We start from the raw sequence: 57,671 nt of genomic DNA, 5'->3' as shown, positions 1-57,671 counted from the left end.
TCAATCTTCAAATCCTCGCCTCACTGACAAACCAAGTCATTCTCGCTGAACCTCGCATCTTGAGGTTACTTGGGTATAACTTATTGTCTTAAAATCAAAGTGAGCCATGATGCTCTCCCGCAAAGTGTTTTGATTTTTGGCCATTATTGAGTGTTAAAACAATCCGTGACAACAAGAGAGAAAATTATGTTCGGTAAAGGTGGCATGGGCAACTTGATGAAGCAAGCCCAGCAGATGCAAGAGCGTATGCAAAAGCTTCAAGAAGAAATTGCCAATATGGAAGTGGTTGGTGAGTCTGGCGCAGGTCTTGTTAAAGTGACCATCACCGGCAGTCACAGCGTACGTCGCGTTGAGATTGATGAGAGCTTGATGGAAGACGATAAAGAGATGCTAGAAGACTTGATTGCAGCCGCTTTCAATGACGCGGCGCGCCGTATTGAAGAAACGCAAAAAGAGAAAATGGCTTCGGTAACCGGTGGAATGCAATTACCACCGGGCATGAAGATGCCATTTTAAGGGTTTCAATGCGCACCAGTCACATGTTAGAGCAGCTGATGGAAGCGCTACGCTGTTTACCCGGCGTTGGCCCTAAGTCAGCTCAACGTATGGCGTTTTACTTACTGCAACGTGACCGTAAAGGTGGGGTTCAGTTAGCCGATGCCTTGAGTCAGGCCATGACGGAAATTGGTCATTGCACAGAGTGCCGCACGTTTACAGAGCAAGACGTGTGTGACATTTGCAGTAACCCAAAGCGTCAACAAAACGGTCAGCTTTGTGTGGTGGAAAGCCCGGCAGATATCGCAGCAGTCGAAGCGACAGGCCAATTCTCTGGTCGTTATTTTGTCTTAATGGGGCATCTCTCGCCGCTTGATGGCATAGGCCCGGGTGATATTGGGCTCGACACTTTGGATTGGCGTCTAGGACAAGGCGGGATCAGTGAAGTGATTCTTGCTACAAACCCGACGGTAGAAGGTGAAGCAACCGCGCATTATATTGCTGAGCTTTGCCGTTTGCATCAGGTGAGCGCGAGCCGTATTGCGCACGGTGTCCCAGTTGGAGGAGAACTTGAGCTTGTGGATGGTACCACCTTGTCTCACTCCTTGCTTGGTCGACACAAATTGCTTTAGTTGATAACGCCGCTTTTGCGGCGTTTTTTTCAGCTTAGGTCATTTTTTCAAGCTCGGTTAAATTGGCTAACGCTTGCGCATTCGTCGTACCGCAGACAAAAGCGCATGGCTTAAATTGATGGCAGACTTTGGGGCGCTCTGGACGCCCAAACAACTTGCATAAATTGTCGTCATTGAGCTGAATGCAGCGCATTCCTGCTGGCTTGCCATTGGGCATACCCGGAATGGCAGACGAAATACTGGGTGCAATACAACACGCGCCGCAACCTAATCGACATTCCATAAAAGCCTCTATACCCGTCCTATTATAGGGAGCGGATGGTATCAAATTTTAGCGTGAATCCAAAAGCCTCTTTCTTCTCGCGTAGAGAATCGTTCGGTGCAGCACTTGAACTTTGTTAGTGCTCAGCGTATAACCCCCCCATCAATTGAAACTGGGGTATTTGGGATGGATAAGCCGTTTTGGCAAGCGAAATCGCTCGAGCAAATGAGTGAATCAGAGTGGGAATCATTATGTGATGGCTGTGGGAAGTGTTGCTTGCATAAGCTTATCGATGATGAAACTGACGAGCTTTATTACACCAACATTGCGTGCAGTTGGCTGAACAGCAAAACATGCAGCTGCAAAGATTACCCAAATCGTTTTAATTCGGGTGAAGCTTGCTTAAAACTCACTCGTGAGCAAATTCCAGAGTTTCATTGGTTGCCAATGACGTGTGCTTATCGCTTGCTCGCACAAGGTGAACCATTACCACAGTGGCATCCCTTAATTACGGGGTCAAAAGCGGCAATGCATGCGGCAGGGCAAAGCGTACGTAATCGTGTGGTGTACGAAATTGATGTGGTTGATTGGGAAGATCATATTATTTCAGACAGGCAGCTATAATCAGCGACCCTAAACAATCGCAAGTAAAATACCACCTAAGGTTAATGCGCCAGAGAGGTATTGGCCGGCGGAGTATGAGTCGTCCTCTTTCTCTTCCACCTTATCGGGATGATCCATTCCTAATGCGCCATGAGTGAACGCCGCGACTTTATCGGTTACCGTTTTCGGCTCTTCAGACCGTTGCTGGCTCTCTTTATCAATTTGAGACAGCGCCGCGAGTAAAGCCTTTCCCTCAGCTGACAGGGTCACTTGGGTGGCAGGTGTAGCCTGAGTGGTAGATGAGTCACTGGCAGACTGACCCGGCGCGACAGGCGTTTGCGGCCGCACGGTCGCAGAATAGGGCGCCGTATGGGTCGGTTTGATCGTATTCATCGCTGACTCCTCAATATATACCCAAGTACTTAATTAACTATCGACCAGCATGAATAAAACTTTTGCTGCATTTTTGCGCTCATGATCTCGAAATCACACAAAATGTTTAGTGTGCAAGAGGAGATTATTCAGCAACAACAAAGCAAAAATCATTCCATACGGTGCAAATTTAACCATGCTCGAACGCGTGAAAATGAGCGGTTGTTATGTTTAGAGTCGTTGAGCTCTAGGGTTATGCCATTAGGTTAGGCTACCCGCTATTTAATACCGCTCGCTTTTGGCGCGGGGTAGCAGGGCGCGTTGTGCTGAGGCTGGCGAGTGGCGGATTGGTGATAATGGCGCCGTATATTATCGGTTGGTAGATAGCGGGTTGGCATTGGCAATAGGTGGATCAAATAACCGATTTGCGCTGACAGCGTCGGGTTAGCCGGTGACAGTATTGCGACTGTCAAACTGGGGTTTAACTTACGAATGGTGGCGGCAATACCTTGCCCCTGTTCGACATGGAATGCGCCCGCATAGTGGATGATTTGCGTCGCTGATGCATTGGCTAGATGAGTCACGATACTTTCCGCCATAGTGTCGTCCCAGGTTTTTTGCGCCGCGTATTGACGCTCGGTATGTTCGGCATTGCCAAAAAACATCAATTCGGTGAAGCGAGACTTGTAAGGTGAGGATGAGACATCAACGTGTTTGGCAATCCACTTTTGTTCCTCATGCGGTAAATGGTGGCGATACGCTAAGCCATAGCGAGCGATACACCTAACAATGGTATTGGGGGCGTTTGCCGCGATCACCGGAATTTGATGCTGCTTAGCATACTCGATAAGAGGGCGATAATCGCTGGCGTAATTCGGCCACGCTTGGGTCAGGTTAATAAAAGGTGTTTCACCAATCTGGCCACTGAGGTATTGATCGAGAGCATGTTGAGCCTCTCGGCTAAAGTGTTCGAGTGAGAGTACAACATCAGAGCGCTGCTGGTGTAATGCGCGCAATAACTCAAATTGCAAGTGGTGAACCGCGGGGTGAGTATGCCATTCCCCCACTAGGATCACATCGACGTCATGCAGCCGCGAAACTAAAGTATCAAGCTGCAGTGGCTCAAGTGACGGAGTGCTTAGGCGATAATCGTAAAAGTGGTCAGGGGTGAGCGCACTATTATCGGCAAATGCCAGGCTTGAGGTCATCAGAGCGGTCAATACGAGATGACGAGCGTAAGCCCAGCGACGAACGATTCTGTTTTTGTTTGCCATGCGCCCTCCAGTTTATTTCGAAGGGCGAGCCTCCGCTTGTTTCAGTTTAGCGGTTCGCTTTGGCAAGGTTGCACAAGGAATGAGATTGGCGGGGTTATTGTACCGCTTCAGAATCATCGACGATTGCGCGTTGATACACTCGAATCATGAAGTCGACTTCGCAAGCAAATGTGTCGTAAGCGGCAAGTGTTGCACGTAGCGCATCGTTGGCTTTCCACGCGTATGGGGTCATTTGCAGTAAATCAAGAGCCAGATGACCACTGAGTGCCATCTCATAATTTAGTTTTTGCTCATCAATCAGCTCAAATCCGGTTAGGTCCTCGGCCGCTTCACTGTGCATACGAACATCTTGATAGATCAATTCACGTAATTGCAGTAAGTGTCGCTCGGCAGGCGTGACAGTAATCACCACACCACCAGAACGCACCGTTCGAGCTAACTCTTCTGCTTTACACGGGGCGTAAATGCGCACAATGCCGTCAAGTGATCTGTCTGCAAAAGGCAAACGATGGCTCGATGCGACAACGAAATCGCAGTTTGGGTAGCGTTTGGCCGCGTAGCGAATCGCGATTTTTGATATATCAAGTCCAAAGACATGAGCTTGTTCATTTGCTTGGCGCAAATGGTTGGCAAACTCAGTGGTGTAATAGCCTTCACCACAGCCAATATCAAGCAGCTGACCCGATGTGTTTTGCAAATGCTCGACGCACAGACTAGCAACGTGTTGACGCAGTGGATTGTAGTGATCGCTGGCTAAGAATCGACGGCGAGCTTGCATCATTTCTTTATTATCACCGGGATCTTTAGAGCGTTTATGCTGCACTGGCATTAAGTTAACGTAGCCTTCTTTGGCGACATCAAACTGATGATTATTGGCACAGCGATAAGTGCGTTGCTCTAATGCTAATGGTAAGTGGCATAATGGACAGTGATAAGCGGAGGACGCAGCCATAATAGTCTCGATGATAAGGAGCAGGGCGCTGAGTGTAGCAAAGCTGGACCAAAATAAAAGACCAGCGGGTATACCCAAGTCGTTCTCGTTGAACCGTTCTTGGGTATAGGCAGAAATTTATCGTACTTAACGCTAAGCAACGCCGATTCGAGTGATTAACTGGTGAGTTTCACCCGTTGATAGCGTTTTGCCTTGTTCAAGGCTTGGCGCATGCCAAGTGGACTCGATGCACAACATAGTTTGGTAGCCATCATTTTGCATGTCACTCATCGCATTAGCGCCCTCAGACCACGGGTTCCATAATACGGCGGTGTTATTGCCTTGGTTACGAACACAAAGTTGTCGGTCAAGTGACGGGTCGTTTAATGTGATTAGATTGTCGGGCAGCGTATAAACACGATCGATGGTATCGCTTAGCTGTAGGGTTTCATCACCGTGCGTCAGTGCGCCGCTGTTAAGGCTATCTAGATAGCAAGGGCCCATACCGCGTATTGTTGCTTGGGTAATGTCGCCGACGTTGAGATAAGTATGCAGAGCACCTGAAAATGACCAAGGCGCAACATCGGTATTGGTGATGTTTAATACTGCCGTGAGTTCGCGGCCAATTTCAACGCGCAGTCGTAAATCAAATAAGTGGGGCCAAATGGCCAAGGTATCGTCATTTTCCGCTAAGGCTAATTCAATAATGACACCATGTTCATTTTCACGGTGTTCGACGAGTGCCCACTGTGAGGTGCGCGCAAAGCCATGCGCCGGCGCTGCAATGCGGCCAAACCAGGGCCAACAGATAGGAATGCCGCCACGGATAGCTGTTTTGTTGTCAAATACGGCCTGTTCACTCATCCAAATGAGGTCAGATTCGCCTTTAGGTTGATAAGAGAGAATATGACCACCGAAAAGGGAGATAGCGGCGTTGGCCAGTTCATGTTGAATACGTACCACTTTGTTTTGGCCGACGTTAATGATAGTCACAGCATCTGACAAAACGGTTTCGGTCGAATAGGAAGTAAAGTCCATATTAAACTCCAAGCGGCTTTGGGGCATCCCAAAAGCAAACTGCAAAAATGACAAAAGGCGACTCGAAAGTCGCCTTTTTAAGATTACTTATGTATCAAACACAAGTCTCACTAATCGTTATCTTTAAGTAATTACTTAGAGATGTGAGCGATTAGGTCTAGAACTTTGTTTGAGTAACCGATTTCGTTGTCGTACCAAGATACAACTTTAACGAAGTTATCAGTTAAAGCGATACCTGCTTTAGCATCGAATACTGAAGTTTGAGTTTCGCCGATGAAGTCTTGAGAAACAACTTGGTCTTCAGTGTAGCCTAGTACGCCAGCTAGTTCGCCTTCAGAAGCTTCTTTCATTGCTGCACAGATAGCTTCGTAAGATGCGCCGTTCTTTAGGTTAACAGTTAGGTCAACTACAGATACGTTAGCAGTTGGTACGCGGAAAGCCATACCAGTTAGTTTGCCGTTTAGTTCTGGAAGAACAACGCCTACTGCTTTAGCTGCACCAGTTGAAGATGGGATGATGTTTTGAGAAGCACCACGGCCACCGCGCCAGTCTTTAGCAGAAGGACCATCTACAGTTTTTTGAGTTGCAGTAGTCGCGTGAACAGTAGTCATAAGACCAGATTCGATACCGAACTTGTCGTTAAGAACTTTAGCGATAGGTGCTAGACAGTTAGTAGTACAAGAAGCGTTAGAAACGATGTCTTGACCTGCGTAAGAAGTGTGGTTAACACCCATTACGAACATTGGAGTTGCGTCTTTAGAAGGACCAGTAAGAACAACTTTCTTCGCACCAGCAGCGATGTGTTGGCGAGCAGTTGCGTCGTCTAGGAATAGACCAGTCGCTTCAGCTACAACGTCAACACCGATTTCGTCCCACTTAAGGTCAGCTGGGTTGCGCTCAGCAGTTACACGTACAGTTTTGCCGTTAACAACTAGGTTACCGTCTACAACTTCAACAGTGCCTTCGAAACGGCCGTGAGTTGAATCGTATTTTAGCATGTATGCCATGTAATCTACGTCGATAAGGTCGTTGATACCTACCACTTCGATGTCTGCACGCTCAACAGATGCACGGAAAACGAAACGGCCGATACGGCCAAAACCGTTAATACCTACTTTGATAGTCATTGTAGTTGCTCCACAACTTAATTTTTGATTAAAGATAACTGGTAGTAAAATTACAGAACCCAGTAACCATCTGCAACAGATAATCCGACTTAACTTGTCTAAAGTCAAAAAAAACCGACGCTTTTTTTAACAATTTATCTTAGATGTTCGTTTTTTAAACGTGTTATTGATCTGCTTAATAACCAGTTGGCGTAAAATGGTGCAACAGCATACAGCTATCGACCAATTTTCTAACCTAAGTTTTGTGGTGAGAAAGTATGTGCTACAACAGTGGTGAGACGCAAGTAAATTTATCTTTGCCTTTAGTTGAGTGTGCGGTAACAAAAGGATGCAATATCGTGAAAAAAACAGTTTCAAAGACAACAAAATTGGTAGAGAGGTCAGATGAGCATTGGCGTAAGCTCTTATCACCGGAGGCTTACCACGTTTGTCGAGAGGGGGGAACCGAAGCCCCTTTTAGTGGCACACTGCTGCATAATAAATCCACTGGCGAGTACCTTTGTGCTTGCTGCCAAACGCCCCTGTTCGCCTCGGCGAATAAATACGATTCAGGCTGCGGATGGCCCAGTTTCGACGCGCCAATCACCCCCGATTCTATTCGCTATTTGGAAGACAAAAGCCATGGTATGCAGCGAATAGAGATTCGATGTGCACGCTGTGATTGCCACCTAGGTCACGTTTTTAACGATGGTCCAGCGACAACGGGGGAGCGTTATTGCGTCAACTCGGTGTCGTTAATTTTCAACAAAATTGATTAAACCATTTAAAAGAAAAAATAACTGACTGAGTTGACGCGTTCACCAACGTGACGTTAATCAAATTGTTCTGGTACCAATGCGGCATTGAAATTGCCTTGATTGAGCGCTTTGACCACCCGTTTGGCGATGTTATCAAGCTCATCGTATTTGGCGCTTTCAAAGCCATACAACAGATGCAGTTCTTGTTTGTCTGCGAGTGGCACATTGAAACTCTTAGCGACCATGGCCCAGATATAAGCACGCTCTTTATTGCGAAGCAGCTGGTTGGTGCTTGAGAGAGTTTGCAAAATTTCCGTATTGATCTGCTCTTTTGGACTGAGTTCTAAGGCTCGGTTAAGCAGCGTCAGTGTTTTGATGTGATCGCGCGATGTATAGAAGGTGGCCAAAGCGTATTGCAGTTCAGCCGTTTCTAGCTCGGGCTTTCCTTCGAGTTGCAAAAATTGGCGTTGAGCGTCACGATCGCCCAGTTGGCTCCAAAGGAAATAGAGCGCTTGCGGCGTTTTGTATTGCGTGAGGTCGCTTTGAATGCGATCCAGCTCTTCAATCGAATGCATCAGCGCGGCAAATCGCTTTTGTTTTAGCTCAGTTTGGTCGATGGGCGCAATTTGTGACGCGAGTTCGAGGCATTTACGATACTCAGAAACCAGGCGGTATTCTTCAATTTTGTTTTGATCGCTTGGGTTGTTTAACACATCATAACGATGCCAAATTAGGTCAGTACGCGGCTTGCGGCATTGGCCATCGTCAATATTGAGCAGCTCACAGCGCAAGGCTGGTGTTTCGTTACACAAAGCGTCCGTTGAGTTACTTTTGAAGCAGCCAGAGAGCAGTGGAATAGCAAAGAAAGGCAGTAACCGCAGCGCAGTCCATTGAGTTTGTTTCATAAGGTATGCTTGTGATCTATCACGATTAATTTACGACTTAACTTGACGAAAAATACAGCCAAGCTATTGTTTTTAAATTATTACTTTTTGGGAGCTATTATGAATCGCGAGCAGTTAATATCGTCAATTACCCCAACGGGGTATCAACGCCTGCTTTACGCCGTTGAAACGGGGCGCTGGCCAGAAGGCACATTGCTTACCGCCGAACAGCGCGACTCATGCATGCAAGCAGTGATGCTTTATCAATCGCAGCATAACGTAGATGCGCAGCACATGACAGTCTCAGCGGGCGGAGAAATATGTTTTAAATCAAAGAGTGAGCTAAAGCGAGAGTTCGGTTCCACAACCGATGAGATTGTTCGCGTTAATATTAATGATATACCCAAGTGATGGTTTTTAAACCGCACTTGGGTATCAATAACTAAAGCGTCATTTCACCACGCAAAACCTGCTGCATTTGTGCTTTCACCTGTTCATAACTGAGTGGCTGGCTGAGTAGAAAGTGCAGTTTGGCGAGCGCCGCTTCTGATGTCATATCAAATCCACTGATAACACCGGCATCGGCGAGAGCGCAACCGGTAGCGTAGCCACCCATGTTTACTTTTCCAGCCAAGCACTGGGTTAAATTGACGACGATGACACCACGTTCTGACGCGGCTTTTAGGTGGCTCAGGAGTTGTGGATTTTGTGGCGCATTGCCAACCCCAAATGTCAGTAAAATCATCGCATTTACCGGCTGTAGCAAGGTATTGCGTATCACTTCATGAGATATGCCCGGGTACATAGTGATAACGCCAATCGGTTGCGGCGTAATGTCGTGAACTTTAAATGCGCCTTTTGGCGTTTGGTCAACGGTCACACTCGGGTTGATTTGAATACTGATCCCCGCCTCCAGAAGTGGCGGCAAGTTGGGTGATGTGAAGGCGTTAAAGCCATCGGCGTGTGATTTGGTACTGCGATTACCACGCATGAGTTGATTATTAAAAAACAGCGTCACTTCGTTAATCGGGTAATTTGCCGCCAAATGCAACGCATTAAGCAGATTGGCTTGGCCATCGGAACGAAGCTCTGCTAAGGGAATTTGTGATCCGGTAATAATCACCGGTTTGCCTAAGTTTTCAAGCATAAACGACAGTGCTGAGGCGGTGTATGCCATGGTGTCGGTACCATGCAAAATCACAAAACCATCGTATTTCTCGTAATTATCACGAATGTCATTGGCAATCTGTTGCCAATCAGCCGGTGTCATATCGGCTGAGTCAATAAGCGGCGCGTATTCATGAATCGTGTAATGTGGCATTTCTGGACGATGGAACTCGGGCATTGCCGCAAGTTGCTGCTCCATAAATCCTGCGACAGGCACATAACCGTGTGCGGATTTTTGCATGCCAATGGTACCGCCAGTGTAAGCGATGTAGATGTGCTTTCGTGTCATGAACTCAGATTACCCAATTAAGGGCGCGCTGCCGCGCCCTCGAAAAGTTCATATTATGGAATTATTCGCTAGTGCAGGTCAAACAAAGTGAATAATGCCCTTTTGGATCATTAAATTGGCTCATTATATTAAGATCATGGCCAACTTGGTTGACGACAGGCTGCATTGATTTAGGCACTAATGCGCGAATGTCTAAACCCAGTGATGCGCGAACTTGGCTGGTAAATTCTTGTAAGAAGATTTCCGCTGGTGATAATGGTTCCTCCACCCAATATAGGTTGTAGCTTTCCAGTTTTGCCAGCTCAGCGGCAGTTTCAACCGCAGTATCAAAATCACCCAACATATCAACTAAGCCTAACTTGAGGGCATCTTCACCCGTCCAAACTTGCCCTTGGGCTAACTTATCGACTTGTTCGATGGAAAGTGCGCGCCCTTGAGAGACTAATTGAGTAAAACGCTGGTAGCCGTGCTCGATGCCGAGTTGAATCGCATCACTCATGCCGCTGGATAACCCTGTTGTCAGTCCTTGGCCTGAAAAAATCGTGGTGCCAACCCCATCAGAATTAATGCCTAGCGTTTTTAACCCTTTTTCAAAGGTGGTGATCACACTAAAAATGCCGATAGAGCCTGTTAACGTGGTGGGCTGAGCAATAATTTTGTCAGCATTCACTGAAATCCAATAGCCACCAGATGCAGCAACGCTGGACATGGAAACCACGACTGGCTTGCCCGCATTTCTGAGTGCCACGACTTCGTTACGAATCACTTCAGAAGCGAAGGCGCTGCCTCCTGGGCTATCGACACGCAGCACTACGGCTTTCACTCGGTCATCAAAGCGCGCTTCACGCAGTAATTTCGCCGTACTTTCACCCCCCACAGTCCCCCGTGGTTGATTACCATCCATGATAGCGCCGCTGGCGACAACAACCGCGATGTCACTGCCGTGCTGCTCAACGTTTGGCATCATCATGGGGCGATAGTCGTAGTAACTGATCTGGTTAAACCCATGTTGGCCATCGCTACCAAATTTTTCGATAAGTGCGTCGGTGACCTGTTCTTGACTGGCGAGTGAGTCAACCAGTTTAAGATTGAGTGCCAGTTGCGCGATATCGCCATTGACTGCTTTCAGTTCCGCGAGAAACTGCGCCATTGTGGGGTTTAAACTGGCCGCTTTGATCTGACGGTTAGTTGCGACATCGTCGACATAGGCCCCCCAAAGCTGATTAAGCCAGCGTGTGGCTGAGGCTCGAGCTTCATCTGACATATCGGTACGAATGAAAGGCTCAATTGCGGATTTGTAGCTACCAACACGAAATACGTGGGTCGTGACATCGAGCTTTTCTAATAGAGTTTTATAGTAGAGCGTGTATGCGCCATAACCTTTGATTAGCACGCCGCCATCGGGTGCCATGTAGATATGATCGGCATAGCTTGCAAGATAATATTGGCTTTGGCTGTAGAAGCCACCAACTGCAATGACGGTTTTGCCTGAGGCTTTAAATTCCTCAATTGCTTTGGCAATGTAGCGCAGTTTGGTTAAGTTCGTCTCCGACATATCTTTGAGCGATAGAACCAAACCCAGTATGTTGGGATCGTCGATGGCATGGCGAATGGTATCAACCACATCAAACATCACATTTTCTTTTGGTAGCTCGCCACCTAGCAGGGGACCTGTGATTGATTCCATTGGATCAACATACGTTCGCTGTTCGACAATAGGGCCACTTAAATCGAGCACCAGTGCTGAAGGCGTGGTCATGCCAACAGGGGCTTCCTCACCATGAAAGACTGCGAAATAAACCACCGCGAGAATGAGTAAAAATAGCAAATTGGCAAGCGCGACTCTAACAAAGGTTAGCGTTTTCCAAATTCCCTTAAAAATCATTCCGATAAAGCGAAATATCGTTTTCATTTTTTCTCCGTAATCCGTACACATGGTGCCTGTGTCGGCTGAGTGTCGGTAACACCCCAAAAACTAACAACTTTTCAAAGCTTACCACGCGATTCTAGCAGTTGGCATTCAATTTTGCGCTATGTTGCAAATATGTAAATGAACATTTGATTTTTCACCTTGCACTGAATAGTCTGGTCAGACCAGGATAGTAAATTCGAGCAGACTGCATAGAAGGAATCGCCATGGCCATCGCATACCCCCATCTGTTTCAACCTCTTGATCTTGGTTTTACTCAACTGCCAAATCGCATTTTAATGGGCTCAATGCATACTGGCCTAGAAGAGCACAAAGCGGGGCTGGGTGATTTAGCTGAGTTTTATGCTGAGCGCGCCCGTGCAGGGGTCGGCTTGATTGTGACTGGAGGGTTCTCGCCTAATTTGCGTGGTCGTCTGCACCCGATGAGCGCAGAATTTAGTAAGCCAAAGCACGCTAAAGCGCACCGTGTCGTGACGGAGGCGGTGCACCAACACGGTGGTAAAATTGCGTTGCAGATATTGCACGCAGGGCGCTATGCAATGCACCCATTTGCTCAAAGCGCCTCGCCAATGAAAGCGCCAATTGCGCGCTTTGCCCCGCATGAAATGACGCCAAAGCAGATTGAAAAAACCATTGCCGCTTTTGCTAATAGTGCCGAGCTGGCCCAGCTTGCCGGCTATGACGGTGTCGAGTTGATGGGATCGGAAGGCTATTTAATCAATCAATTTTTGTGTAAACGCACCAATATGCGCTACGACGACTGGGGCGGTAGCTATCAAAAGCGGATGCGATTTGCTTTGGCGGTGGTGCGCCAAGTGCGCCGCGCAGTCGGGCCCGAATTTATTATTATTTTCCGCCTCTCGATGCTTGATTTGGTGGAACAAGGCAGCACGCTAGACGATGTCATTGAACTTGCTCAAGCGTTAGAGCAAGAGGGCGTCACCTTACTTAATACGGGTATTGGATGGCATGAGGCGCGTGTCCCTACCATTGCAACTCAGGTGCCGCGTGGTGCTTTTAGCTGGGTGACAGAGAAAATTAAGCCTCATGTATCGATTCCGGTGATTGCGTGTAATCGAATTAACACACCCGAAGAGGGAGAGCGAATTTTGGCGTCGGGGCAGGCAGATATGATCTCGATGGCACGCCCCTTTTTGGCTGATCCTCAATTTGTTGAAAAAGCGCAGCGCGGAGAAGCGTCACTTATCAACACCTGCATTGGTTGTAACCAAGCGTGTTTGGATAACGTGTTTAAAGGGCGCCGCGCCAGTTGTTTGGTCAACCCACGCGCTTGCTATGAACGAAGTATGCCCATCATTCCAGCACTTGAGCCTAAAAGCATCGCCGTGGTTGGTGCAGGGCCTGCCGGACTGGCTTGTGCGACCACACTGGCCGAGCGTGGGCATCGTGTCGATTTGTTTGAAAAACAAGATAGGATCGGTGGGCAATTTCGTTTGGCAATGCAGATCCCAGGTAAAGGTGAATTTCGAGAAACGATTCGCTATTTTGCCAACCGAATCGACCAAACTGGGGTCAAATTACGCTTGGGCGAAGCAGCAGATCTGGCGCAACTGCAAGATTATGATGAAGTGATCATGGCCACAGGTGTGCAGCCGCGCGCCGTTGAGTTGAAAGTCACCGACGACACTGTGCCGATTTATGATTATCAGACTTTCATTCGAGAGCGGCCCGAGGTAGGAGAGCGTGTCGCGATTGTTGGCGCAGGTGGGGTGGGCGTTGATGTGGCAACGTTACTCACAGAGCCCAATGAGCAAACGCTTGATGATTGGCTGCACGAATGGGGCATTGACCGCAATTACACCAATCCGGGCGGATTATACCCTTATCCGAATATTCATTCCGAAAAAACCGTTTGGTTATTACAACGGCGTAAAGGACGTGTCGGTAAAGGGCCTGGCAAGACCACAGGTTGGATTCACCAGCGCGCTTTGCAAAAGCGGGGTGTGCATCTACTTGGGGGCGTGTCTTATTATGACATTGACGCTGACGGCTTTTCGATTCAGCGTGATGAGCATCTTGAACATCTGCCGATTCAGAGTGTGATTGTCTGCGCTGGGCAAGAGTCAGTTAGGCCATTCGAGGCGCAGTGGCAGCAATTGGGTGATAAACTTCACGTGATAGGTGGCGCAGATCATGCTGGTGAACTTGATGCCGCGCGCGCCATTAAGCAGGGTGTCGAATTAGGTTTGGCGCTGTAAGTTGAAACTGATGTCACAGGAGTGTACATGGATGCATTAGAATTATTACTTAACCGCCGCTCAATGGGTAAGCTCAAAGAGCCCGCACCCGAAGGTAAGGCGCTTGAAAATATCATTCGCGCGGGTTTGCGCGCGCCCGATCATGGTAATTTAACCCCGTGGAAATTTGTTATTGCGCAGGGAGACGGGCGCAAGAAACTGGCAGCGATTTTATTGGCTGCGGCGCAAAGTGATGACAGTGAAGCGGCGGTTCTTGAAAAAGCCAAGCACGCGCCTTTTCGCGCCCCGATGGTGATCACAGTAATAGCCAAGGTCAAATCACACCCCAAAGTCCCTGCTGTCGAGCAGCACTGGTCAGCCGCTTGCGCGGTAGAGGCGATGCAAATGGCCGCGGTGGCACAAGGGTTTCAAGGATTTTGGCGATCTGGCAATTGGATGTTTCACCCAAGTGTTCGCGAGGCATTTGGCGTGCAAGGAGACGATGAAATTGTTGGTTTCCTCTATTTAGGGACTCCAGAAACGACGCCAATGAGCCCACCAGAGCGCGATCTTTCTCAATTTGTTGAATTTTTATAGTGACAACTGGTTAAATATACAGTTTTGATGGCGTCGTTAAGGCTTTTTCGGTAAGGTGAGCGCAGTGTAACAGTGTGAGTTTTATGACGATGACCCGTCTCTTTATTGCCGAAAAACCCAGTTTAGGCCGAGCCATTGCTGCGGCGTTACCCGGCCCGAAAAAAAATGAAACGGGCTTTATTCAGTGTGGTGACGGCAACATTGTCACTTGGTGCATTGGGCATTTATTAGAGCAAGTTGAACCCGACGCGTACGATGAACGCTACAAGCGCTGGGATCTGGCTGATTTACCGATTGTGCCTCATCAATGGCAATTGCGACCGCGCAGCAGTGCCAGCAAACAATTGACCGTGGTGCGCAAGTTGCTTAAGCAAGCAACGCAAGTGATCCATGCAGGTGACCCTGACCGAGAAGGCCAATTGCTGGTGGATGAGGTGCTTGATTATTGCAAGCTCAGTCAAAGCAAAAAAAATGCCGCTCAACGATTGCTTATCAGTGACTTAAATTTGCCAGCCGTGAAGCGTGCTCTCGAGCAATTGCGCAGTAATCGGGATTTTATTCCGCTGTCGATCTCGGCGCTGGCTCGTTCTCGCGCCGATTGGCTCTATGGAATGAATATGTCACGGGCCTATACCTTATTGGGAAAAAAAGCGGGCTATCAAGGCGTGTTGTCTGTTGGCCGAGTACAAACCCCCGTTTTAGGACTGGTGGTGCGTCGTGATGAAGAAATAGAGGCGTTTATTGCAAAAGACTATTTTACCCTTGACGCGTTATTGCCTTATACCCCGCCATCTGCCGCAGCCGATGCTTCCCCAATAGAGATCCGCGCGCGCTGGAAGCCAAGTGAAGCGTGTCGACCATGGCAAGATGAGGAAGGTCGAGTTCTAAATTTAAAGTTGGTTGAAAATGTAGCGGCACGAATAAAAGGTCAGCCTGCAGTGGTGACCGAAGCCGAGCACAAACAGACGCCACAAAGCGCGCCATTGCCTTATTCGCTCTCTGCTTTGCAAATCGATGCTTCCAAGCGTTTTTCAATGAGCGCCCAGCAAGTGTTAGACGTCTGCCAATCTCTGTATGAAAAACATAAGCTGATTACTTACCCACGCTCTGATTGCCGCTATCTTCCCAACGACCACTTTGCTCAAGCCCGTGATGTGAGTAACGCCATAGCCCATAATGCAGATGCTTTAGCCTCGGCAGTCAGTGGCGCGAACTTGAGTTTACGCTCAAAAGCATGGAACGACAGTAAAGTCGATGCGCACCATGCCATCATCCCTACGCCGAAGACGCTGAGTTCAGCGGTTCTTTCTTCCTACGAGTTGAATATTTATCAGTTAATTGCGCGCCAATATCTGATCCAGTTTTACCCCAAAGCGATTTATGCCGACGCTAAATTGGTTTTTGATATTGCAGGTGGCGTATTCGTGGCCAAAGGGCGGCAATTAATCGAACCCGGTTGGCGAGCACTACTCGGCAAACAGGCACGTCAGGAAGAAGATGGCGTAGACAGTGTGCCTCCTTTAGCAAAAGGAACCACGTTAACGTGCCGTGAAGGGGCGATCCGCGCGCGAAAAACTGAGCCGCCAAAACCATTCTCCGAGGCGACTTTGTTGCAAGCAATGACCGGAATCGCACGCTATGTTCATGATAAAGGTCTAAAATCGATATTACGCGAAACAGACGGCTTGGGCACGGAGGCAACTCGCGCGGGAATTTTAGATACATTATTTAAACGTCAGTTACTGCAGCGTCAGGGCAAAAGCATTATCAGTTCCGCTGCGGGAAGAGGGCTGATTCATGCGCTTCCTCAAGAGGCGAGTTATCCTGATATGACGGCGCAATGGGAGCACCAATTACAAGGAATGGCAGAGCGCGACCAACCCTATCAACCTTTTATGCAGGCGCTAGAAGCGCAAATTACGCAGTTAATCAATACGGTAAAACAGGGGCCTGTACCCGACGCTTTGCGAGCGTTGCCGCCAGTTGAGAAAGCCGTATTTAAGCGCAAGGGCGCAAGTGGACGCCGCCGCTCTCAAGCCAAATCATTCCCGAGTAAGGGGCGTGGCAAAGGTTCGAACCCGTAACGAGCAGTAGGGAATTGAACACGTGTAAGGAAGTCAATATAAGGAAATTAACATGTTGAAATGGATCATAACGATGTTTACCGCACTCTCTTTCAATGCGATGGGTCAAACCAGCGACTACTTTGTGAATGGGAGTCCCTATCAAGGGTACTATCTTGATGCTGGTGAGAAAGCGCCATTGGTTGTTATTGTGCATGACTGGGATGGCTTGACCAACTACGAGAAAACTCGCGCAGCCATGCTCAATGAGCAAGGTTATAGTGTGTTTGCGGTTGATCTTTACGGCAAAGGCGTTCGGCCACAAAAGCTCGAAGACAAACGAGCAATGACCCAAGCACTATATAAAGACCGTGTCAAAATGCGGGCGCTAATGGCGGCAAGTCTTGAGCATGCGGTGACCTTAGGCGGCAATCGCAATAATGCCGCGGTTGTAGGTTATTGCTTTGGTGGTGCAGTTGCACTAGAAATGGCACGTGCTGGTGTCCCAATGCAGAGCTTTATCAGTTTTCATGGTGGGTTAAAAACCCCTGAAGGGCAAAGTTACACGGACACGTCCGGCGAAGTGGTGATATTTCACGGAACCGCGGATAAAGCGGTGCCCATGACAGATTTCGCTCTATTAGCTCAGGAGCTTGAAAAGGCGGGTATTGTTCATGAAATGGCAACCTACAGCGGTGCACCTCATGCATTTTCAGTGATTGGTTCTCCGCGCTACCATGAACAAGCCGATAAAAAATCGTGGCAACGTTTTTCGGCGTATCTCAAGGAAACACTGGTGCCTGACGCTGACGTGACCCCGCCATCCTCTTAACGACGACAGCGGTTGATTACAGCCAGCGCGGGCATGATTAATCAAACAAATCCTCATTGCCTTTAATCGCATCATTGACTTCATGGTGGGTAAGCGAACGCTTGCCCAACTGCTGTTTGACTTGATGACCAAGCTCGACCAAGGTGCTACGGTTGGATTGAGTCTGTCGTTTTCCTGCACTGCGTAAACAGTAGTTCAGTTCATACTCTTCATTGAAGTTGACCAGATCTTTATCTGCCATGGCGATGCTCCTTCTGCATTATCACGCTTCTTAATTCTGATCTGGTCTGAAAGCTTTACAAGTTGAGCTAGACTGGGATGGCGTGAAGTCTTGGATTTGATACTAAGACGTACTGGCATCGCGGTTATTCGCCAACGGCGTGCGCTGCGTAATCCAAACCATGATCGCGCTAAGTGAGCAAAGAAGTAACATTGACCAAAACGCACCATCGAGTCCCCATTGCTGCGCAGTCATTCCTGCAATTAAATAAGTGATGAGCCACCAAAAATGCGTGAGCGAAAAGTGGGCCGCAAAGTATGCACTGGCATCATGTTTGTCTGCGGCTTTTTGAATGATGAGGCCAGAGGTTGTTTGAATTAATGACATACCGACCCCCAGCGCTACTGACACCACAGCAAAGCCAAACCAACTCGGTAGTTGCGCGCCAAGCACGAGCGCCATCCCGATAATGCTAATCCCCAACAGATGAAATCGATTCGGCGTGCGATCACGCAGCCATGTTGGTAATTTCAGCGCTGTGGCGATGGAGCCTATGCCGACAAGTAACATCGCAACCGCCGTTTCACGCTCATCGCCATGCAGGACTTGGTGAACGTAAACCACGGTATTGACCAGAACCATTGCACTGGCTGCCGCTACCGCAAGGTAAGCAAACCAAAGTGAGCGAAGTTGACGCTGTTTGAGATAATCAGATAGCCCTGCGGTCAATTTGCGAGTGTGGGTGGGTGCTTGAGGACTGGAATTAGTGGGCTTCGAACCAGGAAGTCGACACGACATAATCAGCAATCCGGAGAGTAAAAATGTTGCGGCGTCAAACGCAAAAAGGGTGCGAAAGCTGAGCCAGCCGAGAAGTAAGGCGGTTAAGATCGGGCTGATAATTTGCTCACAATCATAGGCAATTCGGCTAAAAGAGAGTGCCTTGGCGTAATCTTCCGAGCGGGTGACCACCTGTGGCAAAGTCGCTTGATACAGTGGCGTAAAGGCGGCAGAGCAAAGATTAATCAGAACAATGAGTAGGTAGACCTGCCAAACCGCATTGACCAATGGCAGTGCTAAAAATGTCATGGCGCGCAGTAGGTCGAGTGTCACTAAAGTAGGTCGCTTGGGCCAATGTTGAACCCATTGCGTAATGAGCGGTGCAAAGACGATATAAGTGATCATCTTTAGCGCAAATACCGTCGCAAGTACACGACTGGCATCGTCTCCCGCTAAATCATACGCTAATAACGCAAGGCAGACAGAGCTCATTCCTGTCCCAATAAGTGAAATGACTTGCGCGCTAAATAAGCGAGTGTATGTGTGATTAGCCCACAGTGACGTTGAAAACTGATCGGAAAGCATACTGATATTCCTAGGTTAAATCAGCCTTTAGCATAGCGACGTATTAATAATCAGTGAAATCGAATGGATTTATATTCGTTATCGATTTCATTAATTATATATACCCAAACAACTTGAAGATGCAGGTAGGCGACCAGCGAACAAAGCCTCTGAGCATAGATGAGCTATGTGATGAGGTTTGTGAGTGCCCGTCAACACCGCTGCAACTTCAAATAGGACGGGTATAGAGTAAAAAGTGGGGCATGGACGAAACATCAATGGGCAGTACGTGGATCTCAAGTAACGGTTGACGTGAAATCGGCGCCATTGAAACGAGGCCATCACCACCTTCGTATTGCTTAGTTAAGTGACATGGTGATGGCGACTGTTCAGTCAATGGTAGGAAAAATAACGGTATGATTTTTAGAGATTTTAATCTGAGGGCTAACCAACCGTTTCAACGTCGGCCGCAAGGGAGATAACGCCGCGACGACGCAGAATATAAGCGCGAATATGGTCATACGCAAAGTTATAAACAAAGGCGTAGCAAGTAATAAAAATGGTGACGCTAATATCCATCAAAAAGGCTTGCCACAATGACACATTGAGCAAAATCGCCATCACCGGAATGGTGACAAACAGCAATCCGGCTTCAAACAGTAACACATGGATGATACGCGTCTTAATGCTTCGCTCGGTTTTCTCCCCAGGAACAAAACGGTCAAAACCCCAATTGAAAACGTAGTTCCACATCATTGCTATGGTTGCGACAACTATCATTGTTCCTGATAGTGCGCTTACTTGATGGTCGGTGAACAGGGCCAGTCCAATAACCGAACAGGTGATCGCGAGTGCTTCAAATAATACCGCGTGAAAGACACGCTCGATTGGTTTCATATAAACTCCAAAACAGCGTATAGTGTGGCAACAAAGTGGCGCACTGTACGTTTAATATCAAAAATAGTGGCGGCTATTATCGAGATCTCTAAATGAAAACCAAACTAACAGCTATCACATAATGTGATGGTATGAGTGCTAAAGTCGACTATGTACAGTATTGAGCAGTTAAAAATATTTGTTGAAGTATGCCAAAGTGGCTCGTTCTCTGCGGCGGCACGGCGATTAAATCGCGCCCAGTCTGGCGTGAGCCAAGCGATTGCAAATTTAGAAATTGCGATTGATCAAACGTTATTCAGCCGCGAGAAAAACCGACCACAGTTAACCGAAAGCGGTCAGGCGCTACTGCCCATTGCGCAGGCGATTTTGCAGCAAGCACACTACTTCGACCAAAAAATTGAAGCGTTGAGGCAAGACGCTGAGCACGAGTTGGTTATTGCGGTAGATGAAAGTTTGCCCACAAGTGAGTTTCTGCGTGAAATTGGTGCATTATCGACACGTTTTCCGACCACAAACATTGAGGTTTTGAGCGTTTCGACTTTTGACATCCCCACATTGATTCGGCAAGGGCGGGCCCAAATCGGGATCGTCTACGCGACGGGTGAATTGCTTCCGGATATGGACTTTTATCTGTTAGGGCAAACGCGGTTTCTAACGATTGCAGCGCCTGAGCATCCGTTGGCGCAATTAGCCACCGTTCGCGATAACGATCTTAAGCGTTATCGTCAGTGCGTTCATCGCAGCCTGGATAAAGAAGAACTGTGGTTTACCTACGGAATCAGTACTGAACTGTGGTATGCCAACCGACATGAGACGCTGGTCGAATGGGTCAAGCAAAAGGTGGGTTGGGCCAATGTGCCAGAGAGTTTGGTTCGAGCTGCGCTTGTTGATGGGTCGCTCGTGGCTTTACCAGTTAGTCATGAAAAAAGTGGCTGGTTGACCAGTGTGGGTTGTGTTGTGTCGCGGCGTCATCATCCTGGGCCTGCGTTAAGTGCAGTACTCGGATGTGTGCAAGCGCACCTGTTTACACTAACGTAATATCAAGGCGCTGCGAGATTTGATGATAAAAAAGCACCACATCGTGTGGTGCTTTTAATCAGTGAGTGCATTATATAACGTTGCCTTGCGGGCGAGAGCGCGTCTTACAAATCGATCGCGACGGCCATCGCTGGCGTGTTTTTATGCTCGTTACTGTAATAGGGTTTGTTGCTGTTTGCCGCATTTTCATCTTTAGTGATGGCTGAGCCATACACCCAGTAACGACCGTCAACGTCAGCGTCTTTAATCAGACCAAGCGGTTTGTTACCAAGACCAAGGTTAACCCCATTTTCTTGGCTGTATTGGAACCAATCCATTAACTCACCATGCTCGTTTTTCGCTTTGATGTCAGAGCGACGTTTGCCTTCGCCAATTACTTGAGCCTGGCTCACGCTAAGGTGTGCCTCGGTCTGGTTTTGGCACGCGCTGTTGCAAGAAGGCTCGCTTTCAGCTTTCATTGTCCAGTAAACAGGAATACGATCGCCGTCATTCAAAAAGTAATCGGCCTTTTCAAAGGTCACTTTTTGTTTTGCTTCGATAAAACCTACGATCACGTTATCAACGATATCGGTTACCACGACTTTAAACATGTGGCGGCCGTTGTGTTTAACAAAGCTTGGTGCATGAAGTTGTGCATTTTTTGCAGGAACATACGTTCCGTTAATGTTCACGTAAAGTGCTGGAACATCAAAGTTTTTGTAACGACCTTCTGCGTCGACTACCGTCTCGTGAAACAGCGCGGCATGACCAATGCTAGCAGGTTGTGCTCGCTTATAGGTTTCGTTCGCGATGTCAAAAGGCAGGTCGAAACTTTGCACAAATTCATTGCTGCCTGTGGCACGAACTTTTGCATTGGTAGTGTACTGCGCAAGTTCCTCACGGCTGTATTGAAGCGGCGTGAGCAGATCAGCAAATGATGCCTGCGATTGTGAGAACTGAAGTGTTTCGTTGAATTTCTTGTTCTTACCGTTTTCTTTGGTGTACTTTGCGTGCACATCAATAATCACGGTCACGTCACGATTGGGGGTGTTATCCATGTGACGGATTGAACCATTAACTTGGGTTGGGTAAAAAGTCAAATCAGCAGCAACGCTGCTTAGGGAGAAGAGCGCAGTTGCGCTTAAAGCCAATAAACGGATTTTCATAGTCTAAGTCGCCTAGTGAAGCACATCAAACACTAAACTCAGTAATGCAGCCCAGACTTTCGTCTGCTGTCACTTTGCGTCCCCACCTCACGATGGGTTTGCCCTTAGAGCGGATCGCGAGGATTCTATTGATTTATGGAAGTAAGTTCAAACTTTTTGATTTTATTTTATCTGATTTTATTCTTTTTCATCTTAGTGCTTTACTGTGACTTTCTAAAATGTTAGGCGTTCGCTATGTCGAATGGGCTTGCGCTCACAAGCCTATCTGCATCATCAAGTAGTTTGGGTATAGGTATAAGTGTTCAAGTCAAGCGGATACAATTGCTCAAGTTCCCCTAGAGGCTGTGGTCGACTAAAGTAATAGCCTTGCAGTAAATCTAAGTCTGATCCGCTTAAAAGCGCGATTTGCTCTGCGGTCTCAACCCCTTCGGCAACGACACGATAGCCGAGGCTTTTTCCCATTGAAATCATCGTAGAAACAAACTCTAGATGAGATTGATCTTGAGTGATATCGCCAATAAAGGAGCGATCAATTTTCACTTCATCCAGGGGCAGTTTTTTAAGTAGTGACAGCGAGGAAAAACCGGTACCAAAATCGTCAAGTGCAATATGAATGCCCGCATTGCGTAACGCTTCTAATGACTGCACACATAAGTCGTAATCGCTGATTGCCGCAGTTTCTGTAATTTCGATGCAAAATCGCTCTGGTGGCAGTGCATAACGGTGAATGGTTTGAATTACCTCATCGGCAAACTGCGCTTGGACGAGCTGTTTGGCACTGATATTTACCGCGACTCGGTGTAATGATTGCAGCCACGCAGAATGTTGCATGTCTTGACAGACTCGGTTGAGAATATAGTCGCCAAGTTTGCCCATAAGTCCGGCACTTTCAGCAACTTGAATGAACTGGCTTGGTGGCACTGACCCCAAGGTGGCAGACTCCCAGCGAGCCAAAGCTTCAACTGAAATGATTTGTTGTGTCTGGCTGCAGCATTGTGGCTGGTAAAATACCGTGATTTCATCTTTGGTCAGTGCCTGATTAAGATGATGCTCAATTTGCACCAAGCTTTGTGAACCGATGGCCATCGTGTCGTTATAATGCAGCACTTTTTGCGCGCCAGATTGCTTTGCTCGGTACATCGCAATGTCGGCTTTTTTGACCAATTCTGCGGCATCGCTACCATCATAAGGATAAAATGCGATGCCAAGGCAGCCCTGACTGACTAATTCTATCTCTTCATGAATCATTGGTGTTTTGGTTGCTTGAAGAATGGCCTGTGCAATATCACTGGACTCGTCATTATTTTGGGCGTTACAGAAAAACAAAAATTCGTCGCCTCCCAATCGAGCAATCGTATGTGATGAGGGCAAAATATTTTGCAGTTGATTGGCAATATGACAGAGCAGCGCGTCACCGACATGGTGGCCAAACGAGTCATTGATGATCTTAAAACGATTCAGATCCATTAGCATCACTGCCCGTGGTACCCCTGGAGAGCGGCGAATATGCTCGGCGATTTCTTCCATGATTTTGCGCCGATTGGCGACGCCGGTGAGCGAGTCAAAATAGGCCATATGGTGAATTTTGGCGGCACTTTCACGCTGCTGAGTCACATCGGTCATCGAGCCGATAAAGCGCACTGCTTGGTCGGCACTATTTCGCACCGCCGAGCCGTTGGCTTGAACCCAAATATAAGATTTATCGTGTTTTCGAATACGAAATTCGGTTTTGAAGGGCGTCTTATCAACTAAATGGGAGCGAATACATTCTTCCAGTTTATTAATGTCGTCGGGGTGAATGAAATGAAATAATCTATCACAATGGATTTGACGTTTACGTGATAAAAATTTATTGCCGAGCATATCAACTAAACGGCTATTCCAGCGAAGTTGATTCGTTAATAAATTCCAATCCCAGATTCCATCATTCGAGCTATTTGATACGACTTTAAGTTGCTGCAATAGCGCCTGGGAGTTCTTTTGCCGCAGGGTACTGGTATGGAGCAGGGCATCGCGTTCAATAAACAGCGATAGCATGTCTAAATAATTGCTAAATACCGACTGAGTGCCAATATTTTGCACATCAAACAGCGAATCGACCACTGCGACTAATTGCCATTGCTGTTTTTGCCCTGTCGCGATAGGCATTAAGGTGGCGACGAAATGTGCGTTACTGTCAAGATACGGAAAATCACGTACATCGCCTTCTGGTGCACTCTCTTTTGGGGGGGATGATGGGCAAGTCATGCCTTGCTCAACCCAACTTTCTACTTCATAGCGCTCTTTAGTACAACTGGCCAAACATGCCCAATCGAGATTATTTCCATACAAACTTTGCGCGTCTAAAATCGAGCTGAACCCGTTTTGGGCTTGCGAGTAAAAGCTTTCAAAGATTTCAACTGGCGAGCGCCCATCCACATTTAGCAGGGTATGGCGCACCGAGTCCGGTGATTCTTTGGTTTCTAATGCTGGGTCACTGTTACCACACGATTGGCGAATGACCAGCTTTTGTGGGATTTGGATGATGTCGGCGCAATAGGGTGCGCCGTCAATGCGGGCGATAGCACGCTGAAACGCATCGGTGGCTAGCGTTTCAAGCTGTTGGTCAACCGTGGTGAGAGGTGGCTGAATTTGCTGACCGAAAAACACGTTATCAATGCCGACCACTGCAACTTGGTTTGGGATCTCAAGGCCCAAATGTTTGAACTGCTCTACCATACCAATGGCGTTTTGATCCGTTGCGCAGATAATCGCAGAGCACTGTGAGCGCCGTTCAATGAACTTCATCGCGGCTTCTCGCCCACCAGCGAGTGAGCAGTTACTTACCGAAAAAAAGTCAGTGGCATCAAATCGACCACGGTGTTTAATCACAGTATGCTGAAAGGCTTTGAAGCGAGCGCGAACATCATTGATGGATAAGTCACCACAAAAGCCAATTTGTTGATGACCTTGTTCTAAAAGCCATTGGTATAGAGCCGTCACACCATCGCTCTGGACACTGACGAATTGTTCTACTTTTAGCGGGGAATAACTCGCACCTAATGACAACACAGGAATATTTTTGCTGATCGCAAGTTCGACCAATTGATACGATGCGGCGTGGAGTACCACAATTAACGCGTCAAGATGATTAAGTGCAATCGGTAAATCAAAATCACGGCGGTGGCCACTGCGAATAAAAACCAAATTAACGCCACGCTCTTTTGCCATTTGGCGCAGCGTAGCGTTGAGCTCTCCCATATAAAACCCACTTAACATCGGTAAAATAACCCCGATGGTGGGTCTGTTATTCAAAGTTTGTATTTTCATTACATTGGCAGCCGAGTTTTGCTCAAAAATAGCCTCTATTATTGTTGTGATGAATTTGCACCAAAGATAGCTATCTAGGGTGTAAATCAAAGTTAGAGTGAGGCCTTGATTCCAGTAACCATACTGACCTAAAAAATGAAAAAAAAGATCAAATTGCTAGAAATGATAATGAACGCACGTTTGGATTAAACCAGATTGGGAATTGTAGAAGGTAAGTTAACTTAGCCCAAAGAAAAGGTTAATGTGTTTATATCCTTTCCACTTGAAGCCGCAGGGCTTTTCACATAGTTCGTTTATGTTCACGAAGTGCTCAGAGGCTTTGTTCGTTTGCCGCCTAACTGCAACGCCACGTTGTTTGGGTATCGCTCACAAAGGGCGACATCAAGTGCCACAGAAAGTTTGGTAGGGGCTAAAGCTTGCGGGCGCCGGTTTAGCAAAATCCTCACAATCTTGCTTTTCGATAAACGGCTGTGTGACTAAAGCAAGCAACTGTTTAAAAGGCGCAAAATCATTTGAGGTTTCTGCCGCAAAGATGGCCTGTTCAACCAGATGGTTACGTGGAATGTAAATGGGGTTGTGGTTGTCCATCAACGTGCTGCGATCGTTTATGCTCATTGGGTTTTGTGCCAGCCTTTGCAGCCAACGAGCATGCCATGCTGAGCAGTCGTTCAACCAAAGTTGATTGGGGGTTGAGCTTGAATCGGCAGTAAAAAGTGGCGTTAGGGCGGAGAGGTCATTATTCAAGGTACGCGCTAAAGCGCGAAAACCCTGAGTAAAGTCAATTTGGTGTGCTTCAAACAGCTGAAGTAGATCGTGAGCCAATTTTGCATCGTCATTATGAGCGTCAGTAAGCCCAAGCTTTATGCGCATTTGCTTAACCCATTGCGTTTGATAGGAAGGCATAAATTGGTGCACGACATCGGTAGCAAGATCAATTGCTTGCGCTTCGTCTTGGTCTATCAGTGGTAACAGCGTTTCGGCCAGTCGAGCTAAATTCCACTGAGCGATATATGGCTGGTTTTTATAGGCATAGCGCCCTTCGGAATCGATTGAGCTAAAAACCGTATCAGGATCATAGCGGTCGATGAAGGCGCACGGACCATAATCGATGGTTTCTCCCGATACTGCGGTATTGTCGGTATTCATCACGCCGTGAATAAAACCAATGCATTGCCACGCTGCAACTAAAGCCGCTTGACGCTCAGCGATGAGTGATAACAGCGTCAAGTAGGGCCTCTTTGCGTCGCGCGCGTTTGGGTAGTGGCGCGCAATAACATAATCTGCCAACTGGCGCAGGTGATTGAGTTCGCCTTGATGGGCAAAAAACTGGAAAGTCCCGACACGAATATGACTTGCTGCGGTGCGCGTTAAAATGGCGCCGATGCTGAATTGGTCTAGTGCTTGCCTACGGATAATGCGCTCTCCGGTGGTCACTGCCGCAAGCGCGCGAGTTGTCGGCACGCCGAGCGCATGCATTGCTTCGCTGACAAGGTATTCTCTGAGTACCGGACCTAGCGCTGCTTTACCGTCACCTGAGCGAGAAAATGCGGTGCGGCCAGATCCTTTGAGTTGAATGTCATAACGCGCACCATCACGATTGAACGCTTCGCCGATGAGTAGCGCGCGGCCATCGCCTAATTGCGGCGTGTAGTGGCCAAACTGGTGTCCAGCGTAAGCAAGTGCAATCGGGTTGGCTCCCTTTGGCAATGCGTTGCCCGAAAAACAGTGCGCCAGCGCCTCTTCATCGGCATTGTTAAGCTGAATATTTAATTCGCCCGCGAGACGGTGATTAAAGGCAATTAATTGAGGATCAGGAGCCTCATCAGGACGCTGATTTTGATAAAAACCAAAGAGCTGAGTGGCGTAGCTGTGGTCGAAGTCAATGCCAATGTCAATGGTTTTGCCGTGGGTGGAACGGTTCGAGTGTGATTCGCTTTGGCTCATGGCGCTTGTTCGATAATTAACATTTTGTTTACCATAACGATCGGCGGCAAGAAGTACAACAGCAGGGGCAAAAATAAAAAATGCCCAGAGTTTTTACCCCAGGCATGAATTATTTTTCTCAATCGTTAACACTAAATCAATGAGTCAAGCAGTCGGCAGGCGAGCTGCCATTGCGCGGCCAAAGCGTGGTCGTATCACTGAAGTTCAGTGGTAACCAATCGACCCCTTTTGACAACTCTCTTGGGGGCAAGTCTTCTTCTAGAACGTACATCCCCATTTGAATCGCATTTTCACCTGCGTGTAATGTAACTTGCTGCGCTGCTAGGTCGGTATAGTGCAGGCCAAACATGTCAAAATAAGGGCGCCAATCTTTTTGGGTATAGAAGCTAAGTGCGACCAACATAAAGTCATTGCCCGGCATCGATGTGATGTTTTTACCTTCGCCGTATACACCCGCATTGGTGTAATCAAATAAACTAAAGCCTAATTTTGTTCGATGCTCATTCCAAAGTGCTTCGGTTTTAGCGTACTTGCCGAAAATGCGATCATGCAGATACATTAAAGTGTAAATGTGATACCCCATATCAAGTGGCTTGCCTGCGATCTCAAATTGTTCAATCTGTAATAGCAACTGAATATAAAAGCCCATGCGATAGCTGTTATGCACCGCATACGCATTGCTCTGCCAAGGGGCGACAAAACGACTGATACCATCTGGGTAAACAGTGCAAGAGCGGTCAAACAACACACGACTGCCAGAGCTGTCAGTGAGGTTTAAAATATCCGACATCACCACATTAAAAACATCTTTATGATTCATGTGAGAGTCTTTAATCGTAGTGGTTTTACCGTCGCGAATGTAATGGCTTTTCCAAAGTACATAATAGGGGAAGATATTGACCGAGTTTTCTGTCGCTCGACCTTCATATTTGTGCCATTGGTTTTTATTGCGCTCTTCTGCAAACGCGACATTAAGACGATGAGTTTGCAGATTGTGTCCAAGCTCGTGATTATCGAGCCAACCGGTTGGCGTGATATTGGTGCCTGAATCCCAAGGGTTACCGGCGCAGCCAAACCCACATTGCGCGTTTTGATCGTAGTTGGCGTGTTGAATGTTGGTTCTGACGTGCAGCGTGTCATCCACGCAATCATCGCCAAATAAGCCAGTACAGATAGATGAGACATCGCTTGGTAACGTTTCTACTAATGACTGTCCTGGTAACTTGTAGCCAGCAAGGGTGTATAAATTTCCAATGTGATCCGTTTTAATGCCGCGCAATAAATCGGCAACCGTAGGGTAAGCTTCACCTAGTGCGCCCATAAAACGGTCGCGACGCAAATGCTGCTCAGCCCCCGCATTTTTTAAGTCAACGTGAGGGATTTCTGTTTCGTTTAAAATTCGTTCAAAGTTAGTGAGCTGAGCGGGATCACCAAAGTCCAATACCGCAGGGTGTTTCGCAATACCTGTGGCACTGATGTCAACTTGCATGTCGCCATTAGATATCTTGATGTAAATTGGTGCGCCGTATGGTGTCGAAAAGGTCACGCTGCCTTGAGCTGGGATCTTAAGACGCTCGGTGGTTAACTCAATCGGCGCTCGATAAATATTATTTTCAAAGACACGATTGGTCTTATCCCGCGCATAATGCAACTTCACATAAGCTTGACTGTCACTGTTATCGTGGCGCGTGATAGTGACCTTTTGGCCTGGTAACGCGTACCATCCAGTGGATGTCCATTGCCCGCTATAGGGTACTGACACCTGTTGTCTTTCACTGGTGAGCTCAGGATAAGCATAATGTGCCATATTTCCTTTGGTAACGAGCGCTTTGTCAATAATGTATTCACCAAGGTCGGGTTGAGCTTGATTGTTCGCACGTGTATAGCTGACCACCCAATCGGCAAACAGCGCTTGCTGCCACTCTTGTTGTTCATCAAAGTGGATTGGGTAGTCAATTTGTTGGCGGAATTTATCGGCGATCAATAACCCAATTTTAAGTGGTGAGAACGCATCATCAGCAAACGGATCGACGCCCAGTCCATCCGCGTAAATAGCACTGGTTCGATACCAATCTGCACCCGCTTTAAACACTTCGACAAATGGCGCTTCGGTACAGAGTAAGAAGTTAAGGTTACAGGGCTCTAAGCTTGATGGTTCAAATTCACCGGTTGCTAGGCGAACGAGCAGCTGTGAGGCGTTACTTAGCTCAGTTGGGAAAATATAGGGTGCCTGAGTATCAAAATTTGCGATCTTATGTTTGGACCAATAATTATTATGAATAACAAGCCCCATATCATCGATTAGTGGTGCCAAAAGTTCACTGTATTCGCCACGTGAATAGTTAACCAACATAACCGCAATGCCTTGCTGTTTTGCATAGGTTATTGCTGGTTCAATCTCGGCGTAAGTTGTTCCGCTGTCTCGATGTGACAATATGAGAATGTCAGGCTGTTGCGTTTGAAGGCATCCAAGCAATGCAGTGCCATCACACTCTCTTGCAGGATGGGTATGATATTGACCAGAAAGATTCTCATCTAACCAGATTTTCAGTTGTTCATTATGCTGAAACCAATAACTGTCGCTTGCACTGCTAAGATGTGCGGTGACGATAGAAAGTTGAGCTTTGACGTCATTAAGCGGTTTGTTGCTCAGCCAACCGAGTAAGTTTTTACCAAATTGATCCAGTGGACCAGTGCGGTTATGCACAAATAAGTTAGCGCCAAGATAGGCGTATTTTTGATTCCCTTCGGAGCCAGCAAAGACGAGCCCCTCTTTGGAAGGCTCGCCAGCACCATTGTTAGTAGAGTTAAGAGCTGCAAAGGTTTGACTTGGGCGCAAGTTGCGTGCATAGGCACTGTCATGGGTTGGGTCCCATGTTAGAGGTACAGATATTCCATGATAGAGCTGCTCAAGCAAGGCTTGGTGGCTAACGCCAATATGGTTAAAAAGCGTTTGTCCATAGTGGGTTAACTCTTCCAAACTGGCTTGGTTATGATCGCCTGTTTGTAAGGCGACTTTGGCGTTATGTTCAAATTGTGCTTCAATTTGGCAATCTGTAATAACGTTGGTGACATGGTATTCCAACCCGTTAAGCACGCCGCCACACCCTTGAACAGAAACGAGTTGGTGGCTCGCGTTTGGCGTGAGCGTAAACGTCGCGTTAAGCCCTTCAACAACCTCGCGTTCAGTCGGTGAAATAGCCCCTTCACCATTCACGCTTGTCGAGACACGATGGCGTGTTGCAATGACGTCAAGTGTAATTGGTGTTTGGTCGCTTAAGCTGCCATCACTGACACTGATGGCAAAGGTATGCTGGCCTTCGTGCTCCCACGATGGCGTTGCAACTAGCGTACTGCCTTCCAAGGTGACCCATTCGGGATGATCAATCAGTTGATAGGTTAGGGCATCACCATCAGCATCAGACGCGCGAATCTCGGTATGCGTTGGGCTGTGCGCAGATGCGGTAATTGGGGCAACTGGTTCGATAACCGGGGCGTGGTTGACTGCATCTGGGTCAACGGGGGTCATCGGTAAAGCGACTTGCACTGATATAGGGCTGGTTGCAGTAAGGCTGCCATCTGAAACCGAGATTTGGAATTGATGTTGACCAGCATTGCTGCGATTAGGCGTTAGCGTTAATTGATTGCCACTGAGCGAGGCCCAGCTAGGTTGGTTTACCAAAGCGTAAGTCAATGGGTCGCCATCGAGATCGCTGGCGTTTATTGTGCTGGTTAAGCTGCGTTCTGCTACTGCAGTGATTGAGGCTATTGGTTCGATAACCGGGGCATGGTTGACTGCATCTGGGTCAATGGGGGTCATCGGTAGCGCTACTTGCACTGATATAGGGCTGGTTGCGGTAAGGCTGCCATCTGAAACCGTGATTTGGAATTGATGTTGACCAGCATTGCTGCGATTAGGCGTTAGCGTTAATTGATTGCCACTGAGCGAGGCCCAGCTAGGTTGGTTTACCAAAGTGTAAGTCAATGGATCGCCATCAAGATCGCTGGCATTTATTGTGTTGGTTATGGTGCTATCAACTAATACAGTGATGGGCGTGATTGTTTCAATAATAGGGGCGGAGTTTAAAGGTGTCGTGGTGTAGCTTTCAGAATCAAAGCAACCATTTACCAATAATATCGCAGGCAGAAAAATGATTTTTTTCATTGAATTTCGTTGAATTAAAGTGAGCAGTAAACTTGACTCACATGGTGGATGGCTTGGGTAATGATTGTGTAACGCAGGTTTGTCTCAATGAGAAAATGGCCCTTTTCGTTTGGCGCGATGATAACGAGACTATGAGAAATAAGTAAATAGCGTCATTTTAGAAAGTTTTTAAAAAGAGCTAGTTAGTCTGATTATCTGTTCAAACCGAGAGTTTTCTAAAAATATTTTTTAATTTTCGCGCAACTGGAAGCGTTTGATATCTGAAGGTGTTTAAATAATCACCAATTGACGGTAATGAAAAAGCAACCGCTTTATGGTGTAAAAGAGATATATAACAACGGATTAAATTAATGCACGAAAGTACGGTGGTTGTGTAGGCGGTATCGCCGTAAAGGAAGGATGGGTCTTTTGGCATGTTTGAGCCATTAGATTATTCAACTGACCGTTATCATTAGTCTAAGTCAATTGTGAGTTTTCAACACGAAAAAGCCGCTGTAAATACAGCGGCTTCTCTGAATGTGGCGGAGAGATAGGGATTTGAACCCTAGGTGCGCTATTAACGCACGCCGGTTTTCAAGACCGGTGCTTTCAACCACTCAGCCATCTCTCCGTTATAGCGCGCATTGTAGAAGGTGGATGCGAGTTTGTAAAGCCCTTAAAGTTTAAATGGTTAAACCTTATTCAGTGCGTATGGTGTGCTGCGAAGTTAGGGTAAATAAGTGCGTGAGAGAAGGGGGCCTCGGTTTAGCTTGAGAGTCATCGCTATCGCTGATGAATAGGCAAGAAAAAAGCCATGTCTTGCGACATGGCTTTAAAAGTGGCTCCTCCTGCTGGGCTCGAACCAGCGACCTGCGGATTAACAGTCCGTCGCTCTACCAACTGAGCTAAGGAGGAACAATTCTGTGTGTGTCTTACTAATTAAGAACACCAAATATGGTGCCTCGAGGCGGAATAACGGGCCCGCCTAGGGCACTGACTGGAGGCTAGTACATAACACCCTTTGGAATTTATGTAATACAGCAACACCAGTATATAAAATGGTGCCTCGAGGCGGAATCGAACCACCGACACGAGGATTTTCAATCCTCTGCTCTACCGACTGAGCTATCGAGGCAAACTGCTCGGCGTGCCAAACAGTGCAAAAGTGGCGGAGAGATAGGGATTTGAACCCTAGGTGCGCTATTAACGCACGCCGGTTTTCAAGACCGGTGCTTTCAACCACTCAGCCATCTCTCCGTGTGGTGCGCATAGTAACGAGGACCGATGCGCTTGTAAATAGTTATTTTGTTTAAGTGCTTATTTAATGAGCTATTGCTGGCTTTTTGTATAAAAACGCTGCAGTTCAGTCAAGCCTTGCATCAAAATGGGCAGTTTCGGACTCTCATTTTGTAGCCTTTGATAGGCGCCATCATAGAGTTTGTAGTTGCCAAACTTATCAATCACTGTGGTGGTTTCAGGCGTAATTAGCGCAATCTCTCGGCTGTCGCCGGCCAAAATCCACGATCTTGGTGATTCATCAAATAAATTTCTGCCTGAGCTGAACACATTTGGCTGCGAGGCCACACCAAACAGCTCTTGTAGAAGCGTTACCGACCAGTCGAGGTGGCTGCTGCTGTGGTCATATTCGGCCGCTTGCATTCCAGGCCAGTGAATAACCATAGGCACATTGAGCTGATACTTGCTGTAATTGGTGTTCGAGCCCCAGCTGTTGCTGCCCGTTTCGTTAAACTCGCTGGCGTGATTTGAGGTAATGACAACAATAGTCTCTTGCAGTAATTGCTGCTCTTTGAGTGTGTTGAGAACTCTAGCTACCTCATTATCGGCGGCGTTGACCGCATCATCATAGGCTTGCTTAAGCGCCTCGCTGGCGCTCTTCGTGTTATCGCGGCTTGGGTGTGAGTAGTTATCAACGGTGGTTAGCTCAAGATAACTAAACCAAGGCGCTTTGACGTTCTCCAGCCAAGCTTGCCAATCGGCAATGGCATCCAAATCGTTTTGCGCGTTGTCGACCTGTTCAATCTGCTCAGCAAGTCCGGCTTGGCGGAATATGAGCTCGCTGAATAGCGCATTATCAAACCCATTACCACTGAATAAGCCAATGTTGTAACCACGATCTTCTAGTACGTCCATTAAGACAGGGGCGGTCCCTTGCGCTTTAATGCTGCTGGCATAGCTGGTGGGTAAGCCGTAAAACAGACCAAACATGCCAAGTGCGTTATTACTTGAACTGTAATGTTGGGTAAAATTTTGGTTTTGTGTGGCAAAATCGTAGGTGACGGGCATTTGTTCGGCATTGAGTCGATCGGCACGAAGGTTATTCACGCTGAGTAGCAAAATATTGAGACGATTACCACGGCGGTTGAAATCCAGCTCATCGGTTGGGTAACGCACAAGTTCAACGCCTTCGTTACTTTTCGCTAAACGTTTTAAATACTCTTCTTTATCAAGTAGGCCATGACGCTCCATAAAGGTTTTGGCGGTCATCGGGTAAGAAAGCGGCAAGTTAGCGCGTTGCGCGGTAACTGGATTGTAGAAATAGGCGTCCGACCAAATATAGATTAAGTGGCTGGTGATAAAGCACACGAAAAACAGCGCGGCAAAAGGACGGCCGATGCGCTTGTGTGAGAGTTTGCGCTGTTTGCGCCAAACCCACTCAGATAATACAAGCTGTAATAGAAAAATGAGCGGCATCACCACAAAGAGGTATTGCAGGTCGGTACTTAAAGCGGAGTCGCTTTTGCTAAAAAGCAGCTCCCACACAACGGGTGTGAGGTGAAGATTCAGAATGTCGTAGGCTTGCGTGTCTACCAGCAAAACCGTTTGTCCGGCAGTCGCAAACACCACCGCAATAAGCCTAAACAACTTACGCGATGGCACGACAAAGGTCAGGGGGAACAGCACTAACAGGTAGAGTGCGAAAACCAAAAAGCCAAAATGACCCGCCCAAGAGGTCACCAGATAAATTTGGCCAAGCAGAGTGTCTGGCCAAGGTGACTGTGCAAGGTAGCGAGTACCAATTAACATTGAGGCGATAATGTTAAAGAAAGCAAACCAGTGGCCCCAGCCAACCAATTTGGAAACACGCTCGCCGTATGAGTTTTCGCTGTCTACCATGAATTATTCTACTGTCCGATTAGTGAGTCTTAGGTGCTTCGATAGAAGCCAACAGTGCTTGTGCGAATTTTTCAGCAATCACTTTCCTTTGTGAAGCAGCAACTTGTTGATTTAAGACATTAGTAGCGATATTTCCTGCGATCATTAGCGCAAGATCAGCACTTGCACCATGTTTAGCGAGCACCGCACCGACTTCAGAGAGAATGGTTTCGACTTGTTCGTCGGTGTATTTAGATGTAATTGGCATAAATACTCTAATAATGATAATAAAAACGGCCTATGATACCCTACATTGTTAAACAACTTAACCCTATCGCCAGACAAAATCATTATGAGCCTTTACCTATCTAATGTGATCTTGCACCAACTGAGCAAGAACGACCAAGACGAGCTGTGTGTTAATTTTCGTGCAGAGCTGCTTGATAATGACGCCTCGACCGAAAATTTAGTGGCTGAACTTCATCGTGTTTTTCACGCTAAAGCCGGTAAAGGTTTTGGTTTTTTTAAATCTGACAGTGAGTGCCAGCAATGGTTGCAAGCGCAGCGCAAAGGTGAACTGAGTTTTTATGATTTTTCTCAGCAATGTGCGCAACGACTAAAAAACGAGTTAGCAAAGTATCCGTTTGCCGAAGAGGGCATCTTGGTTTTTGCTGAATACCAAAGCTTGGCCACCAATTATCTTTTTATCGGTATTTTACCGCTTAATCAGAGCCTTAAAGTGACCGAAGGATTAGATATTAGTGCAACGGAATATCTCGATATCACGAAGATGGACATTGCTGCGCGTATCGACTTATCGAGCTATGAGACAGACAAAGAGTCCAATCGCTACTTGTCTTACGTCAAAGGGCGTGTTGGCCGTAAAGTGGCAGATTTTTTCTTGGATTTTCTTCAAGCAGAGACAGGTTTAGACACCAAAGTACAAAACCAAGTGCTGATGCAAGCGGTGGATGATTTTTGCGCTGATGCCAAGCTCGATAAGCAAGAGGTGACGGAGTACAAAAAGAAAGTGTACGACTACTGCAGTGATCAATTGAAATCCGGTGAAGAAGTTGCCGTACGAGAGCTGTCTGGTGAGTTGCCGTCGAGCGAAGATGGCAGCAGTTTTTGGGACTTCACTCAAGAGCAGGGTTATCAGCTTGAAGAACAATTCCCAGCTGATCGCGCGACCGTGCGTAAGTTGACGAAGTTTGTGGGCGCTGGCGGCGGTTTGAATCTGAGTTTCGACAGCCTCTTGCTCGGTGAGCGCGTGTTTTATGATCCCGAAACCGACACCTTGACCATTAAGGGGACTCCACCGAACTTACGCGATCAATTAACGCGCAATCGCTAGTTCATCGTAAACAAAAAGGCCGCGTTTAATACGGCCTTTTTGTTCTCTAGTTATTTTCCTCTGTATTAGCCTCATCTATTACTGCATGTCGGGTTTGATGATAGGCATCTTCATCTTTACCGTAACGCCAATAAGGTACCGCATAGATTTGGCTACGCTCTGCCTTGAGTTCGCGTTTGGCATAATTACGCAAAGGCACAATGATCGACTCCTCGCCGCCAAACCAAAAATAGCTTTGCGTGACATCAAGCTGTGCGTTTTGTTCAAGTTGAGATAGCTCTGTTAAAAAGGCATCCGTCAATCGATGACTTTGAGTGGCGCTGCCAATAACCCATTCAATTTTGACATTTTCGGGGTGCGCTATGGCGACTGTAGCGCTTTGCTCGGGCACCAAAATGGCAATATAGCCGACGCTGTCAGCAGGCATTGCTTCAAGCATCGCACTGATGGCGGGCAAGGCGGTTAAATCCCCGGCCATGTAATAACGTTGCGCAGGTTTTAGCATTGGCGTGGGGCCGCCCGGACCAGAAATGGCGACAACATCACCAGACTGAGCAAATAAAGCGAACCGCGTCGCAGGACCACTGTCACCGTGAAGCGCGAACTCGATATCCAATTCTCCTACTTCACGGCGTAGGGCGCGTAAACTAAAGGTGCGAATCAAAGGCTTAGCCGTAGGATCTTCCCATCGAGGGCCTTTCTCTGTCATCACAGGTAAAACAGGAGCCTCTTGCTCGCCGTGCGGCATCATGAGCTTAATGTGCGCGCCGCCACACGCTTCAGGATAGTGGTGTAGTTCAGGGCTGATAAAACAAATTCGTCGTAGGCCGCTAGAAAGATCTTCTACGGACTTAACCGTGACTAGAGTGGGTTTTTTAGGTTGTTTGGCGCGGTTTTGAGGTGTATTTGCCATTGAGACTCGAGTTGGGGTTATGCAAACAATAATCAATCATATTTCGCTTTGGCACTATAAGTAAACTGTTATTCGGTTGGTCATTTAAATGGCCAATAAAAACAGTTAATTATAATGACTCATAGCTTATCAGCGGTCTGTTGAATGTTTAGCGTAAATGGCTAAAATAAACCGTCACCGATTTGGTATAGTCATTTTCTTACACGTGAAGTATCAGAGCGTGATCAAACGACAGAATCTCAGCGAAAGTGAATGTAACTCGCCATATTTAGGTGCTTTTTCGTTATGCTGACTATGTCCGTCCTACTTGAAGTTGCCGTGTTTCATTTGAAGAAGCAATGGGTTGCGCCGACAAATCTCATCACATCGCGAATTTATGGTTTAGAGCTTTGTTCATTTGCTGCCTAACAGCATCTTCACCTGGTTTGGGTATAAATTGGCAGCAAAATTCGCGTACAGCAAAAGGGTGGTTGAAATGAAGCAAATGTGGGGCTGGTCGAAACAACGCACAGTGGCATTGATCTTGATGTTATGCGGCGGCATTTTCGCTGGTGTGGCCATGCAAGCTTATCATCTCTTTCAACGTATGGAACTCGTGCATGAGTTGACCTATCAGCTCAATCAAATCCGCAGTCATTTTTCCGGAGAGTCGATTGAGCGTTTGCCTGAGGCAGATGCCGTTGCATTGCAAATACAGCTCGCACAATCGCTGCGTTGGCGCTTAGTTGCGAGCGATGCCAATGATTGGCATCCCAATGTCGAGAGTGTTGCAGGCAGTAGCGCTCAATTTTTGTCCCAAGCCGAACATCGTGTTTTTGCTGAATTATCCTTAATTGAAACAGCCACGCGTCTCGCGTCGTTGCGCCAAGCATCTGAACATAATGAGATATTGGCGCATTTCTATTATCAACTCACCAGTCAATTACTCGATGGCCTGTTGTTACCGGATTTACAACAAGGATCGCGAGAGGCTTCGCTAGAGTCCAAACTGGAGAGCGGCGAGTTAAAGCCATTGGAACGTGGACAAGCCTTTCGCCAGTGGCAGCAAGTAAGGAGTGTGCTGGCGCAATACCACCAGGCAATGGACCAGCAAAGTCATCTATTTAACCATCAAGTGTGGCATGACGTTGCGCAGTATACACAACATTATTATTTCACCCTTTTGGCGTTAAGTTTAACTAGCATTATGGCCAGTGCGCTTGGTGTGACACTTTGCGCTGTGGTTTACCGCCAGCGAGACAAAGCCAGACGCAAACATAACCAAGAGATGTCTGATACCACGCCAGATACTCAGCAAAAACAAGTGACCTCGAATGAATTTAGACAAGTAAAAACGCCGAGCGATTTTGATATCCCTGCAGATCCCCCAACCAAAAGCACGGGAGCGGAAGCCTCAAGTGACTTGGCATTTTTAGCTCAATTACCGACTGCTTCAGCAAAACATTCCTCGATTTCGCAAGACGCACCGCCGCGAACGTTGCTTAACGACGCGGAGCGATACACTGGCGCTTCGTCTCAGACGGAAATGCATGAGGCATCACAGGAACTGATCCAGCTACCACAACTTCTTGCGTCAATGGGGGAAAACTCTGGCGCAGTATGCGATGTGCTGCGACTGTTTGTTGAAGAACATCAACACGATTGTGCCGTTATCAAAAAGTTGGCATTAGAGGATCTCGTCACAGCGCAGCGGCAAATCCACAGTATTAAAGGCGTCGCAGGAAGTCTAGCGGCTGCGCCTTTGCAAGAATTAACCCAGCGGCTTGAACGTCAAATCAAAAGTGGTAATAAACCAACGGAACAGCAATTTCACGATTTGAGTTATTTGCTTGAACAAACGTTGATGCAGGCTCGCGTGATTGTACGCCACCTTCAACCAGAAGCCGCGATCGAAACCTAAATTACTCAAGTCATTCTCGCTGAACCGCGCATCTTGAGGGCACTTGAGTATAGCCCTCAGTTTTACTTTCTCGTGCCATCTTTAGTCGGGCGGACATCGTCCTAGCGATAAATGATGAAAAAGTTGTCTTTTTTCTTCAATAATTGCTTGAGATTTTTGGTTGAACAATGAACTATGGGGAAAGTGAAAATAAACTACATGGAGAGTATTGCATATGAGAGTAGGTTTAGTCGGTTGGCGTGGCATGGTTGGTTCTGTGCTAATGCAACGTATGGTTGAAGAGCGTGATTTCGACTTGATTGAACCCGTGTTTTTTAGCACGTCGCAAATTGGTATTGCAGCACCGAACTTTGGTAAAGATGCTGGTTTGTTGCAGGATGCTTATGACATTGACAGTCTCAAGCAATTGGATGCGGTGATCACCTGTCAAGGGGGAAGTTACACCGAACAAGTCTACCCAGCACTTCGTCAAGCGGGTTGGAAAGGTTACTGGATTGATGCGGCCTCGACATTGCGCATGGACAAAGACGCCATCATCACTCTTGACCCTGTGAACCTTGCCCAAATTCAGCAAGGCATTCATCAAGGCACCAACACGTTTGTAGGTGGTAACTGCACGGTAAGCCTTATGTTAATGGGGCTTGGCGGGTTATTTGAAAAAGGGCTCGTTGAGTGGACGTCAGCCATGACGTACCAAGCGGCATCTGGCGCCGGCGCGCAAAATATGCGTGAACTGATTTCACAAATGGGCGTGATCCACGATGCGGTAAGCTCTGAATTGGCCAACCCTGCAAGCTCAATTCTTGATATCGATAAGAAAGTTGCCGATACCATGCGCAGCGAAACGTTCCCAACTGATAAATTTGGTGTGCCACTGGCTGGCTCATTGATCCCATGGATTGATGTCAAGCGTGACAATGGCCAGAGCAAGGAAGAGTGGAAAGCGGGCGTTGAAGCCAACAAAATTTTAGGACTGCAAGAGACTCCGGTACCAATTGACGGAACTTGCGTGCGGATCGGTGCGATGCGTTGCCACTCACAAGCGCTAACCATTAAGTTAAAACAAAACGTTCCGATGGACGAAATTATTGAGATTATTGGTACTCATAATGACTGGGTCAAAGTCGTGCCAAATGATCGCGATATCACGGCAAAAGAACTTTCACCTGCGAAGGTAACAGGCACTCTATCGATCCCAGTTGGCCGTTTACGTAAGATGGCGATGGGCGATGACTTCCTTAACGCATTTACTGTTGGTGATCAGCTTCTATGGGGTGCAGCAGAGCCGCTTCGCCGCACACTGCGCATCATTTTGGCAGAAAAATAAGCGTGTCAGCGAAATCAACGAGACCCAAATAACTCGACGTTGAATGGGTGTAACGCTAAGGCCATTGAATCGTGATTCAATGGCCTTTTTCATTTTCGTGGTCCACGTTTGACACCACACGTTCTTCTGGCTCTGCGAGTTCACTGCCACAATGTTTGCAATACAGGGCGTCGGCTTCATGGCCGGTTTGATTGCAGTTTGGGCACTTAACTAGCGTCTTGTGTGAGGTCATTTCTCTGCTGAGCTCGGCGGTAATGATCCCTGTTGGCACGGCCAAAATCGAATAACCAAGCAACATTGCCAGTGATGCAATGGCCTTTCCAAGCCCCGTTTGCGGCACCAGATCGCCATACCCAACGGTGGTGATTGTCACGATAGCCCAGTAGATGCTAATAGGAATGCTGCTAAAGCCATGCTCTGGCCCTTCAACAATGTAAATTACGGCACCAATAATGGTGACCAAAATGCCTACTGTACTGAAAAATATTAATATTTTCCGTCTTGCGGTGAGCAGTGAGCGCAGCAAAATGTTGGAGTCTTTTAGATATCTTACTAATTTTAGTACGCGGAATATTCGCATGACGCGAAGCAGGCGCACAACGCCAACAAAGGATGTACCAGGGAAAATAAGCGCCAAATAGCTTGGAATAATGGCGAGAAGATCTATCCAGCCGTAAAAGCTTTTAGCGTAAGCCCAAGGCTTAGGCGAGCAGTAGAGTCTCAATAGGTATTCAATTGTGAAAAGGGCGGTAAGTGAGTATTCGATGGTGCGCAGTTCACGGCTCCATATCATCATCACACTGGGTACAGATTCCAATACCAGCACCACAATCGAACTTAAGATGGCGATAATCAGAGCAATATCAAAATTGCGTCCTGCTCGAGTGTGAGTGCCGAAAATAATGACGTAGAGTCGATGTTTTAGTGTTGAACGAGGCATAACCTTCCATGAGAGCCACACAATGTGTGTTTATTATATACCCAAGTGACTTCAAAATGCTGGATTCAGAGCCGGCTCACTGATCTGAGAGCAAGGCAAACAACGCAGCAAAATAGCGAGTCTATTTTCAAGATGTTTAACGCCGCTATCGGCTCAGTGATTGGCTCCCAAAGGGCGAGCTGTCTTGATTCATCAGCTTTGTTGACGATTTTCGATTGAGAACCACTCAATCTTCAAATCCTCGCCTCACTGACAAACCAAGTCATTCTCGCTGAACCATGCATCTTGAGGTGACTTGGGTATACCTTTTCCACTTGAAGTTGCAACGCTGTTGGCTCGCTCTCACAAACCTCATCACATCGTTTATCTATGTTCATGAAGTGCTGTGCGGCTTTGTCTGCTGCTTACCTGCAACTCAAGGTTGTTTGGGTATATTTGCTTGGGCATATATAGCGACGTCAAGTCACTTGGGTATCGCCTGCCAAAAAATCGTGCTTAAGCGAGCGGCAATTTTTCAGGGGCGATACCGCAAATGTCAGTTAACCAACCAGCCCAGGGAAGAGACTACGCAGGCCGTTGGCAATAAATTCGATGCCTAGCGCGCCTAAGATCAAACCCATGATCCGAGTGATAACGTTGATCCCGGTTTGGCCAAGGAAGCGAACAATCAACGGCGCCGAGCGGAACAGCAACCATGAACAGAGCGTAAACGCCGCGATAGTCAGAGTGATCCCTAACGTATCAAACATGCTTGGGTAACGCGCGCCATAAACGATAGTGGAACTGATTGCACCGGGGCCTGCCATAAGAGGCATTGCAAGGGGGACCACACCGATTTGCTCGCGACTGACCGATTCGGATTGTTCTTGTTTGTTCTGCTTATCTTCACCCAGTTTCCCGCTCATCATGGAAAATGCAATGCTCATTAAGAGCAAACCACCGGCAACACGAAACGAATCGAGTGAAATACTAAAAAGATCCAGCAATAGCTGACCTGCGAGCAGTGAGACCGTTAATATCACAAACACTGCAATGTGGGCGGTACGCGCGGTACGATTTTTCTCTTCTAGGGTCATATGCCCGGTGAGCGAAACGAATACCGGCATGATACCAACGGGGTTAACCGCCGCAACAAGGCCAAGGAAAAACTGTAAAAAAATAGCAAACTCAATGGTGGACATCAGGTGAAAGTCTCTGGCAGTACAAACAGAATGCTGCATTTTATTTTAGATATGATTCCTAGCATAGTGAAAAAAACCATTGTTCGGTTAAAAAATAATGACATGGATTGAATTTTTGTTACTAAACGGTCGTTAATTCTGAATTAAGGTTCATTTTATGGATGAATGTGCTGGTTTTTTGTTTGGATTTCATAAAATCCGCTCAATATGGCCAAATTTCTTGGCCGGATACACTTTTGCACTGTTAGGTTTGGTGTTGGGTAAAATCTGAGCAATCGCGATGTTGCAACTGTGGCTAAGGTGTGCCATAACGACATGATGCCGTAGCACGGCATTCGCGTGCATTAATAGAGGCGTTTGCCACAGCGTGGTGAAAGTTTTTTTGTTTGGTGTTACGCAGTGAGTTCTGAATAGGTCAAAAAACCAGCAAAAACGCACTTTTGTGGCGCGATAAATTTGTCATACAAGAAAGTTTATTGCCTTAATCTGAAACTAATTTTCATTTTTGCGTTACTTTTTGAGCGAATAAACTCATGTGGTGAGAAAGTGCTCAAAAGCAAATCTGGATTTATTTTGAATTAAATCAGGTGGTTATATGGACTTTGTTGAGGATTTTATAAATGTGAAAAGAAATATTTTTTGGGAACTGATCTGAGTCAATTTTTTTCACGAACTGAAACAATATAATCAGTCCTGAAAGCGATTTACTAAGAAGCCTGATTGACAGCACGCGCAGTGATACAGACAGACCGCTTAATAAAAAGTTTTTAATATTTAGTAATTTTAGGAGAATCCCTATGCCTGTAAGCAACTTAACCGAACTCGATGCGATGATTGCACGCGTTAAGAAAGCACAAGCTGAATTTGCTACTTTCTCTCAAGAGCAAGTAGACAAAATCTTCCGCGCTGCTTCTCTTGCTGCTAACCAAGCTCGTATCCCTCTAGCGCAAATGGCGGTAGAAGAGTCTGGTATGGGTATTGTTGAAGATAAAGTAATCAAGAACCACTTTGCTTCTGAGTTTATCTACAACAAATACAAAGATGAAAAGACTTGCGGTATTCTTGAAGAAGACCAAAACCTTGGCACAATGACCATCGCTGAGCCTGTTGGTATCATCTGTGGTATCGTTCCAACCACTAACCCAACATCAACAGCGATTTTCAAATCTTTGATCTCTTTGAAAACTCGCAACGCTATCATTTTCTCACCACACCCACGTGCGAAAAACTCAACTAACGCAGCTGCAAAATTAGTTCTTGATGCAGCTATCGCAGCTGGCGCACCAAAAGACATCATCGGTTGGATTGACCAACCATCTGTAGAGCTTTCTAACGCTCTAATGAAGCACGATGATATCGCACTTATCCTTGCAACTGGTGGTCCAGGCATGGTTAAAGCAGCATACTCTTCTGGTAAACCAGCAATCGGTGTAGGTGCAGGTAACGTTCCTGTTGTTATTGATGAAACTGCTGACATCAAACGTGCAGTTGCATCAATTCTAATGTCTAAAACATTCGATAACGGCGTAGTGTGTGCTTCTGAGCAAGCGGCAATCGTTGTTGATGCAGTCTACGACGAAGTGAAAGAGCGTTTTGCTTCTCACAAAGCGTATGTACTGAACAAAGAAGAAGCGGACAAAGTTCGCAAAGTTCTTCTTATCGATGGCGCGCTAAACGCGAAAATCGTAGGTCAACCTGCTGCAGCGATTGCTGAAATGGCTGGTGTGTCTGTTCCTGCTGATACTAAAGTATTGGTTGGTGAAGGCCTAGGTAAAGTATCTTACGACGACGCTTTCGCTCACGAGAAATTGTCTCCAACGTTGGGTCTATTCCGCGCTGACAACTTCGAAGACGCTGTTGCTCAAGCTGTGACCATGGTTGAAATCGGTGGTATCGGCCATACTTCTGGCCTTTACACTAACCAAGACGTGAACGCAGATCGCATCCGTTACTTCGGTGACAAGCTAAAAACTGCACGTATTTTGATTAACATTCCAACCACTCACGGTGGTATCGGTGACCTTTACAACTTCAACGTTGCACCGTCACTAACGCTAGGCTGTGGTTCTTGGGGTGGTAACTCTATCTCTGAAAACGTGGGTCCTAAGCACCTAATCAACAAGAAAACTGTTGCTAAGCGAGCTGAAAACATGTTGTGGCACAAACTTCCTAAGTCTATTTACTTCCGTCGTGGTAGCCTTCCAATTGCTCTTGGCGACCTTGAAGGTAAGAAACGCGCGTTCCTTGTTACTGACCGCTTCCTATTCAACAACGGTTACTCTGATGAAATCGTTAAGTTGCTAAAAGCACAAGGCATGGAAGTTCAAACTTTCTTCGACGTAGAAGCGGATCCAACGTTGTCTGTGGTTAAGAAAGGTGCAGAAGCGATGCAAAGCTTCCAACCAGACGTGATTCTAGCGCTAGGCGGTGGTTCACCAATGGACGCGGCGAAGATCATGTGGGTAATGTACGAGCACCCAGAAACTGACTTTGCTGAACTTGCAATGCGCTTTATGGACATCCGTAAACGTATCTACAAGTTCCCTAAAATGGGTCAAAAAGCTGAGCTTGTTTGTATCACAACAACGTCAGGTACTGGTTCAGAAGTAACACCATTTGCGGTTGTTACCGATGATCGTACTGGTGCGAAATACCCACTTGCAGACTACGAATTGACACCTCAAATGGCTATCGTTGATGCAAACCTTGTTATGAACATGCCTAAGTCACTAACAGCGTTTGGTGGTTACGATGCAGTAACTCACGCACTAGAAGCTTACGTGTCTGTTCTTGCAAACGAATACTCAGATGGTCAAGCACTTCAAGCGCTTAAGATGCTTAAAGAGTACCTACCTTCAAGCTACGCGAATGGTGCAAACGACCCAATCGCTCGTGAGAAAGTACACAACGCTGCGACTATCGCTGGTATCGCATTTGCGAACGCGTTCCTAGGTGCATGTCACTCTATGGCGCACAAATTGGGTGCTGAGTTCCACCTACCACACGGTCTAGCAAACGCATTGCTGATCTCTAACGTGGTACGTTACAACGCAAACGACAACCCAACGAAACAAACTGCATTCTCTCAGTACGACCGTCCTCAAGCACGTCGTCGTTACGCAGAAGTTGCTGATCACCTAGGTCTATCTCTACCTGGTGACCGTACTGCGCAGAAGATTGAGCGTTTGATTGGTTGGTTGGAAGAGCTAAAACTTCAACTTGATATTCCTGCATCTATCCAAGGTGCTGGCGTAAACGAAGCTGATTTCCTAGCGAAAGTTGATGCACTATCAGTTGAAGCGTTTGATGACCAATGTACTGGTGCAAACCCACGTTACCCACTCATCTCTGAGTTGAAAGACGTGCTAATTGCTTCTTACTACGGCAAAGCGTTCGTTGAAGGTGAGACTTACGAAGGCACTACCGTTATCAAGAAAGCGGAAGACCGTGAAGCGCCAAAAGCTGAGAAAAAAGCGAAAGCAAAAGCGTAATTAGCGCTCTGCTTTAGGGAAAAAGTAAAACCCCAGTCGTTGACTGGGGTTTTTTTATCTCTTGAATTAGAGGCTTGCTAAATATTGGCGGTCATCACGCGGCCGCTAAAGTAATCATTTCCTACGATATAGGCGGTATTTCTTACTAATTCATCGTGGATTTCAGACCAATGATTGGCAGAGCAATGGTCATACTCGCGATTGGTACTTGGTACCACACCACCGACTCGAATATTAAACGGAGTCAGATCTCTCGCCCAACTGTGAGTGAATCCTGAAACCAAAGAAATCACATTATCCAGCCCGGTTAATTGCTGATGCCCTCCGCAACAGATGACATTGACAATCACACCAGAGGTGTTGGCGTTTTGCATCTGTTTTGCGCATACACGACTGAAACCATAGAGCGTTTTTGCCGTTGTGGTCAGTTCTCTAAGCGCATCGTCAGCGTCATCATCGCAAATTAACGTTGGCATCGGTGTGCTGGTCCAACAATTGAGCAACACATTTGGCGCTCGACCAAATTCGTTGATTATTTGCTGGAACAAACGCTGAATGCCATTTGCATCGTTTTCTTTGAGGTGAAAGCTATGAACTTGGCGAGTGATTGTGAGGAGGTCGTGATGGGTTCTATCGAGTTTCGATTTGTCTTCGTCACATAAAATGAGCGTACCGCCTAGCTGAGCGAAATGAGACGCTGTCGTGCGGCCGAGCACCGAGCCAGCATTGGTGACAAGAACTAGTGCGTTTCGTATATCCATTCCAGTGACCTCTGTCATGCTGACTAGCGATTCATGCCTTGGCGGTTAAGCTAAGAGCGATAAGTAACGTGAGTGCGATTTGTTAGATACCCGTCCTACTTGAAGTTGCAGCGGTGTTGACGGGCACTCACAAACCTCATCACATAGTTCACCTATGCTCAGCGGGGTCGCCTACCTGCATCTCCAAGTTGTTTGGGTATAGACAGCATGGATGAAAAGCGATTGATGCGGTGTGAAAACCTTCAAACAAATACGACTTATTCGAAAAAATGACGGGATATTTGCAAATCGTCACAATTTTGGCGCTGATACGCTAAGAAGTTGCAAAGACGTGCTACGCACTCAGCTAGGTCACCTGAATCCGCAACTGATCATGGCGATAAGCCGTGGTGAGCTGTGTGTAGAGATGAGTATTAGGCAGAGTCTCTCGTTTAGGGTTGGCTAGGCTTCTGCGCTCATGGCTCGAGAGATTGTGATAAAGCGCCTCGGGTAAGTCAAAGGTGTGCTCGGGAAGATAGGTGAGCGCATCTGGCGTGAGGTAATGTGATAACTTATTGGCAGGCAAACCGGCTTGATGGAATTGGCGAATGTGCTCCGCCGCTCGGTGGTAACTGCGCTCATCAGAGCGTAATGCTTGCGGTTCAGATAAGCCAAATTGTTGACGCAGAGTAGCATCGGTTGTTTCATGACTTTCAATGAGTTCTGTTGATGCAGTATCTCTAGCATCATTGGAAAACATCGAGACAAGTAGAGCAAAATCGGCGCGTCGTCCACATTGAACCGCATCGCTGAGGCTAACGCCAAAACGAAGTTCATTGATGATGGTTGCTTTTTCTAACGCATTGACCGACATAACTATCCTTAATCACACTTAGCTTGCGAGCGCTAAGCTTTGGATCTTTATATCGGCATGAAATGACAAAACTTTAGTGAATCGCCATAGGTAATAAAAAACCCGCCAAGTGGCGGGTTTGAACAATCGGTTTATTTGGCGAAATTGTCAGCGACAAAAGACCAATTCACTAAAGCCCAGAAGCCATTCATGTAGTCAGGGCGCAAGTTACGATAATCGATGTAGTAGGCGTGCTCCCACAAATCGACGGTCAGTAGCGGTGTTACACCTTCTTCAGTGATTGGCGTCGCCGCGTTTGAGGTGTTAACGATTGCCAAAGAGCCGTCAGCGTTTTTCACCAGCCACGTCCATGACGAACCAAAGTTGTTAATCGCTGATTCGGTAAACTGCGCTTTAAACGCGTCAAACGAACCAAATGCCGCTGTGATTGCATCGGCTAATGCGCCTGTTGGTTCACCACCGCCGTTTGGCGATAGGCAGTGCCAGTAGAAAGTGTGATTCCAAACTTGAGCTGCGTTATTAAATACGCCACCTGAAGAGGTTTTAATGATCTCTTCAAGGGATTTGTTTTCAAATTCAGTGCCTGGGATCAAGCCGTTGAGCTTAACTACGTAAGTATTGTGATGTTTACCGTAGTGGTATTCTAAAGTTTCCGCTGAGATGTGTGGCTCTAGGGCGTCTTTCGCATAAGGAAGTGCTGGTAGTTCAAATGCCATTGCTCAGATTCTCCGTTTTAATGAAAGGTAACCTTTCTAATTGCTTCCAAGAGTTATTATTGCAAGTTTGACGCAAAGTGAACTCAAGTGACTTTGCGCGCTGAAACTTGTGTCTTGTTGACTGACGATGAGTATTTTAGCAAGTTTTTACTTTATTAAAAGCAATACACGCTAAATTCATGATCAAATTTTACTTATCATTAACCATAAACATTCTATGCTTTTTATTCTCAGCTAATGGTTTAGAATGTGCAGGTATGTGAAGTAACGCCATAAATGAGGAAGCAATGGAGACTATCGACAAAATCAAACAGCAGATCGCTGAAAACTCAATCCTTCTTTACATGAAGGGTTCACCTAAGCTACCAAGCTGTGGTTTCTCTTCCCAAGCGGCGCAGGCATTGATGGCGTGCGGCGAGAAGTTTGCTTACGTAGATATTTTGCAAAATCCAGATATTCGCGCCGAGCTTCCCGCTTACGCACAATGGCCTACTTTTCCTCAATTGTGGGTTGAGGGAGAGCTTATTGGAGGGTGCGATATCATTTTGGAAATGTTCCAGAAAGGTGAGCTTCAGCCATTAGTTAAAGACGCTGCGACTCGCGCGCAAAGCGCTGAGTAAGTGACAGCTTTGGGACAACCCGTGTTAAGGGAGCCAAATGGCTCCCTTTTTGATCAGTTTGACTTGTGATGCGATTGGAATGATAAAACTGTTTTACGTACATGACCCTATGTGCAGCTGGTGTTGGGCTTACCAGTCGACCATCAGCCAATTGAAGCAACAATTACCGGGAACCATTCAGTTTGAGTATCTGTTAGGAGGCTTAGCCGCTGATACGGAATTGCCAATGCCGCCGGAAATGGCGCAGAAAATTGAAAGTATTTGGCGTCAAATTGAGCAGCAACTGGGCACCCAGTTCAATTATGACTTTTGGCGTGATTGCGTGCCCGTGCGCAGCACGTACCCCGCGTGTCGTGTGGTCATTGCGGCAGGCTTTCAAGACAGCTATGAGGCCATGCTGCTGGCGTTACAAAAAGCGTACTATCTGCGAGCAATGCCGCCTCACCGTTTGGAAACGCATCGCCAGCTCGCCCAAGAGATTGGCCTTGATGTTGCTCAATTTGATAAAGACATTGATAGTGACTTGCTTAACGGGGTTTTTGATGATCAGCGCAGTTTAGCCAAAAGTCTTGGCGTGCACTCTTATCCAAGCTTGGTGTTGCAGATCCACGATAGCTTTTTCCCTGTTGATGTCAATTACACCTCAACGGAGCCAACGCTCAAACAGATTCGTGAATTGATTGTTTCCCATTGGCATTAAAACCATTGGCATTAAAATGCCGTTCGCTTAAAGAAAAGAAGCCGTTCAAGTGAACGGCTTTTTTTGAAGTACGCTATCGACTGAAACTACAGCGTCATTGCTGCAATCCAACCAAACACAATCAGAGGAAGATTGTAGTGAATGAAGGTGGGTACAACGGTGTCCCAAATATGGTCGTGTTGTCCGTCGGCATTGAGACCCGATGTCGGGCCGAGTGTTGAATCGGACGCTGGTGAGCCTGCATCACCCAGTGCCGCAGCGGTGCCAACGAGCGCAACGGTGGCCATAGGAGAGAATCCAAACGCCAAGGCTAACGGGACATAGATGGTTGCAAGGATTGGAATGGTCGAAAATGACGAGCCAATGCCCATAGTGACCAATAGACCAACAACCAACATCAACAGCGCCGCAAGCGGTTTATTATCACCAATGCTCGTCGAAAGGGACTCAACCAAGGTTTCAACGCCGCCGGTTTGTTTCATCACCGCCGCAAATCCAGCCGCCGCAATCATGATAAAACCAATCATTGCCATCATATGAACGCCTTTGGTAAAGACGTCGTGCGTCTCTTTCCATTTGATGACACCACCAAAGGTGAACACCATGAAGCCCACTAAGCCACCCACAATCATTGATCCGGTTAGCAACTGAACACCCAGCGCCGCTGCGATGCCGATAACCGCTACCACAATGTGTTGTTTGTTAATATCGGCACGATTGGTATCAACCTCGGTGTACTCGGTTGCTTGATAAACACGTGGCTTACGATAAGAGAAAAAGACGGCGATCAACAAGCCAAAGACCATACCCGCACCAGGTAGCAGCATTGCCATAGGCACTTGCGCGGCGGTGACCTCGGCAAGACCGTTATCGTGTAAGTTTTTCAGCAGAATGTTGTTTAGGAAGATACCACCAAAACCAATAGGCAGGACCATATATGGGGTGATCAAGCCAAACGTCAGCACACACGCAACCAAACGGCGGTCAAGTTTGAGTTTGGCAAACACACTCAGTAGTGGCGGGATCAAAATGGGAATAAAAGCAATGTGTACCGGCACCACGTTTTGCGATGACATCGTCACAAGGACAAGCGCACACAGTACTAAATATTTCAGGCCTGTTGAGGCATGCGCGTGCTCTTTGCCATTGAGACGCTTAATAACACTGTTGGCTAACAAGTCGGTAATGCCAGAACGTGAAATTGCAACAGCAAAAGCGCCAAGCATGGCGTAGCTGAGCGCAATAGTGGCACCGCCACCCAATCCACTTTCAAAAGCGGCGACCGCCACTTTAAGGTCCATACCTGCAAAGAGGCCACCAACGATTGCACTAAAGGTGAGTGCAACCACCACATTCACTCGCATTAAGGCTAGAAGCAGCATGATGCAGACAGAGATGACTACTGGGTTCATATGATTCTCGGGTTTATTATGTTGTGTTATCCCGTGACAACTTGACGCGTCGTTATTGGATGTCTTTGCTAGGTAAAAAGTCAAAGCATCCAACGGGCGGCGCTAAAATCTCTTCCTTGAGGTTTAGGTCGTATGACCAACATCATCGAGATGGGCGAAATGCCCTTATCTTCAAGTGTTAAGGGGTTATTTATTATTGTTATTGTCAATGATGGGCCAGCCACCAAGGGCTTTCCATTTATTGACGATGCCGCAAAACAGCTCGGCGGTTTTTTGGGTATCGTAAAGAGCAGAATGCGCTTCACGATTGTCAAATTCCATCCCCGCCGTTTTACACGCTTTTGCTAATACGGTTTGGCCATAGGCCAAGCCGCTCAGTGCCGCCGTGTCAAAGGTGGCAAAAGGATGAAATGGAACACGTTTTAGTTTGCTACGCTCGTTGGCGGCATTGACAAAATTGAGGTCAAATGTCGCATTATGAGCGACCATGATCGCACGACTGCAGTCGCTCTCTTTTTGCTCTCGGCGCACCATTTTGTAAATTTCTTTGAGTGCATGCGCTTCGGTCACAGCGCCACGTAGTGGGCTGAATGGGTCACGCATACCAATAAACTCTAACGCCGCTTTTTCGATGTTGGCACCCTCAAACGGCTCAACATGAAAATGAAGGGTTGATGCCGGGTGAAGATCGCCATTGGCGTCCATTTTTAGCGTAATGGCACAGATTTCCAAAAGTGCGTCGGTTTGGGCGTTAAATCCCGCAGTTTCGACGTCGACGACGACAGGAAAATAGCCGCGAAAGCGCTGTTTTAGGGTTAAAGCTTCGTTGTCAGTATTCATCGCGAAGAAACACCAGTAATAAACCCACATTATTACAGATAATTTGAACGATAAAAACTGTACTCGTTAACAAATATAGTCAAATGACTTATATACCCAAGTCACCTCAAGATGCATGGTTCATTGAAGTCACTTGGGTATATAGCCGCAGTGGGCAGTGATATGTGGTCTAGTGTCATGAATAATGCGGTATTGGCGCTATTTTTGCATGAACAGTTTAAGATGAGCGCGCTCTGTAAAGGTTGCGTTTAGCGGCAATTGGCTGCCGCAAAAATCGATGTATTAAAAGAGATATTACTGCATGAAATCATGGCTTGTTTACTCTAGCGCGGTTCTTTTCGCCCACTTGGCGTGCTCGCCAAGCGCTCAAGCTTTCGTGGAAAAGCGCTATGTGGCCGCGCCCACTGAATCGCAGTGGTTGCTGACCGTTAACACGCCGCTGGAGTGTCGTTTAGTGCATCCGATCCCAAATTTCGGTGACGCGCATTTTAGTTCCTATGCCAGCAAAAAAATTGTTCTGGATTTTGAACTTAAGATGCGCCGTCCAATGGGGGCGACCCGTGATGTCAGCTTGATTTCTATGCCTCCTCCGTGGCGTCCCGGTGAGCACGCCGAGCGCGTTTCACAATTGAAGTTTTTTCAGCAATTTGACGGTTATATTGGGGGGCAAACCGCTTGGGGATTACTCTCTGAGCTTGAGCGTGGTCGTTATCCCACGTTTAGCTATCAAGATTGGCAAAGTCGCGATCAACGCATTGAGGTGGCGCTTTCATCGGTTTTATTTCAACCGCAGTACCAAGCCTTTAGTCAATGTGTAGCCAATTTGCTGCCATACAGTTTTGAAGATATCGCGTTCACCATTTTACATTACGAACGCCACGGCAATGACTTGACCAAAGCGTCTCAGCAGCGTTTAGCGCAAATCGCGGAGTATGTTCGTTACAATGAGGATGTCGATCTGGTGTTGATTTCCACCTATACCGACAGTGTTGAAAATAAGAGCATCAGCCAAGATGTCACCGAGCGTCGAGCAGAGTCGATGCGCGTTTATTTTCAAGATCTGGGCTTAGCTGATGAGCGAATTGAAGTGCAGGGGTTTGGCAAGCGTCGGCCGATAGCCGATAATGCGACGCCTCTTGGTAAAGACAAAAACCGTCGCGTCGTGATTTCACTGGGGCGTACCCAGCTGTAATTTAGAGATAACAGGTAGGCGGTCGCCTACCTGCATTATCACGTTGTTTGTGAGCTTTCAAAACGGCCAGCAGATTAGCCTTCTAAGCCAGCGGTCGCTTGCTTGTTTTGGATAAGCTCAATCATGTAACCGTCTGGGTCTTTTACAAACGCGATATGAGTGCTGCCCCCTTTCACCGGGCCGGGTTCACGCGTGACATTACCACCTGCCGCCTTAATCGCGTCGCAGGCGCTGTAAATATCATCTGCGCCAATCGCAATGTGACCAAATGCACTGCCAAGATCGTATTCGCTGGTGCCCCAGTTGTACGTTAATTCAATGACAGCGCCCTGAGATTCGTCGCCATAGCCTAAGAACGCTAAGGTGTATTCATATTCAGTGTTTTCGTTGGTGCGCAGCAGTTGCATGCCCAGCACCTTGGTGTAGAACTCAATTGAACGCTCAAGATTACCGACTCGCAACATAGTATGAAGAATGCGATTGTTTGACATAATTGCTCCTAGCTAATGAGTGATCGCAACCAATGTGGCGATCTATTGTTATTCGACTTTTCCGGCGTATATTTATTATATGAACTAAAAATCATCTTTACTCGGTGGGTGAGTGAGTGACTATCTAGTTATTGTAAGGGGTGTAAGTGCGATCAACGGTAAAAATACATTACAAATACCCTTTAATTTGTAAAGGTGATGATTTTATAAGACTAAACTCGACCAAATCATCCCCAATATCCTTTACAAAAATAATAACAAATTAATCAAATACACTCTAGCTGACTTTACCCAAAGTCTTGGCAAGGCGATGGCCTCACTGCGTGAACCATCACCCGGCTAAAAGGGTATCTAGGGGAATGATGGTAAAGTAAAATAATAAAGCCACTCCTGACGCTCGCACGGCTCGCTAGTCGCTAGGCGTTTATGATTTTTCTTGACCATCAGTATCACTCACAAAAGAGCTTTCGTAACTCGTTTTTGGACAAAACCTTCTTAGCGTAATCACTTAAATTAGAAATTTTGGCATCTATTCTTTTCGCTTGTAAATAGCGTCAAAAATTCGTGAGCGTGACATCACGACCTCAACATGGCTGTGTTTATATCCAGTTATAAGTGGTTTTTGGTGAAAATGAGAACGAGATTTGGGATAACCATGCAAAATAATGCACGGTTATTCCAGCTCAACTTTTCTATCTATATGAATCTAAAGGTAAATTTTGATAGACATGAGATAATCGAGCGCAGCGTTAAACGCAATGCTCGCTTTCGCCAGAAGAAAGTGCTCAAAATTGCGCACTTGATGATATTTAACTGATTGATTAAAAAACGATTTCAGGAGTATAGTGAGAGGAAAAGTGAGGCAACTACTCTGCGTGATAAACAGAATGCTGTTTAATACACTGTTATACCTAGGGATAGTCATGAGTAAGATAGCGATAGCAGTAAAGCACCGCAAAGAGGGAATGAAGATATTTCATCCCGAAGTGCAGTTTATCCGGCATGCTGCTGGTGTTGACTATCAAAAAGCTAAAGACATTATTTCTAGTGGTGCACCATTTTATTTTGCAGAACTTTACATGAATGATCATGTAGATATTGATGAAGAAATTAGAGAAATACTACAAAAATTAAATGAGTTAGGGCTAGGTGCAAGAATTTTAGAGATAATGTACGACGAATCGTGGGAAGACTTAAACGATGAAAATGATGCATTATTAGATGAGCAAGTATTGATAAATATGCTTGATGAAGCAGTTGGCGATTTTAGCTAGAACGGGATAACAAGTTGCTGCAAAGGACACGTCAACCTGTCACTTTTTGTGCAAACGCCGCACAAAAAGCACCAGCTTAACTCGCCTATGAGCAAGGCGTTAGGGCTCCTACCTAGACTGAAGGATCTATTGAGTTAAGTATGATTGATGACCCATACCCCGAAAAATGGCAAGACCTTCAACTAGGAGTTCGCAGGATATTTCGAAATATAGGCCTATCAGCAAATGTCGAAGTAGATCTAGTGACACCCCGTGGCTCGGTTAATGTTGATGTCCTAGCAATCGATGGACAAAGCGTAGATAAGATTAAATATATCGTCGAATGTAAGAATTGGGAGAGCGCTATACCTCAGTCGGTTGTACATTCCTTTACCACGGTAATGGCTGAGACTGGAGCCAACATCGGATTCATTATTTCTAAACATGGCCTCCAGTCCGGGGCAAAAGAGTACACTCGAAATACAAATATCGTTGGGCTAACTTATTTGGAGTTTCAACAAAGGTATTTCGAAGCTTGGTGGAAGCGGTTTTTTTGCCCTCGGATTGGCGATGCGGCTGATCGCGTCTTGCAATATACGGAAGAGTTTAATGGTTACCGAGACAAAGAATATAATAAGTTACCACCTGACAAGCAGAAGGAGTTCGACCACTTACGCTCGCAGTATACGGTTCACTTAATGACATTTTCTATGTTCAACTTTCCGATGATGAGCCCTATGCTTAACACTGGAAAGTTGCTTGATGTACCTTCAGATCTGGAAGGATTCAAGAAAAATGTTTTATCCTCAATTGCCCCAGGAATTGAATGGCACTGCACAACATTTCGAGGTTTACTAGAAATCATTCTTCAGTTTCTTCAAGATGTTGAAGCGAAATTCAATTCCTTGTTCGGCGGGTATATTTTCGACATTACGCCAATTAGCGGCGTAGGAGAAGAAGGACCTCCGATAGAAGATGAGTTTTTATGATAAAAACCAGAGGTTTACTCAATTGGCGCACTAAAGCCCTAACAAATAAAGTCACGGGACATAGCGAAGCTGCGCCCGTGCTTTAGGCGTTAGTGCTCAAGAGGAAATATGAGCGAGAATTCATTTATATCAATTAGAAATGCAACCATAGCCTCCGTTATTGCTGGAGTAATACTCTTAGCTGTGCCAGTTTTACGAGGTTATGTTGTTAGTTTTCTATCATGGGGTTGGTCAGGTGTTGTTTGGTGCTGGGATGCACTGGTTGACTCATACTCTCTTCCAGGTTGGGCGTGGTTACTAATTTTTATCTTCGCCTTGATTGGCATGATAAACATATATTTAGCTTTTAAGGGTGAATCTGAAGAACCTGAGTTTAAATCGTATGTTGAAGACTTTATGTATGGTGCTAAATGGCGTTGGAGCTGGATTGGAAATCAAATATCTAATGTATGGTGCTTTTGTCCTAGATGCGATGCAATATTAGTTTACGATGATAGTTCTTGCCGCAGCTTTTACTCAGACGCCAATAAAACCGATTTTATTTGTGAAAACTGTAGTCGTAATGTTGTTGCATCGATAAGTGGTGGGAACAAAGATTATGCAACGGGTGCAGTAGAGCGTGAAATTGACAGAAGGATTCGGACTGGTGAGTATAAAAAGCACTAACAAGGCGCTGCTACGGAAAATTTACTCGCTGGCGCTCCCAAATTTCCGCAGAGCGCGGCGTTAGGTATTCAGGGAGTAACATTGAATTCTGTAGAATTATTCAAAAAAGGTAGCTTTTTTAAGGCAATAATAACTAGAGTCGAACCTACATTAGAGGCAGCATTTGTGGACGTCGGCGCAGAAAGGCATGGTTTTTTGCCGCTAAAAAATATTGAGGGATACGACAAGGAATTACATAAAGAAGGCTCGTCTTTAATTGTTAGTATTGAAATACCTGAAAAGGGACAAAAGGGTGCAGCTGTTAAGGCTCATAAAACAGTACCAAATGGAATAACAGTCCATGAACTTGAGCTGTCCTATCAAGAAAAGAAAAGTACAATAGGTACTGCTATTTTCTTTTCATCAGCAATAATTTTATTTGGCGCAATCGTGTATATGAATACCTAACAAGCATTAAACAGGGATTAAAAACAGCGGGCGCTTCGCTCGATTTTAGCTCACTATTTTTAACCCGCTAATCGAGCGTTAAGTTTCTAAGGAGGGACAGTGCCTGAATTCAAGATATTAAGTTTCATCGTTGAGCATATGGAAAGTACAGGCTCAACAGCAAAATTGGTTCATTTATCTATTGATCAGAGTTTTACTGATCAATTGAATTCAAGGTTTGAAGAGAGCTTTACTCTGCAACAAATTGAAAAGGCTACGGACAAATGTTTAGCTCATGAATGGTTAAAGCACACAGCAGTGGGCGGCGGAAAATATGGTTGTATTGGAATTACAGCTAAAGGTGTTGGAGTTGCTCGCTCAAAAGAGCGTGCAGCCGAGTTAAAAGCATCGCGTTCATGGCTAAAGAAAACTTCTGATTACATCGAGGATCATAAAGGCATATTGATTTTCCTCGGTTCTTTAATTGCTCTAGCAACATTTGTGTTAAAAATTACAGGTGAATAATATGGAAGATAAGAGCTTTTCTATAACATTAAAGTGTCTGTTTTGTGATTGCGATCTTGAAGGCGATACAGAACATGAGTTGGCATCAGGAGACATGATCAAATGTCAGGAGTGCGGTGAGTCAAATGACTATGATGCTTTAATTGAAGTCGCTACTGAAGAAGGAGAAGCATTAGTTTCCGAATATACTCATTCCGAAATAGAAAAAATGCTTAAAAAAGCTTTCAAGTAGTCGAAACTTAACAAGTTACTCAAAAGGACGTAAAAAGCTTGGCTTGCGCTCCTTCGTCGCTAATTTTAGCCAAGCATTTATGCGCCCATTAGTAATGGCGCTGGCGGATCCCCTCATAATTCGCCCAACCCGCAAGTATGCGTGAGGCGTTGATATTCCAACATCGCCCTGTAATGACCCAGAGAAGAGTTGGACATGATATTGTGTCACCCTAAAAGGAGTCATTAGTACTATGGAACCAGAAGTAAAACGTTGGACGGCAAAGCGTAAAGCCGAGCTCGTCAAAGACATCATCAAAGGCAAAAC

General features: G+C 46.6%; 49 protein-coding genes, 4 tRNA genes, 1 pseudogene and 1 riboswitch. Of the genes and pseudogenes, 23 read left to right on the top strand and 31 right to left on the bottom strand.

Going from position 1 to position 57,671, the window contains the following annotated elements; genetic code table 11:
• Positions 1-186 precede the first annotated feature (186 nt).
• Together HGP28_RS16850 and recR are read left to right on the top strand one after the other, a co-directional pair.
• Complete coding sequence (locus tag HGP28_RS16850; RefSeq protein ID WP_168837625.1) at positions 187-516, top strand: YbaB/EbfC family nucleoid-associated protein; 330 nt, start codon at positions 187-189, stop codon at positions 514-516.
• Between the two features lie 8 nt (positions 517-524).
• The gene (gene recR, locus HGP28_RS16845; RefSeq protein ID WP_168837624.1) at positions 525-1,127 is read left to right on the top strand and encodes a recombination mediator RecR; all 603 of its coding nucleotides are present in this window, start codon (positions 525-527) and stop codon (positions 1,125-1,127) included.
• Between the two features lie 34 nt (positions 1,128-1,161).
• On the opposite strand, the gene HGP28_RS16840 is transcribed toward recR, so the two are convergent.
• Entirely contained in the window at positions 1,162-1,410 is a 249-nt protein-coding gene (locus HGP28_RS16840) for a YkgJ family cysteine cluster protein (RefSeq protein WP_168837623.1), read from the bottom strand.
• A gap of 165 nt (positions 1,411-1,575) precedes the next feature.
• Here HGP28_RS16840 and HGP28_RS16835 point away from each other — a divergent pair, with 165 nt between their 5' ends.
• Positions 1,576-2,013, top strand: coding sequence for a YcgN family cysteine cluster protein (locus HGP28_RS16835; protein ID WP_168837622.1), 438 nt, complete (start codon positions 1,576-1,578; stop codon positions 2,011-2,013).
• 9 nt (positions 2,014-2,022) lie between these two features.
• Here the strand turns inward: HGP28_RS16835 and HGP28_RS16830 are convergent, their stop codons facing one another.
• The 5 genes from HGP28_RS16830 to gap form a co-directional block, all read right to left on the bottom strand.
• Entirely contained in the window at positions 2,023-2,385 is a 363-nt protein-coding gene (locus HGP28_RS16830) for a hypothetical protein (protein WP_168837621.1), read from the bottom strand.
• A gap of 257 nt (positions 2,386-2,642) precedes the next feature.
• Positions 2,643-3,638 (bottom strand): ChaN family lipoprotein, encoded by a 996-nt coding sequence (locus tag HGP28_RS16825; RefSeq protein WP_168837620.1) that lies wholly within the window; start codon positions 3,636-3,638, stop codon positions 2,643-2,645.
• Between the two features lie 94 nt (positions 3,639-3,732).
• On the bottom strand, positions 3,733-4,590 hold the full coding sequence (gene rlmA, locus HGP28_RS16820; protein WP_168837619.1) for a 23S rRNA (guanine(745)-N(1))-methyltransferase: 858 nt from the start codon (positions 4,588-4,590) through the stop codon (positions 3,733-3,735).
• Positions 4,591-4,722: 132 nt separating this feature from the next.
• Complete coding sequence (locus HGP28_RS16815; protein ID WP_168837618.1) at positions 4,723-5,607, bottom strand: D-hexose-6-phosphate mutarotase; 885 nt, start codon at positions 5,605-5,607, stop codon at positions 4,723-4,725.
• Between the two features lie 131 nt (positions 5,608-5,738).
• The gene (gene gap / locus HGP28_RS16810; RefSeq protein ID WP_168837617.1) at positions 5,739-6,734 is read right to left on the bottom strand and encodes a type I glyceraldehyde-3-phosphate dehydrogenase; all 996 of its coding nucleotides are present in this window, start codon (positions 6,732-6,734) and stop codon (positions 5,739-5,741) included.
• A gap of 338 nt (positions 6,735-7,072) precedes the next feature.
• On the opposite strand from gap, the gene msrB reads away from it, so the two are divergent.
• Positions 7,073-7,492: a peptide-methionine (R)-S-oxide reductase MsrB gene (gene msrB, locus HGP28_RS16805; RefSeq protein WP_439333867.1), complete on the top strand. Its 420-nt coding sequence runs from the start codon at positions 7,073-7,075 to the stop codon at positions 7,490-7,492.
• Positions 7,493-7,545: 53 nt separating this feature from the next.
• On the opposite strand, the gene HGP28_RS16800 is transcribed toward msrB, so the two are convergent.
• Positions 7,546-8,376 (bottom strand): DUF2989 domain-containing protein, encoded by an 831-nt coding sequence (locus HGP28_RS16800; protein ID WP_168837615.1) that lies wholly within the window; start codon positions 8,374-8,376, stop codon positions 7,546-7,548.
• 99 nt (positions 8,377-8,475) lie between these two features.
• Here HGP28_RS16800 and HGP28_RS16795 point away from each other — a divergent pair, with 99 nt between their 5' ends.
• Positions 8,476-8,766, top strand: a complete 291-nt coding sequence (locus HGP28_RS16795) for a YeaC family protein (protein ID WP_168837614.1) — start codon at positions 8,476-8,478, stop codon at positions 8,764-8,766.
• Positions 8,767-8,797: 31 nt separating this feature from the next.
• On the opposite strand, the gene ansA is transcribed toward HGP28_RS16795, so the two are convergent.
• Positions 8,798-9,811 carry an asparaginase gene (gene ansA / locus HGP28_RS16790; RefSeq protein ID WP_168837613.1) on the bottom strand — a complete coding sequence of 338 codons (1,014 nt, stop codon included), beginning with the start codon at positions 9,809-9,811 and terminating at the stop codon, positions 8,798-8,800.
• Between the two features lie 61 nt (positions 9,812-9,872).
• The gene (gene sppA / locus HGP28_RS16785) at positions 9,873-11,723 is read right to left on the bottom strand and encodes a signal peptide peptidase SppA (protein WP_168837612.1); all 1,851 of its coding nucleotides are present in this window, start codon (positions 11,721-11,723) and stop codon (positions 9,873-9,875) included.
• A gap of 224 nt (positions 11,724-11,947) precedes the next feature.
• On the opposite strand from sppA, the gene HGP28_RS16780 reads away from it, so the two are divergent.
• From HGP28_RS16780 to HGP28_RS16765, 4 genes are all read left to right on the top strand, one after another.
• Entirely contained in the window at positions 11,948-13,960 is a 2,013-nt protein-coding gene (locus tag HGP28_RS16780; protein ID WP_168837611.1) for an NADPH-dependent 2,4-dienoyl-CoA reductase, read from the top strand.
• A gap of 27 nt (positions 13,961-13,987) precedes the next feature.
• Positions 13,988-14,536 (top strand): NAD(P)H nitroreductase, encoded by a 549-nt coding sequence (locus HGP28_RS16775; RefSeq protein ID WP_168837610.1) that lies wholly within the window; start codon positions 13,988-13,990, stop codon positions 14,534-14,536.
• 89 nt (positions 14,537-14,625) lie between these two features.
• Complete coding sequence (locus HGP28_RS16770) at positions 14,626-16,620, top strand: DNA topoisomerase III (RefSeq protein WP_168837634.1); 1,995 nt, start codon at positions 14,626-14,628, stop codon at positions 16,618-16,620.
• A gap of 52 nt (positions 16,621-16,672) precedes the next feature.
• Positions 16,673-17,431: a dienelactone hydrolase family protein gene (locus HGP28_RS16765; RefSeq protein ID WP_168837609.1), complete on the top strand. Its 759-nt coding sequence runs from the start codon at positions 16,673-16,675 to the stop codon at positions 17,429-17,431.
• Positions 17,432-17,468: 37 nt separating this feature from the next.
• Here the strand turns inward: HGP28_RS16765 and HGP28_RS16760 are convergent, their stop codons facing one another.
• The 3 genes from HGP28_RS16760 to HGP28_RS16750 all read right to left on the bottom strand — a co-directional run bounded on the left by HGP28_RS16760 (position 17,469) and on the right by HGP28_RS16750 (position 19,889).
• Complete coding sequence (locus tag HGP28_RS16760) at positions 17,469-17,672, bottom strand: hypothetical protein (RefSeq protein WP_168837608.1); 204 nt, start codon at positions 17,670-17,672, stop codon at positions 17,469-17,471.
• Positions 17,673-17,774: 102 nt separating this feature from the next.
• On the bottom strand, positions 17,775-19,013 hold the full coding sequence (locus HGP28_RS16755) for an MFS transporter (RefSeq protein WP_168837607.1): 1,239 nt from the start codon (positions 19,011-19,013) through the stop codon (positions 17,775-17,777).
• 423 nt (positions 19,014-19,436) lie between these two features.
• A complete protein-coding gene (locus HGP28_RS16750; protein ID WP_168837606.1) occupies positions 19,437-19,889 on the bottom strand; it encodes a PACE efflux transporter in 453 nt (150 codons plus the stop codon).
• Between the two features lie 150 nt (positions 19,890-20,039).
• On the opposite strand from HGP28_RS16750, the gene HGP28_RS16745 reads away from it, so the two are divergent.
• Positions 20,040-20,927 (top strand): LysR family transcriptional regulator, encoded by an 888-nt coding sequence (locus tag HGP28_RS16745; RefSeq protein ID WP_168837633.1) that lies wholly within the window; start codon positions 20,040-20,042, stop codon positions 20,925-20,927.
• 104 nt (positions 20,928-21,031) lie between these two features.
• Here HGP28_RS16745 and HGP28_RS16740 read toward each other — a convergent pair whose 3' ends face one another.
• The 10 genes from HGP28_RS16740 to HGP28_RS16695 all read right to left on the bottom strand — a co-directional run bounded on the left by HGP28_RS16740 (position 21,032) and on the right by HGP28_RS16695 (position 34,851).
• On the bottom strand, positions 21,032-22,072 hold the full coding sequence (locus tag HGP28_RS16740; RefSeq protein WP_168837605.1) for a hypothetical protein: 1,041 nt from the start codon (positions 22,070-22,072) through the stop codon (positions 21,032-21,034).
• 37 nt (positions 22,073-22,109) lie between these two features.
• A riboswitch (cyclic di-GMP riboswitch) is annotated at positions 22,110-22,185 on the bottom strand.
• Positions 22,186-22,345: 160 nt separating this feature from the next.
• Positions 22,346-25,381, bottom strand: coding sequence for an EAL domain-containing protein (locus HGP28_RS16735; protein WP_168837604.1), 3,036 nt, complete (start codon positions 25,379-25,381; stop codon positions 22,346-22,348).
• A 381-nt stretch (positions 25,382-25,762) separates the two neighbouring features.
• Positions 25,763-27,325 (bottom strand): protein adenylyltransferase SelO, encoded by a 1,563-nt coding sequence (locus tag HGP28_RS16730; RefSeq protein ID WP_168837603.1) that lies wholly within the window; start codon positions 27,323-27,325, stop codon positions 25,763-25,765.
• A 136-nt stretch (positions 27,326-27,461) separates the two neighbouring features.
• Positions 27,462-31,490 carry an ImpA family metalloprotease gene (locus tag HGP28_RS16725; protein WP_168837602.1) on the bottom strand — a complete coding sequence of 1,343 codons (4,029 nt, stop codon included), beginning with the start codon at positions 31,488-31,490 and terminating at the stop codon, positions 27,462-27,464.
• 519 nt (positions 31,491-32,009) lie between these two features.
• Positions 32,010-32,100, bottom strand: a tRNA-Ser gene (locus HGP28_RS16720).
• A gap of 208 nt (positions 32,101-32,308) precedes the next feature.
• Positions 32,309-32,384, bottom strand: a tRNA-Asn gene (locus HGP28_RS16715).
• Positions 32,385-32,528: 144 nt separating this feature from the next.
• Positions 32,529-32,604: transfer RNA gene (locus HGP28_RS16710), tRNA-Phe, on the bottom strand.
• A gap of 31 nt (positions 32,605-32,635) precedes the next feature.
• Positions 32,636-32,726 (bottom strand) — tRNA-Ser (locus HGP28_RS16705).
• A gap of 72 nt (positions 32,727-32,798) precedes the next feature.
• The gene (locus HGP28_RS16700) at positions 32,799-34,604 is read right to left on the bottom strand and encodes a DUF3413 domain-containing protein (RefSeq protein ID WP_168837601.1); all 1,806 of its coding nucleotides are present in this window, start codon (positions 34,602-34,604) and stop codon (positions 32,799-32,801) included.
• A gap of 19 nt (positions 34,605-34,623) precedes the next feature.
• A complete protein-coding gene (locus tag HGP28_RS16695; protein ID WP_168837600.1) occupies positions 34,624-34,851 on the bottom strand; it encodes a YejL family protein in 228 nt (75 codons plus the stop codon).
• Between the two features lie 84 nt (positions 34,852-34,935).
• Between HGP28_RS16695 and yejK the strand changes: the two genes are divergently transcribed.
• Positions 34,936-35,937, top strand: coding sequence for a nucleoid-associated protein YejK (gene yejK / locus HGP28_RS16690; RefSeq protein WP_168837632.1), 1,002 nt, complete (start codon positions 34,936-34,938; stop codon positions 35,935-35,937).
• Positions 35,938-35,983: 46 nt separating this feature from the next.
• Here the strand turns inward: yejK and HGP28_RS16685 are convergent, their stop codons facing one another.
• Entirely contained in the window at positions 35,984-36,850 is an 867-nt protein-coding gene (locus HGP28_RS16685; protein ID WP_168837599.1) for a siderophore-interacting protein, read from the bottom strand.
• Positions 36,851-37,325: 475 nt separating this feature from the next.
• Here HGP28_RS16685 and HGP28_RS16680 point away from each other — a divergent pair, with 475 nt between their 5' ends.
• Both HGP28_RS16680 and asd read left to right on the top strand, forming a co-directional pair.
• Positions 37,326-38,750: an Hpt domain-containing protein gene (locus tag HGP28_RS16680; protein ID WP_168837598.1), complete on the top strand. Its 1,425-nt coding sequence runs from the start codon at positions 37,326-37,328 to the stop codon at positions 38,748-38,750.
• A gap of 214 nt (positions 38,751-38,964) precedes the next feature.
• Positions 38,965-40,077 carry an aspartate-semialdehyde dehydrogenase gene (asd, locus tag HGP28_RS16675; RefSeq protein WP_168837597.1) on the top strand — a complete coding sequence of 371 codons (1,113 nt, stop codon included), beginning with the start codon at positions 38,965-38,967 and terminating at the stop codon, positions 40,075-40,077.
• 76 nt (positions 40,078-40,153) lie between these two features.
• Here the strand turns inward: asd and HGP28_RS16670 are convergent, their stop codons facing one another.
• Positions 40,154-41,017: an ion transporter gene (locus tag HGP28_RS16670; RefSeq protein ID WP_168837596.1), complete on the bottom strand. Its 864-nt coding sequence runs from the start codon at positions 41,015-41,017 to the stop codon at positions 40,154-40,156.
• A gap of 539 nt (positions 41,018-41,556) precedes the next feature.
• The gene (locus HGP28_RS16665) at positions 41,557-42,198 is read right to left on the bottom strand and encodes a YchE family NAAT transporter (RefSeq protein ID WP_168837595.1); all 642 of its coding nucleotides are present in this window, start codon (positions 42,196-42,198) and stop codon (positions 41,557-41,559) included.
• 797 nt (positions 42,199-42,995) lie between these two features.
• On the opposite strand from HGP28_RS16665, the gene adhE reads away from it, so the two are divergent.
• Positions 42,996-45,689, top strand: a complete 2,694-nt coding sequence (gene adhE, locus HGP28_RS16660; RefSeq protein ID WP_168837594.1) for a bifunctional acetaldehyde-CoA/alcohol dehydrogenase — start codon at positions 42,996-42,998, stop codon at positions 45,687-45,689.
• 77 nt (positions 45,690-45,766) lie between these two features.
• Here adhE and HGP28_RS16655 read toward each other — a convergent pair whose 3' ends face one another.
• The 3 genes from HGP28_RS16655 to sodB form a co-directional block, all read right to left on the bottom strand.
• Positions 45,767-46,450, bottom strand: coding sequence for an SDR family oxidoreductase (locus HGP28_RS16655; RefSeq protein WP_168837593.1), 684 nt, complete (start codon positions 46,448-46,450; stop codon positions 45,767-45,769).
• Positions 46,451-46,796: 346 nt separating this feature from the next.
• Positions 46,797-47,303: a VC2046/SO_2500 family protein gene (locus HGP28_RS16650; protein ID WP_168837592.1), complete on the bottom strand. Its 507-nt coding sequence runs from the start codon at positions 47,301-47,303 to the stop codon at positions 46,797-46,799.
• Between the two features lie 131 nt (positions 47,304-47,434).
• Positions 47,435-48,019 (bottom strand): superoxide dismutase [Fe], encoded by a 585-nt coding sequence (sodB, locus tag HGP28_RS16645; protein ID WP_168837591.1) that lies wholly within the window; start codon positions 48,017-48,019, stop codon positions 47,435-47,437.
• Positions 48,020-48,306: 287 nt separating this feature from the next.
• Between sodB and HGP28_RS16640 the strand changes: the two genes are divergently transcribed.
• Together HGP28_RS16640 and HGP28_RS16635 are read left to right on the top strand one after the other, a co-directional pair.
• Positions 48,307-48,639 (top strand): Grx4 family monothiol glutaredoxin, encoded by a 333-nt coding sequence (locus tag HGP28_RS16640; protein ID WP_168837590.1) that lies wholly within the window; start codon positions 48,307-48,309, stop codon positions 48,637-48,639.
• 79 nt (positions 48,640-48,718) lie between these two features.
• A complete protein-coding gene (locus HGP28_RS16635) occupies positions 48,719-49,339 on the top strand; it encodes a DsbA family protein (RefSeq protein WP_246225769.1) in 621 nt (206 codons plus the stop codon).
• An 86-nt stretch (positions 49,340-49,425) separates the two neighbouring features.
• On the opposite strand, the gene HGP28_RS16630 is transcribed toward HGP28_RS16635, so the two are convergent.
• Positions 49,426-50,751 (bottom strand): Na+/H+ antiporter family protein, encoded by a 1,326-nt coding sequence (locus HGP28_RS16630; protein ID WP_168837589.1) that lies wholly within the window; start codon positions 50,749-50,751, stop codon positions 49,426-49,428.
• Positions 50,752-50,937: 186 nt separating this feature from the next.
• Positions 50,938-51,591, bottom strand: coding sequence for a ribonuclease T (gene rnt, locus HGP28_RS16625; protein ID WP_168837588.1), 654 nt, complete (start codon positions 51,589-51,591; stop codon positions 50,938-50,940).
• Positions 51,592-51,892: 301 nt separating this feature from the next.
• Between rnt and motY the strand changes: the two genes are divergently transcribed.
• Entirely contained in the window at positions 51,893-52,783 is an 891-nt protein-coding gene (gene motY / locus HGP28_RS16620; RefSeq protein ID WP_168837587.1) for a flagellar protein MotY, read from the top strand.
• A gap of 74 nt (positions 52,784-52,857) precedes the next feature.
• Here the strand turns inward: motY and gloA are convergent, their stop codons facing one another.
• The gene (gene gloA, locus HGP28_RS16615; RefSeq protein WP_168837586.1) at positions 52,858-53,274 is read right to left on the bottom strand and encodes a lactoylglutathione lyase; all 417 of its coding nucleotides are present in this window, start codon (positions 53,272-53,274) and stop codon (positions 52,858-52,860) included.
• Positions 53,275-54,197: 923 nt separating this feature from the next.
• Between gloA and HGP28_RS16610 the strand changes: the two genes are divergently transcribed.
• From HGP28_RS16610 to HGP28_RS16585, 6 genes and pseudogenes are all read left to right on the top strand, one after another.
• The gene (locus tag HGP28_RS16610) at positions 54,198-54,548 is read left to right on the top strand and encodes a hypothetical protein (RefSeq protein WP_168837585.1); all 351 of its coding nucleotides are present in this window, start codon (positions 54,198-54,200) and stop codon (positions 54,546-54,548) included.
• Between the two features lie 140 nt (positions 54,549-54,688).
• Entirely contained in the window at positions 54,689-55,516 is an 828-nt protein-coding gene (locus HGP28_RS16605) for a restriction endonuclease (RefSeq protein WP_168837584.1), read from the top strand.
• Positions 55,517-55,624: 108 nt separating this feature from the next.
• Positions 55,625-56,182, top strand: a complete 558-nt coding sequence (locus tag HGP28_RS16600; protein WP_211092045.1) for a hypothetical protein — start codon at positions 55,625-55,627, stop codon at positions 56,180-56,182.
• Positions 56,183-56,284: 102 nt separating this feature from the next.
• Positions 56,285-56,485 (top strand): annotated as a pseudogene (locus HGP28_RS19265) (S1 RNA-binding domain-containing protein); the annotation flags it as partial.
• Positions 56,486-56,728: 243 nt separating this feature from the next.
• Positions 56,729-57,133: a hypothetical protein gene (locus HGP28_RS16590; protein WP_168837583.1), complete on the top strand. Its 405-nt coding sequence runs from the start codon at positions 56,729-56,731 to the stop codon at positions 57,131-57,133.
• Position 57,134: 1 nt separating this feature from the next.
• Positions 57,135-57,365, top strand: coding sequence for a hypothetical protein (locus tag HGP28_RS16585; protein ID WP_168837582.1), 231 nt, complete (start codon positions 57,135-57,137; stop codon positions 57,363-57,365).
• Positions 57,366-57,671: the final 306 nt, after the last annotated feature.

This window comes from Vibrio agarilyticus, from assembly GCF_012641465.1.
GTDB lineage: Bacteria > Pseudomonadota > Gammaproteobacteria > Enterobacterales > Vibrionaceae > Vibrio > Vibrio agarilyticus.
This window is presented reverse-complemented; position numbering and strand designations above follow the sequence as displayed.

Coding starts and splice junctions, on each gene's coding strand:
- HGP28_RS16850 (WP_168837625.1), top strand. CDS start 187: ATGTTCGGTAAAGGTGGCATGGGCAACTTGATGAAGCAAGCCCAGCAG.
- recR (WP_168837624.1), top strand. CDS start 525: ATGCGCACCAGTCACATGTTAGAGCAGCTGATGGAAGCGCTACGCTGT.
- HGP28_RS16840 (WP_168837623.1), bottom strand. CDS start 1,410: ATGGAATGTCGATTAGGTTGCGGCGCGTGTTGTATTGCACCCAGTATT.
- HGP28_RS16835 (WP_168837622.1), top strand. CDS start 1,576: ATGGATAAGCCGTTTTGGCAAGCGAAATCGCTCGAGCAAATGAGTGAA.
- HGP28_RS16830 (WP_168837621.1), bottom strand. CDS start 2,385: ATGAATACGATCAAACCGACCCATACGGCGCCCTATTCTGCGACCGTG.
- HGP28_RS16825 (WP_168837620.1), bottom strand. CDS start 3,638: ATGGCAAACAAAAACAGAATCGTTCGTCGCTGGGCTTACGCTCGTCAT.
- rlmA (WP_168837619.1), bottom strand. CDS start 4,590: ATGGCTGCGTCCTCCGCTTATCACTGTCCATTATGCCACTTACCATTA.
- HGP28_RS16815 (WP_168837618.1), bottom strand. CDS start 5,607: ATGGACTTTACTTCCTATTCGACCGAAACCGTTTTGTCAGATGCTGTG.
- gap (WP_168837617.1), bottom strand. CDS start 6,734: ATGACTATCAAAGTAGGTATTAACGGTTTTGGCCGTATCGGCCGTTTC.
- HGP28_RS16800 (WP_168837615.1), bottom strand. CDS start 8,376: ATGAAACAAACTCAATGGACTGCGCTGCGGTTACTGCCTTTCTTTGCT.
- HGP28_RS16795 (WP_168837614.1), top strand. CDS start 8,476: ATGAATCGCGAGCAGTTAATATCGTCAATTACCCCAACGGGGTATCAA.
- ansA (WP_168837613.1), bottom strand. CDS start 9,811: ATGACACGAAAGCACATCTACATCGCTTACACTGGCGGTACCATTGGC.
- sppA (WP_168837612.1), bottom strand. CDS start 11,723: ATGAAAACGATATTTCGCTTTATCGGAATGATTTTTAAGGGAATTTGG.
- HGP28_RS16780 (WP_168837611.1), top strand. CDS start 11,948: ATGGCCATCGCATACCCCCATCTGTTTCAACCTCTTGATCTTGGTTTT.
- HGP28_RS16775 (WP_168837610.1), top strand. CDS start 13,988: ATGGATGCATTAGAATTATTACTTAACCGCCGCTCAATGGGTAAGCTC.
- HGP28_RS16770 (WP_168837634.1), top strand. CDS start 14,626: ATGACCCGTCTCTTTATTGCCGAAAAACCCAGTTTAGGCCGAGCCATT.
- HGP28_RS16765 (WP_168837609.1), top strand. CDS start 16,673: ATGTTGAAATGGATCATAACGATGTTTACCGCACTCTCTTTCAATGCG.
- HGP28_RS16760 (WP_168837608.1), bottom strand. CDS start 17,672: ATGGCAGATAAAGATCTGGTCAACTTCAATGAAGAGTATGAACTGAAC.
- HGP28_RS16755 (WP_168837607.1), bottom strand. CDS start 19,013: ATGCTTTCCGATCAGTTTTCAACGTCACTGTGGGCTAATCACACATAC.
- HGP28_RS16750 (WP_168837606.1), bottom strand. CDS start 19,889: ATGAAACCAATCGAGCGTGTCTTTCACGCGGTATTATTTGAAGCACTC.
- HGP28_RS16745 (WP_168837633.1), top strand. CDS start 20,040: ATGTACAGTATTGAGCAGTTAAAAATATTTGTTGAAGTATGCCAAAGT.
- HGP28_RS16740 (WP_168837605.1), bottom strand. CDS start 22,072: ATGAAAATCCGTTTATTGGCTTTAAGCGCAACTGCGCTCTTCTCCCTA.
- HGP28_RS16735 (WP_168837604.1), bottom strand. CDS start 25,381: ATGAAAATACAAACTTTGAATAACAGACCCACCATCGGGGTTATTTTA.
- HGP28_RS16730 (WP_168837603.1), bottom strand. CDS start 27,325: ATGAGCCAAAGCGAATCACACTCGAACCGTTCCACCCACGGCAAAACC.
- HGP28_RS16725 (WP_168837602.1), bottom strand. CDS start 31,490: ATGAAAAAAATCATTTTTCTGCCTGCGATATTATTGGTAAATGGTTGC.
- HGP28_RS16700 (WP_168837601.1), bottom strand. CDS start 34,604: ATGGTAGACAGCGAAAACTCATACGGCGAGCGTGTTTCCAAATTGGTT.
- HGP28_RS16695 (WP_168837600.1), bottom strand. CDS start 34,851: ATGCCAATTACATCTAAATACACCGACGAACAAGTCGAAACCATTCTC.
- yejK (WP_168837632.1), top strand. CDS start 34,936: ATGAGCCTTTACCTATCTAATGTGATCTTGCACCAACTGAGCAAGAAC.
- HGP28_RS16685 (WP_168837599.1), bottom strand. CDS start 36,850: ATGGCAAATACACCTCAAAACCGCGCCAAACAACCTAAAAAACCCACT.
- HGP28_RS16680 (WP_168837598.1), top strand. CDS start 37,326: ATGAAGCAAATGTGGGGCTGGTCGAAACAACGCACAGTGGCATTGATC.
- asd (WP_168837597.1), top strand. CDS start 38,965: ATGAGAGTAGGTTTAGTCGGTTGGCGTGGCATGGTTGGTTCTGTGCTA.
- HGP28_RS16670 (WP_168837596.1), bottom strand. CDS start 41,017: ATGCCTCGTTCAACACTAAAACATCGACTCTACGTCATTATTTTCGGC.
- HGP28_RS16665 (WP_168837595.1), bottom strand. CDS start 42,198: ATGTCCACCATTGAGTTTGCTATTTTTTTACAGTTTTTCCTTGGCCTT.
- adhE (WP_168837594.1), top strand. CDS start 42,996: ATGCCTGTAAGCAACTTAACCGAACTCGATGCGATGATTGCACGCGTT.
- HGP28_RS16655 (WP_168837593.1), bottom strand. CDS start 46,450: ATGGATATACGAAACGCACTAGTTCTTGTCACCAATGCTGGCTCGGTG.
- HGP28_RS16650 (WP_168837592.1), bottom strand. CDS start 47,303: ATGTCGGTCAATGCGTTAGAAAAAGCAACCATCATCAATGAACTTCGT.
- sodB (WP_168837591.1), bottom strand. CDS start 48,019: ATGGCATTTGAACTACCAGCACTTCCTTATGCGAAAGACGCCCTAGAG.
- HGP28_RS16640 (WP_168837590.1), top strand. CDS start 48,307: ATGGAGACTATCGACAAAATCAAACAGCAGATCGCTGAAAACTCAATC.
- HGP28_RS16635 (WP_246225769.1), top strand. CDS start 48,719: ATGATAAAACTGTTTTACGTACATGACCCTATGTGCAGCTGGTGTTGG.
- HGP28_RS16630 (WP_168837589.1), bottom strand. CDS start 50,751: ATGAACCCAGTAGTCATCTCTGTCTGCATCATGCTGCTTCTAGCCTTA.
- rnt (WP_168837588.1), bottom strand. CDS start 51,591: ATGAATACTGACAACGAAGCTTTAACCCTAAAACAGCGCTTTCGCGGC.
- motY (WP_168837587.1), top strand. CDS start 51,893: ATGAAATCATGGCTTGTTTACTCTAGCGCGGTTCTTTTCGCCCACTTG.
- gloA (WP_168837586.1), bottom strand. CDS start 53,274: ATGTCAAACAATCGCATTCTTCATACTATGTTGCGAGTCGGTAATCTT.
- HGP28_RS16610 (WP_168837585.1), top strand. CDS start 54,198: ATGAGTAAGATAGCGATAGCAGTAAAGCACCGCAAAGAGGGAATGAAG.
- HGP28_RS16605 (WP_168837584.1), top strand. CDS start 54,689: ATGATTGATGACCCATACCCCGAAAAATGGCAAGACCTTCAACTAGGA.
- HGP28_RS16600 (WP_211092045.1), top strand. CDS start 55,625: ATGAGCGAGAATTCATTTATATCAATTAGAAATGCAACCATAGCCTCC.
- HGP28_RS16585 (WP_168837582.1), top strand. CDS start 57,135: ATGGAAGATAAGAGCTTTTCTATAACATTAAAGTGTCTGTTTTGTGAT.